Annotated in this window: 53 protein-coding genes and 1 pseudogene (2 of these 54 cut by a window edge); 23 read left to right on the top strand and 31 right to left on the bottom strand. The window is 67.0% G+C overall.

Annotated elements, in window-relative coordinates; genetic code table 11:
• Positions 1-912: the 5' end (the start) of a M4 family metallopeptidase gene (locus tag FA89_RS09445; protein WP_081916416.1), read on the bottom strand. The gene continues 942 nt to the left of window position 1, outside the view; only the first 912 of its 1,854 coding nucleotides appear in the window; it begins with the start codon at positions 910-912; its stop codon lies off the left edge, out of view.
• A gap of 212 nt (positions 913-1,124) precedes the next feature.
• Complete coding sequence (sufT, locus tag FA89_RS09440) at positions 1,125-1,682, bottom strand: putative Fe-S cluster assembly protein SufT (protein WP_036140313.1); 558 nt, start codon at positions 1,680-1,682, stop codon at positions 1,125-1,127.
• A gap of 191 nt (positions 1,683-1,873) precedes the next feature.
• Between sufT and FA89_RS09435 the strand changes: the two genes are divergently transcribed.
• The 8 genes from FA89_RS09435 (at position 1,874) to dnaE (ending at position 9,877) form a co-directional block, all read left to right on the top strand.
• Positions 1,874-2,329, top strand: a complete 456-nt coding sequence (locus FA89_RS09435) for a hypothetical protein (RefSeq protein ID WP_036140311.1) — start codon at positions 1,874-1,876, stop codon at positions 2,327-2,329.
• 194 nt (positions 2,330-2,523) lie between these two features.
• Positions 2,524-3,042 carry an RNA polymerase sigma factor gene (locus FA89_RS09430; protein ID WP_369931276.1) on the top strand — a complete coding sequence of 173 codons (519 nt, stop codon included), beginning with the start codon at positions 2,524-2,526 and terminating at the stop codon, positions 3,040-3,042.
• Positions 3,039-3,419 carry a hypothetical protein gene (locus tag FA89_RS09425; RefSeq protein ID WP_036140309.1) on the top strand — a complete coding sequence of 127 codons (381 nt, stop codon included), beginning with the start codon at positions 3,039-3,041 and terminating at the stop codon, positions 3,417-3,419. The genes FA89_RS09430 and FA89_RS09425 overlap by 4 nt, the downstream gene beginning before the upstream one ends.
• 5 nt (positions 3,420-3,424) lie before the next feature.
• The gene (locus tag FA89_RS09420; RefSeq protein WP_036140308.1) at positions 3,425-3,997 is read left to right on the top strand and encodes a DUF3106 domain-containing protein; all 573 of its coding nucleotides are present in this window, start codon (positions 3,425-3,427) and stop codon (positions 3,995-3,997) included.
• A 58-nt stretch (positions 3,998-4,055) separates the two neighbouring features.
• Complete coding sequence (locus FA89_RS09415) at positions 4,056-4,628, top strand: nitroreductase family protein (RefSeq protein ID WP_036140306.1); 573 nt, start codon at positions 4,056-4,058, stop codon at positions 4,626-4,628.
• Positions 4,625-5,515: a 5'-3' exonuclease gene (locus FA89_RS09410; RefSeq protein ID WP_255349636.1), complete on the top strand. Its 891-nt coding sequence runs from the start codon at positions 4,625-4,627 to the stop codon at positions 5,513-5,515. Before FA89_RS09415 ends, FA89_RS09410 begins: the two co-directional genes overlap by 4 nt.
• 89 nt (positions 5,516-5,604) lie before the next feature.
• Complete coding sequence (locus FA89_RS09405; RefSeq protein WP_036140304.1) at positions 5,605-6,189, top strand: NUDIX hydrolase; 585 nt, start codon at positions 5,605-5,607, stop codon at positions 6,187-6,189.
• Between the two features lie 142 nt (positions 6,190-6,331).
• Positions 6,332-9,877, top strand: coding sequence for a DNA polymerase III subunit alpha (dnaE, locus tag FA89_RS09400; protein WP_036140301.1), 3,546 nt, complete (start codon positions 6,332-6,334; stop codon positions 9,875-9,877).
• A 48-nt stretch (positions 9,878-9,925) separates the two neighbouring features.
• Here dnaE and FA89_RS09395 read toward each other — a convergent pair whose 3' ends face one another.
• A complete protein-coding gene (locus tag FA89_RS09395) occupies positions 9,926-10,432 on the bottom strand; it encodes a hypothetical protein (RefSeq protein WP_036140299.1) in 507 nt (168 codons plus the stop codon).
• Positions 10,433-10,475: 43 nt separating this feature from the next.
• Positions 10,476-10,667, bottom strand: a complete 192-nt coding sequence (locus FA89_RS09390; RefSeq protein ID WP_036140297.1) for a hypothetical protein — start codon at positions 10,665-10,667, stop codon at positions 10,476-10,478.
• A gap of 258 nt (positions 10,668-10,925) precedes the next feature.
• Here FA89_RS09390 and FA89_RS09385 point away from each other — a divergent pair, with 258 nt between their 5' ends.
• Complete coding sequence (locus FA89_RS09385; protein ID WP_036140294.1) at positions 10,926-11,885, top strand: acetyl-CoA carboxylase carboxyltransferase subunit alpha; 960 nt, start codon at positions 10,926-10,928, stop codon at positions 11,883-11,885.
• A 30-nt stretch (positions 11,886-11,915) separates the two neighbouring features.
• Complete coding sequence (gene tilS / locus FA89_RS09380) at positions 11,916-13,211, top strand: tRNA lysidine(34) synthetase TilS (protein WP_036140292.1); 1,296 nt, start codon at positions 11,916-11,918, stop codon at positions 13,209-13,211.
• A 12-nt stretch (positions 13,212-13,223) separates the two neighbouring features.
• Here tilS and FA89_RS20145 read toward each other — a convergent pair whose 3' ends face one another.
• Positions 13,224-13,376, bottom strand: coding sequence for a hypothetical protein (locus tag FA89_RS20145; protein WP_185754287.1), 153 nt, complete (start codon positions 13,374-13,376; stop codon positions 13,224-13,226).
• A 72-nt stretch (positions 13,377-13,448) separates the two neighbouring features.
• On the opposite strand from FA89_RS20145, the gene FA89_RS09375 reads away from it, so the two are divergent.
• Positions 13,449-13,709, top strand: coding sequence for an exodeoxyribonuclease VII small subunit (locus FA89_RS09375; protein ID WP_036140290.1), 261 nt, complete (start codon positions 13,449-13,451; stop codon positions 13,707-13,709).
• A complete protein-coding gene (gene ispA / locus FA89_RS09370) occupies positions 13,693-14,595 on the top strand; it encodes a (2E,6E)-farnesyl diphosphate synthase (protein ID WP_036143995.1) in 903 nt (300 codons plus the stop codon). The genes FA89_RS09375 and ispA overlap by 17 nt, the downstream gene beginning before the upstream one ends.
• Positions 14,596-14,853: 258 nt before the next feature.
• On the opposite strand, the gene FA89_RS09365 is transcribed toward ispA, so the two are convergent.
• Together FA89_RS09365 and pmbA are read right to left on the bottom strand one after the other, a co-directional pair.
• The gene (locus FA89_RS09365) at positions 14,854-15,282 is read right to left on the bottom strand and encodes a DUF4870 domain-containing protein (RefSeq protein WP_081916414.1); all 429 of its coding nucleotides are present in this window, start codon (positions 15,280-15,282) and stop codon (positions 14,854-14,856) included.
• A 104-nt stretch (positions 15,283-15,386) separates the two neighbouring features.
• A complete protein-coding gene (gene pmbA, locus FA89_RS09360) occupies positions 15,387-16,736 on the bottom strand; it encodes a metalloprotease PmbA (RefSeq protein ID WP_036140287.1) in 1,350 nt (449 codons plus the stop codon).
• A 124-nt stretch (positions 16,737-16,860) separates the two neighbouring features.
• Between pmbA and FA89_RS09355 the strand changes: the two genes are divergently transcribed.
• Both FA89_RS09355 and yjgA read left to right on the top strand, forming a co-directional pair.
• The gene (locus tag FA89_RS09355) at positions 16,861-17,109 is read left to right on the top strand and encodes a DUF1653 domain-containing protein (RefSeq protein ID WP_036140285.1); all 249 of its coding nucleotides are present in this window, start codon (positions 16,861-16,863) and stop codon (positions 17,107-17,109) included.
• On the top strand, positions 17,106-17,663 hold the full coding sequence (gene yjgA, locus FA89_RS09350) for a ribosome biogenesis factor YjgA (protein WP_036140283.1): 558 nt from the start codon (positions 17,106-17,108) through the stop codon (positions 17,661-17,663). Before FA89_RS09355 ends, yjgA begins: the two co-directional genes overlap by 4 nt.
• 30 nt (positions 17,664-17,693) lie before the next feature.
• Here yjgA and tldD read toward each other — a convergent pair whose 3' ends face one another.
• The 3 genes and pseudogenes from tldD to FA89_RS09335 all read right to left on the bottom strand — a co-directional run bounded on the left by tldD (position 17,694) and on the right by FA89_RS09335 (position 19,847).
• Positions 17,694-19,133 carry a metalloprotease TldD gene (gene tldD / locus FA89_RS09345; protein WP_036140281.1) on the bottom strand — a complete coding sequence of 480 codons (1,440 nt, stop codon included), beginning with the start codon at positions 19,131-19,133 and terminating at the stop codon, positions 17,694-17,696.
• A gap of 171 nt (positions 19,134-19,304) precedes the next feature.
• A pseudogene (locus FA89_RS20865) lies at positions 19,305-19,556 on the bottom strand (HigA family addiction module antitoxin); the annotation flags it as partial.
• Between the two features lie 12 nt (positions 19,557-19,568).
• A complete protein-coding gene (locus FA89_RS09335) occupies positions 19,569-19,847 on the bottom strand; it encodes a type II toxin-antitoxin system RelE/ParE family toxin (RefSeq protein ID WP_036140280.1) in 279 nt (92 codons plus the stop codon).
• A gap of 166 nt (positions 19,848-20,013) precedes the next feature.
• Between FA89_RS09335 and FA89_RS09330 the strand changes: the two genes are divergently transcribed.
• On the top strand, positions 20,014-21,210 hold the full coding sequence (locus FA89_RS09330) for a sterol desaturase family protein (RefSeq protein ID WP_036140279.1): 1,197 nt from the start codon (positions 20,014-20,016) through the stop codon (positions 21,208-21,210).
• 88 nt (positions 21,211-21,298) lie between these two features.
• Here the strand turns inward: FA89_RS09330 and FA89_RS09325 are convergent, their stop codons facing one another.
• From FA89_RS09325 to FA89_RS09265, 13 genes are all read right to left on the bottom strand, one after another.
• Positions 21,299-25,156, bottom strand: a complete 3,858-nt coding sequence (locus FA89_RS09325; RefSeq protein ID WP_051938652.1) for a YhdP family protein — start codon at positions 25,154-25,156, stop codon at positions 21,299-21,301.
• A gap of 30 nt (positions 25,157-25,186) precedes the next feature.
• Entirely contained in the window at positions 25,187-26,671 is a 1,485-nt protein-coding gene (gene rng, locus FA89_RS09320) for a ribonuclease G (RefSeq protein WP_036140276.1), read from the bottom strand.
• A gap of 55 nt (positions 26,672-26,726) precedes the next feature.
• Positions 26,727-27,284, bottom strand: coding sequence for a Maf family protein (locus FA89_RS09315; protein WP_036140274.1), 558 nt, complete (start codon positions 27,282-27,284; stop codon positions 26,727-26,729).
• Between the two features lie 10 nt (positions 27,285-27,294).
• The gene (gene rlmH / locus FA89_RS09310; RefSeq protein WP_036140272.1) at positions 27,295-27,765 is read right to left on the bottom strand and encodes a 23S rRNA (pseudouridine(1915)-N(3))-methyltransferase RlmH; all 471 of its coding nucleotides are present in this window, start codon (positions 27,763-27,765) and stop codon (positions 27,295-27,297) included.
• A gap of 7 nt (positions 27,766-27,772) precedes the next feature.
• Positions 27,773-28,159: a ribosome silencing factor gene (gene rsfS / locus FA89_RS09305; protein WP_081916412.1), complete on the bottom strand. Its 387-nt coding sequence runs from the start codon at positions 28,157-28,159 to the stop codon at positions 27,773-27,775.
• A gap of 88 nt (positions 28,160-28,247) precedes the next feature.
• The gene (gene nadD, locus FA89_RS09300; protein ID WP_051938651.1) at positions 28,248-28,907 is read right to left on the bottom strand and encodes a nicotinate-nucleotide adenylyltransferase; all 660 of its coding nucleotides are present in this window, start codon (positions 28,905-28,907) and stop codon (positions 28,248-28,250) included.
• A gap of 5 nt (positions 28,908-28,912) precedes the next feature.
• A complete protein-coding gene (holA, locus tag FA89_RS09295) occupies positions 28,913-29,875 on the bottom strand; it encodes a DNA polymerase III subunit delta (protein WP_185754504.1) in 963 nt (320 codons plus the stop codon).
• A 60-nt stretch (positions 29,876-29,935) separates the two neighbouring features.
• Entirely contained in the window at positions 29,936-30,517 is a 582-nt protein-coding gene (locus FA89_RS09290; protein ID WP_036140265.1) for an LPS-assembly lipoprotein LptE, read from the bottom strand.
• A 2-nt stretch (positions 30,518-30,519) separates the two neighbouring features.
• Positions 30,520-33,267 (bottom strand): leucine--tRNA ligase, encoded by a 2,748-nt coding sequence (leuS, locus tag FA89_RS09285; RefSeq protein WP_036140262.1) that lies wholly within the window; start codon positions 33,265-33,267, stop codon positions 30,520-30,522.
• Positions 33,268-34,244: 977 nt separating this feature from the next.
• Positions 34,245-34,835 (bottom strand): PqiC family protein, encoded by a 591-nt coding sequence (locus FA89_RS09280; RefSeq protein ID WP_036140261.1) that lies wholly within the window; start codon positions 34,833-34,835, stop codon positions 34,245-34,247.
• Positions 34,832-36,511, bottom strand: coding sequence for a PqiB family protein (locus FA89_RS09275; protein ID WP_036140260.1), 1,680 nt, complete (start codon positions 36,509-36,511; stop codon positions 34,832-34,834). Before FA89_RS09275 ends, FA89_RS09280 begins: the two co-directional genes overlap by 4 nt.
• Positions 36,508-37,128, bottom strand: a complete 621-nt coding sequence (locus FA89_RS09270) for a paraquat-inducible protein A (protein WP_036140259.1) — start codon at positions 37,126-37,128, stop codon at positions 36,508-36,510. Before FA89_RS09270 ends, FA89_RS09275 begins: the two co-directional genes overlap by 4 nt.
• Positions 37,125-37,736, bottom strand: coding sequence for a paraquat-inducible protein A (locus FA89_RS09265; protein ID WP_036140257.1), 612 nt, complete (start codon positions 37,734-37,736; stop codon positions 37,125-37,127). Before FA89_RS09265 ends, FA89_RS09270 begins: the two co-directional genes overlap by 4 nt.
• 189 nt (positions 37,737-37,925) lie before the next feature.
• On the opposite strand from FA89_RS09265, the gene trxA reads away from it, so the two are divergent.
• Positions 37,926-38,798, top strand: a complete 873-nt coding sequence (gene trxA / locus FA89_RS09260; protein ID WP_036140255.1) for a thioredoxin — start codon at positions 37,926-37,928, stop codon at positions 38,796-38,798.
• Between the two features lie 13 nt (positions 38,799-38,811).
• On the opposite strand, the gene FA89_RS09255 is transcribed toward trxA, so the two are convergent.
• Positions 38,812-39,255 carry a DUF4442 domain-containing protein gene (locus tag FA89_RS09255; RefSeq protein ID WP_036140252.1) on the bottom strand — a complete coding sequence of 148 codons (444 nt, stop codon included), beginning with the start codon at positions 39,253-39,255 and terminating at the stop codon, positions 38,812-38,814.
• Between the two features lie 176 nt (positions 39,256-39,431).
• Between FA89_RS09255 and FA89_RS09250 the strand changes: the two genes are divergently transcribed.
• Positions 39,432-41,309, top strand: a complete 1,878-nt coding sequence (locus FA89_RS09250; RefSeq protein WP_036140250.1) for a M61 family metallopeptidase — start codon at positions 39,432-39,434, stop codon at positions 41,307-41,309.
• A gap of 69 nt (positions 41,310-41,378) precedes the next feature.
• Here the strand turns inward: FA89_RS09250 and FA89_RS09245 are convergent, their stop codons facing one another.
• Both FA89_RS09245 and FA89_RS09240 read right to left on the bottom strand, forming a co-directional pair.
• The gene (locus FA89_RS09245; RefSeq protein ID WP_036140249.1) at positions 41,379-42,773 is read right to left on the bottom strand and encodes a sensor histidine kinase; all 1,395 of its coding nucleotides are present in this window, start codon (positions 42,771-42,773) and stop codon (positions 41,379-41,381) included.
• Positions 42,770-43,435, bottom strand: coding sequence for a response regulator (locus FA89_RS09240; protein WP_036140246.1), 666 nt, complete (start codon positions 43,433-43,435; stop codon positions 42,770-42,772). The genes FA89_RS09245 and FA89_RS09240 overlap by 4 nt, the downstream gene beginning before the upstream one ends.
• Before the next feature lie 134 nt (positions 43,436-43,569).
• Between FA89_RS09240 and FA89_RS09235 the strand changes: the two genes are divergently transcribed.
• The gene (locus FA89_RS09235) at positions 43,570-45,357 is read left to right on the top strand and encodes a M14 family metallopeptidase (RefSeq protein ID WP_036143985.1); all 1,788 of its coding nucleotides are present in this window, start codon (positions 43,570-43,572) and stop codon (positions 45,355-45,357) included.
• 38 nt (positions 45,358-45,395) lie between these two features.
• Here FA89_RS09235 and FA89_RS09230 read toward each other — a convergent pair whose 3' ends face one another.
• Both FA89_RS09230 and FA89_RS09225 read right to left on the bottom strand, forming a co-directional pair.
• Positions 45,396-47,018, bottom strand: a complete 1,623-nt coding sequence (locus FA89_RS09230; protein WP_240003876.1) for a multicopper oxidase family protein — start codon at positions 47,016-47,018, stop codon at positions 45,396-45,398.
• Positions 47,011-48,726, bottom strand: a complete 1,716-nt coding sequence (locus tag FA89_RS09225; RefSeq protein WP_081916411.1) for a phospholipase C — start codon at positions 48,724-48,726, stop codon at positions 47,011-47,013. Before FA89_RS09225 ends, FA89_RS09230 begins: the two co-directional genes overlap by 8 nt.
• A 242-nt stretch (positions 48,727-48,968) precedes the next feature.
• Here FA89_RS09225 and FA89_RS09220 point away from each other — a divergent pair, with 242 nt between their 5' ends.
• Entirely contained in the window at positions 48,969-51,107 is a 2,139-nt protein-coding gene (locus FA89_RS09220; RefSeq protein WP_036140244.1) for a M13 family metallopeptidase, read from the top strand.
• Positions 51,108-51,348: 241 nt separating this feature from the next.
• Here FA89_RS09220 and FA89_RS09215 read toward each other — a convergent pair whose 3' ends face one another.
• Positions 51,349-51,771, bottom strand: coding sequence for a hypothetical protein (locus FA89_RS09215; RefSeq protein WP_036140242.1), 423 nt, complete (start codon positions 51,769-51,771; stop codon positions 51,349-51,351).
• A 523-nt stretch (positions 51,772-52,294) separates the two neighbouring features.
• Between FA89_RS09215 and FA89_RS20795 the strand changes: the two genes are divergently transcribed.
• From FA89_RS20795 to FA89_RS09205, 3 genes are read left to right on the top strand one after another with little or no spacing between them, the layout of a single operon-like run.
• The gene (locus FA89_RS20795; RefSeq protein ID WP_255349635.1) at positions 52,295-52,420 is read left to right on the top strand and encodes a hypothetical protein; all 126 of its coding nucleotides are present in this window, start codon (positions 52,295-52,297) and stop codon (positions 52,418-52,420) included.
• Between the two features lie 53 nt (positions 52,421-52,473).
• On the top strand, positions 52,474-53,700 hold the full coding sequence (locus FA89_RS09210; RefSeq protein ID WP_036140239.1) for a YcaO-like family protein: 1,227 nt from the start codon (positions 52,474-52,476) through the stop codon (positions 53,698-53,700).
• Positions 53,693-54,565, top strand: a complete 873-nt coding sequence (locus FA89_RS09205; RefSeq protein ID WP_051938648.1) for a class I SAM-dependent methyltransferase — start codon at positions 53,693-53,695, stop codon at positions 54,563-54,565. The genes FA89_RS09210 and FA89_RS09205 overlap by 8 nt, the downstream gene beginning before the upstream one ends.
• Here the strand turns inward: FA89_RS09205 and FA89_RS09200 are convergent.
• On the bottom strand, positions 54,547-55,662 hold the full coding sequence (locus FA89_RS09200; RefSeq protein ID WP_081916410.1) for a glycosyltransferase family 9 protein: 1,116 nt from the start codon (positions 55,660-55,662) through the stop codon (positions 54,547-54,549). The genes FA89_RS09205 and FA89_RS09200 overlap by 19 nt on opposite strands.
• Before the next feature lie 97 nt (positions 55,663-55,759).
• The gene (locus FA89_RS09195) at positions 55,760-56,425 is read right to left on the bottom strand and encodes a response regulator (protein WP_036140237.1); all 666 of its coding nucleotides are present in this window, start codon (positions 56,423-56,425) and stop codon (positions 55,760-55,762) included.
• A gap of 303 nt (positions 56,426-56,728) precedes the next feature.
• Between FA89_RS09195 and FA89_RS09190 the strand changes: the two genes are divergently transcribed.
• A protein-coding gene (locus FA89_RS09190) for a catecholate siderophore receptor Fiu (protein ID WP_036140235.1) crosses the window boundary here: on the top strand, positions 56,729-57,100 show its start. The gene runs 1,944 nt beyond the window's last position; the window shows 372 of its 2,316 coding nt (coding positions 1-372); its start codon is at positions 56,729-56,731; its stop codon lies beyond the right edge, outside the window.

The following is a 57,100-nucleotide window of genomic DNA, read 5'->3' as shown; positions in this document are numbered from 1 at the left end:
GATCAGCACCTGGTTCAGCGGCGCCGCGCCGGTGTATGAGGTGTACATGTCGTGCACCACGCCACCGAAATGGTGGGCGTCGTTGATCGGGCCATAGGCACCGTTGACCGCGTCACCGCTGGAACCCGCGCTGCAGGTGAAGCTCCACAGCGTGCCGCTGCCGGAGGTCGCCTTCTTCATGTTGTACGACTTCACGTAGGCGTTCTGCGCCGTACAGGTCGTTCCCGACTGGGTCACGCGCAGGGCCGGCTTGCCACCGGCGCCCCAGGTGTACTGGCCGGTCTTCTGGTTGCCGCCCGGGCCTGTGGCATCGATCTCGGCGTAGGCAAGGCCTTCCCACTGCTGGATGATCTCGCCGGTGTTGGCATCGATCAGCGCGGTGGGACGGGTGGGATGCTCGCCACCGGAGAAGAACGAGGTGAGGTAGACCAGCCGGGCAGGCGCGCCGTCACCCGGATAGATGTACAGGTCGGCCTTGGCGTTTTCCGGCTGGACACTGGCTACGCCGGCCAACGACGGGGCCTGCTTGCTGAGCAGCGCGACGGCACGCGTGCCGTCGATGCGGGGCGCGACCGACGCGATGTCGACCTGCAGGTCGGACGTGACCTCGCCGTTGGCGACCAGGGCGTTGCCCTGCCCGTCCTGCTCCACCGCGATGCTGCGGCCATAGACCGGCACGCCCTTGAAGGTCTGCTGCATGCGGACGGTCTGCGTGCCCTTCGCCGTCGGCAGTGACGCCTTGGCGACGAACCCGTTGTCGGCAGACAAGCCGAGCCGGGCGGCCAGCTGGTTGGCCGGCACCGCACCCAGGCTCTGGGCGCGAAGCGCCTGTTCCGTAGCGGCCGATGCGACCGAAGTAGCGGCGATCCCGAGGGATGCCACCAGGAGTGTCAAGCGAACATGACTTGCCATTACGTTCCTCCTCCAGGAATGGGCCGCACGAGGCCATTGCAGCCGTGAGACCACATTCCGAACGATATGAATACGCGCCGCAGCGCGCTGCCCGTTTTATCTCGCGACCTTCGGTCCCCCAACCGAAAGTCCTTGCCAAACTAGCGCAAGATATCGCGAACGACTACCTAGGGATTTCCCTAGGGCGACGTCAGACAGGAGGAGGGGGAGGGTCAGAGCATGCCGGTTTCTAGCTTCGCCGCATCCGACATCATCGAGTGGTTCCAGGGTGGATCGAACACCAGATCCACGTCGGCCTCGGCGATCGTGGGAATCAATTCCAGCTTGGTCCGTACGTCGTCGACCAGGATGTCGCCCATGCCGCAACCGGGAGCGGTCAGCGTCATCTTCACGTACGCGCGCCGGACGCCCTCGTCGCCCGATTCGAGGCTGACGTCGTACACCAGCCCGAGTTCGACCACGTTGATGGGGATTTCCGGATCGAAACACGTGCGCAGCTGCTGCCACACCAGCTTTTCCACGTCCTCGTCGGTGGCGCCGTCCTCCAGTTCAATCGGGCGCGGCGGTTCCTTGCCGAGCGCGTCAGCGTCGCCGCCCGCGATGCGGAACAGGTTGCCTTCGACATAAACGGTGAAGCTGCCGCCCAGGGCCTGGGTGATGTAGCCGATCTGCCCGGCGGGGAGCGTCACCGTCTCGCCCTGTGGCACCATGACCGCCTGGCAGTCGCGCTCGAGGGTGAAGGGTTCGCTGCTGAGGCTGAAGCCGCTCATTGCTGTCCTGTGAAGGCCGCGCCGCGGCCGCAAAGTCGTCGATTATGCGCCGCCGCGCAAGGCGAAGGTAGGCATCCACCCGCATAGGTCGGGGCGCCGGAGGCGGGGCTCAAGAGCGAGCGACGGCTTGCCCGGCTATGATGACTTCCTTTTGCCCTACCCGGATGCCATGCGCGACACGACTCCCATCCATGCCGGCTGAGCGCACGGGTACCGCCGGATTCCTCTTCGGCGCGCTCTGCGCGGCCATGTTCGGCCTGGCCGCGGGCGCGGTGTGGATGCTGCCCTCCATGATGTTCGGTCGGGCACTGCCGGCCCTGGTCCTGCCCGTGGGCTGGGTGCTGGGCGTGGTGGTGCGACGCTGGCTGCATGTTCGTGGCCCGGCCGGCGCCCTGCTCGCCGCGGGTGCCACCCTGCTGGCGGCGGTGTACACGTCCTGCCTGGTCGTCGCCGCCACCATCTCCGGCATGATGGGCATCGGCTTCGGTCAGGCCATCGCCGATGCGGGTCCGGGCATGCTGCTGGCCCTGGGCCGCCTCGCCCAGGGGCCGGGGCAACTGGCGCTCTACCTGGCCGGCGCGCTGCTGGCCGCGTTGACCGCGTGGCCGCTGCAACGACGGATCGAACGTCGTCGCCGGCTTTCATAGGCGGTAAATCCACCGACGGCGACTATCCCGCGGTGGACGACCGTCAACCGGCGGTCGATGACCGCGTTTACCGGAGTGAACCTGGCGGTATGGAGCACGAGGATGCGATCAAAGACGACGCGGAGAAGCCCGTGAACGCTTCGCTCGCCCTCGACGGCGCATCGCTGGCGGATGTCCGCGAGGTGCCTGCCAGCATGGACGCGTTCCTCGCCGGTATCGAACGTCGTGCCTGGCGCATGGCGGAGATTCACCTGGGTAACCGCGACGATGCCATGGACGCGGTACAGGACGCCATGCTCAGCCTGGTCCGCCATTATTCGGCCAAACCCGCGGGCGAGTGGACACCCCTCTTCTGGGGCATCCTGCGCCGCCGGATCGTCGACCTGCAGCGCCGCCGAAAGGTGCGCTCGATCGTCGTCGGCTGGATCGGTGGCGGTCGGGACGACGACGGCGACGAACTGCCCCAGTGGGAACCGGCGGACGATGCACCGGATCCCTCGGCCCGACTGCAGGATACGCAGGCCTATGGCGACATCGTGACCGCCGTGCGCGGGCTGCCGCGCCGCCAGCGTGAAGCGTTCACGCTGCGCATCCTGGAAGGCCTGGACGTGGCCGAGACGGCCGCGGCGATGGGCTGCTCGGACGGCAGCGTGAAAACCCACCTTTCGCGCGCGATGCATGCGCTGCGCGACCAACTGGAGGCATGGCGATGAGCCTGCACGATCGATCCCTCGAACGTCGCGCACGGGAACTCTACCTGCGCGCCAGCCGCGATGTGGACCCGTCCACGGCCGCCCGGCTGCGCGCGGCACGCCGAACGGCCCTGGCCGACCCGCGGCCCTCGGTGACACGTCGCCTGCTGCTGCCCGCCGGCGCTTTCGCCGTGGTGGCACTCGCCTCGCTGATGATCTGGCAGCCGCAGCCAAGCGTCGCGCCGACCGACAGCGCCGTGGCCGCGTCGTCGCGCGACGCGGCGCCCAACGACCTGCCCCCGGACGCCGACATCGCCGATCCCGCGCTGTACAAGGACATGCAGTTCTACAGCTGGCTCGCCTACAACGACGCCCCCTCGTCTTCGTCCCGCAAGTGACCGCCATGCGCCGCCTTTCGTTCGTGCTCGCCCTTCTCGTCGTCGGCGCCGCGCCCCTCGCGGCCACCGCGCAGCAGGACCCTCCACCGCCGGGCGATACGGCGCCGCTGCCCCCGCCGCGGCCGTGGAGCGCCTTGTCCGCGGACGAAAAGGACATCCTCGCCCCGCTGGCCCGCGACTGGGATACCTTCCCGCCGCAGCGCCAGTCGCGGATGCTGGAGAAAGCGCAGCGCTGGCGCGGCCTGCCTGCCGACCGTCGTGCGCAGATCCGCGATCGCATCGAGCGCTGGCAGCACATGACGCCCGAGGAGCGCGCCGAGGCACGCAAGAACCAGCAGAAATTCCAGGACCTGTCACCGGAGCAGCGCGCGCGCCTGCACGACGCCTTCGAGCGGTTCAACAACCTGTCCCCCGACCAGCGCCGCGCGCTGATCGACAAGTGGCGCAACCTCACGCCCGAGCAGCGCCGCGACGCGGTGGACAGGATCGGACCGAACGACATCGTGCCGCCGCCCCCGCCCCACGGTGGCCCGGGTGGCCCGGACGGCCATCGCCCGCCCCCGCCGCCGGGTAACTGAGACGGCGGCTACGCCCGCTGTCGCGGCAGGCGAGACCACGCTCCGTTAAACTGGTGCCATGACCGACCCTACCCTGGCTAGCCTCAACGACCGCCGTTCGGTGCCCTCGCGCCAGCTCGGTGAACCCGCCCCCGACGACGCCACGCTGCGACGCCTCCTCGAGGCCGCCATCCGTGTGCCCGACCACGGCAAGCTCGAGCCCTTCCGCATCCGCGTACTGCGTGGCGAGGACAAGCTCGCCTTCGGCAGCAAGCTGGCGAAGCTGGCCCTGGACGCCAATCCCGACCTTTCCGACGCGAAGCAGGAAAAGGAACGGCGCCGTTATGAATACGCGCCGCTGGTGCTCGTGGTTTCCGCCCGTATCGACACCGAGAGCAAGGTGCCCGAACTGGAGCAGGACCTCACCGCCGGCTGCGTCGCCTATAACATCCTGCTCGGTGCCCAGGCGCTGGGCTTCGGTGCCCAGTGGCTGTCCGGCTGGGCGGCGTACGACCGCGCCGTGGCCAAGCTGCTGGGCATGAAGAAGAACGAGCACATCGTCGGCTTCATCCATGTCGGCACGCCCACGATGGACGCCCCCGAACGCGATCGCCCGTCGTACGACGACATCGTGAGCGTGTGGTCGCCGTGAGTTCCGATTCGCTCGTCCACTTGGTCGATGGCAGCCTGTACGTCTTCCGTGCATGGCACTCCATGCCGGATGAGTTCTACGACCACGAGGGCGAATCGGTCAACGCGGTGCACGGCTTCACCCGTTTCCTCTGCGAACTGCTCGAACGCAGCCGCGCGGAGCACATCGCCGTGGCCTTCGATGCGTCGCTGACCACCTCGTTCCGCAACGCGATCTATCCCGCTTACAAGGCCAACCGCGACCTGCCGCCACCGCAGCTGGTGCGCCAGTTCGGGCTGTGCCGCGAGGTCTCCGCCGCGTTGGGCCTCACCGTGCTGAACGACCACCAGTACGAGGCCGACGACCTGATCGGCAGCGCGCTGTGGGGCCTGCGTTCGCACGGTTTTCGCGGCGTCATCGTGTCGGCCGACAAGGACTTCGGACAACTGCTTGGCGAGCACGACGAGCAATGGGACTTCGCCAAGAATCTGCGCTGGGGTCCCACCGGCGTGTTCGACAAGCTGGGCGTGCATCCGCACCAGGTGGCCGATTACCTCGCGCTGTGCGGCGACGCCGTGGACAACATCCCCGGCGTGCCGGGCATCGGCGCGAAAACCGCCGCCGCCCTGCTCGCCCATTTTGGCAGCCTCGACGCCATCCTCGATCGCGTCGACGAGGTGCCCTACCTGCGCTTCCGCGGCGCGGCCGCCTGCGCCGTGCGCCTGCGCGAGCACGCCGACCAGGCCCTTCTGTGCCGCCGGCTGACCCGCATCGCCCTGGATATCGCCGTGGCGGAGACGGCCGATGCGCTGAGCCGGCGCCAGGGCGAGGCCGATACCCTCGACGAGCTCTGCGAGCGCCTGCGCTTCGGGCCGTTGACACGTTCGCGCCTGCGCGCGCTGATCTAGACCCATCGCCTGATCCCGCTCCATCGCTAACGTCACGTGGTCCGATATACCCTTGGCCGGATAGTCACCTGCCATCCAAGGAGCCCGCCATGCCGATCAGCCCGCTGCCCCACGCCTCGCCCGTTCCCGCCGACGCCAGCGAGCCGGAAGAGGTCCTGCACAAGGCGAAGTGGCTGACCCTGAAGCGGCGTGGGCGCTGGGAATACGCCGAACGGAACAACCCGGGCGGTGCCGTGATCATTCTCGCGGTCACGCCGGACGACAAGGTCGTGTTCGTCGAGCAGTACCGCGTGTCGATCCTGAAGAACACCATCGAGATGCCGGCGGGCCTGGTCGGCGACCTGGCCGGCGCCGAGGACGAGGACGTGCTGCTGGCCGCCAGCCGTGAACTCGAAGAAGAAACCGGCTATGCCTGCGGCCGCATCGAGTTCGTGCACGACGGCCCGTCGTCGGCAGGCATGAGCACCGAGATGATCGCCTTCGCCCGCGCATGGGACCTGGAACGCGTCGGCAAGGGCGGCGGCGACGAGACGGAAAACATCATCGTGCACGAAGTGCCGCGCGCCGAGGCCGGCAAGTGGCTGTTCGACCGCGCGAAGGAGGGCTTCTCCATCGACGCCAAGCTGTTCGCGGGCCTCTGGTTCATCGAGCACCCCGAAGCGCACATGCGCTGAGGCCGGCAAGCCGGGAGGGTCGGCCCGGCGTAAAGCCGCCAGCCGCCCCGTGGCGCCGTTTCCGGGGCCGCGGGGGAAAGTCAATTCTTGTCCCAACCCCCTGTCCCGGTTAGCCTTCCCTCTGCATCACCCGGCGCCGCCCATGTCCGTCCGTTTCGCCCATCTGCACCTGCACAGCGAATATTCGCTGGTCGACTCGACCATCCGCATCAAGCAGCTGGTCGCGGCCTGCGTACGCACGGGCATGCCCGCCGTCGCGCTGACGGACGAGAACAACATGTTCGGGCTGGTGAAGTTCTACAAGCAGTGCATGGCCGCCGGCGTCAAGCCGATCGCCGGCTGCGACGTGTGGATATCCAGCCCCGACGATCCGCGTCCCTGGCGGCTCACCCTGATCTGCCAGGATCGCGACGGCTACCTCAACCTTTCACGGCTGGTATCCCGCGCCTGGCGCGAAGGCCAGGGCACGGGCCGCGCGCTGGTCGATGCCGCCTGGATGCACCCGGAAAGCGTGCGTGGCCTGATCGCCATCGCCGGCCGCGAGAGCGACGTCGCTCGGGTGGCGCTGACCGCCGGACTGCCCGCCGCCACGCTGCGCCTGGCTTTCCTGCAACGCCTGTTTCCCGACCGTCTCTACCTCGAGTTGACCCGCACGGGTCGCGAGAACGAAGAGAACTGGGTGCGCGCCGCCATGAAGCTGGCCGGCGACCACGAACTGCCGGTGCTCGCCAGCAACGACGTGCGCTTCTTGGAGCGCGAGGGATTCGATTCGCACGAGGCGCGCACCTGCATCAATCAGGGCCGCGTGCTGGCCGATCCGAAACGGCCGAAGGACTACAGCGAAGAGCAATACTTCAAGTCGCCCGACGACATGGAAGCCTTGTTCGCCGACATCCCCGAAGCGCTCGAGAACACCATCGAGCTGGTCAAGCGCTGCAACCTGGTCCTGGAATTCGGCACGTACTACCTGCCCGACTTTCCCGTGCCCGAGGGCCACACGCTCGACACCTTCATCCGCGCGCAAGCGCAGAAGGGGCTGGACGAACGACTCGAGCAGCATCCGCTGGCGGCCGGCAAGACGCGTGAGGACTACCAGGCGCGACTGGACCGCGAAGTCGACGTCATCATCGGCATGGGCTTCCCCGGCTACTTCCTGATCGTGGCCGACTTCATCGGCTGGGCAAAGGACAACGGCATTCCCGTAGGCCCCGGTCGCGGTTCCGGTGCGGGCTCGCTGGTGGCCTGGGTACTGAAGATCACCGACCTGGACCCGCTCCAGTTCGAGCTGCTGTTCGAGCGCTTCCTCAATCCCGAGCGCGTGTCGATGCCCGACTTCGACATCGACTTCTGCATGGACCGCCGCGACGAGGTGATCGACTACGTCTCGCGCAAGTACGGCCGCGACCACGTCAGCCAGATCATCACCTACGGCTCGATGGCCGCCAAGGCCGTGCTGCGCGATTCCGGCCGCGTGCTGGGCATGGGTTACGGCCAGGTGGATCGCTTGGCCAAGCTGATCCCCAACCGCCCGCTCGACCTCACCTTGGGCGATGCGCTCGGCCGCACGGAAAAATCGAAGAAAGAACCCGACCGCATCGTCAGGGAGTTCTGCGATGTCTACGAGCAGGAAGAAGAACCGCGCCAGCTGATCGACCTGGCACTCAGCCTCGAAGGCCTCACCCGTAACGCCGGCAAGCATGCCGGTGGCGTGGTGATCGCGCCCACGCCGCTGACCGATTTCGCCCCGCTGTATTGCGAAGCCAGCGGCGAAGGCGTCGTCACGCAGTACGACAAGGACGACGTGGAAGCGGTGGGCCTGGTCAAGTTCGACTTCCTCGGCCTGCGCACGCTCACCATCATCGACTGGGCCGTGAAGGCCATCAACAAGCGCCGGGCGAAGGAAGGCACCGAGCCGCTGGTGATCGAGTCGCTGCCGCTGGACGATCCGAAGGTCTACGACCTGCTGAAGAAGGCGCAGACGGTCGCGGTGTTCCAGCTGGAGTCGCGCGGCATGCAGGGCATGCTCAAGGACGCGCAGGCCGACCGTTTCGAAGACATCATCGCGCTGGTGGCGCTGTACCGCCCCGGCCCGATGGATCTCATCCCCAGCTTCTGCGCGCGCAAGCACGGGCGCGAATCGGTCGATTACCCCGATCCGCGCGTCGAGCCCATCCTGAAAGAGACCTACGGCATCATGGTCTACCAGGAGCAGGTGATGCAGATGGCGCAGATCGTCGGCGGTTACACACTCGGCGGCGCCGATCTGCTTCGCCGCGCCATGGGCAAGAAAAAAGCCGAGGAGATGGTCAAGCACCGTGCGACGTTCCGCGACGGTGCGGCCAAGGACGGGATCGAGGGCCACAAGGCCGACGCGATCTTCGACCTCATGGAAAAATTCGCGGGCTACGGCTTCAACAAGTCGCATGCCGCCGCCTATGCGCTGGTCTCCTACCAGACCGCCTGGCTGAAGGCGCACTACCCGGCCGAGTTCATGGCCGCGACCATCTCCTCGGACATGGACAACACCGAGAAGGCGGTGACCTTCCTCGACGAGACGCGCGCCATCGGCATCCAGGTACTGCCGCCCGACGTCAACGCCTCCGACTGGATGTTCGAAGCCGTCGAGCCCCGCGTGATCCGTTACGGCCTGGGCGCCATCAAGGGCGTGGGCCAGGGGATCTGCGAGGAGATCGTCGCCGAGCGCCGGGCGAAGGGGCCGTTCCGCGGCCTGGTCGATTTCTGCCAGCGGGTCGGCTCCAACAAGCTCAACAAGCGCACGATGGAAGCCCTGGTGCAGTCCGGCGCGTTGGACGCCTTGGGCGAGAACCGCGCCACCCTGGTCAAGCACATTCCCGAGGCCATGCGCGCCGCCGACCAGGAAGCGAAAAACCGCGCTTCCGGCCAGGTCGACATCTTCGGCAACGCCTTCGGCGCGGCCGAGGCGCCCAGCATCATCGAACTGTCCGGTTCGGTGCCGGAGTGGCCGCTGGAACAGCTGTTGCAGGGCGAGCACGACACTCTCGGCCATTACCTCTCGGGCCACCCCACCGACCCGTGGAAGGCGGAACTGGCCCAGCTGGGTAGCTGCCCCATCGGCGAGATTCCCCAGCGCTACCAGCCGCCCAAACCGCGCCGCAACGATGACGACGAGAACGCCAATCGCTTCCGCCGCGGGCCGGATACGCCCTGGGTGGTCGCCGGCATGGTGGTCGGCATGCGCAAGCGCGGCGAGAGTGACGCCTTCGTGCAGATCGAAGACGCCACCGGCATGCTGGAAACCAGCTTCTTCCGCGAGGTGTTCACCGATGCGGCCTCCCTGCTCACCCGCGGCAGCATGATCGTGGTCGAGGGCGGCCTGCGCATCGACGACTTCGCCGGCGGCTATCAGCTGCGGGCCCGCAAGGCCTATGCGCTGTCCGACGCCATGGAGCATTTCGGCCGGCTGCTCACGCTCAAACTCAACGGGGTGGGGCCGGAATTCAACCAGCACCTGCGCCAGGCGCTTATGGGCTATCGCGGCGGCCGCACGCCATTGATGCTGGCCGGCTACCGCAACGCGGACGGCCAGGCCAGCTTCGAACTGGGCGAAGCGTGGCGGGTGCGCGCCCTGCCGGACCTGGTACGCACGCTGCGCGCGCTGCCGGGCGTGCTGGGCACGGAGTTGCGCATCGTGCGACCGTCGGACTGACGGACGGCCGCACAGGGTCTTCGTAGAGTGCGCCCCCACCGTGCCCGCTCAGTCGTCGAACATGAAGCTTGTCTTCTCGAGCAGCTCCACCTTCTCCACCACCAGCGGCACGTCGCCTTCCGCCTCGATCGATACGCCCAACTGGTCGAACGACGTGTTCGTCGGCACGGTGAGGGTAGCGGTGTAGGTAGCCGGTTGGTATTCCGAGGCCACCTGCCGGTCATGAAAGACCTGCGGCACGCGTTCCGCGGCGTTATCGGCAGCGACCAGGGTCACCGCCATGGCCACCGGCCCCTCGATCGGACCGACGATCCGCCCACCGGATCGGGTGGCGTGGGGCGCATAGGTGACTCGCACCGAATAGGCCACCTCATGCCCCTGAGTGCCGTCGAATGCCTTGACCGGAAGCCACTGGTAGATCGCGCCCTGCTTCGGCGTCAGCACCATGCCAGGCTTGCCGTGGATCTCGTCGCGATAAGCGGGACGGCCGTCACCGACGAAATGCCAGGGCTTGAGATGCTCGACCGCATCGTGCAGCTCGCGCGGCAGACCCATCCACGTAAAGGTGGGTTCCCACGGGTGCCAGTGCTTGCCCGTCTCAGCCCCCCCTCGGCGCATCGAGGCCCCGGAAGTCACCGTTGGGTACCGATACCAGGCAGGTGGGCACGTAGGCGTTGGGGGGCAGCGGTGCGTCGCACGCCGGCACGTCGAACGCATCGTGTCCGGCCGCGGCGAGGGGGAGGAAAGCGGCGGCCACGGCTAGCCGACGCAGGGGGAAGCATGTATGCATGGGAGAATCCTTTCCAAGTAAGGGACTGCCTGCACGTCTTCGACGAATACCGAAACGACAGGCATGCCGCGGACTACGCCGTCCGCAGGGCGATTGAAGCAGAGCCGACAGGGATAAAGGCCAGGACTGGGCGAGTAGCCGCTTGCGCCTACAGACATTTAGGCCAGAGCCGAAGCGCCAGCCCATCCATACCCATGCGCACACGCCCCGGCCCGGCACTGGGTATAATCAGCGGTCCTGTCCGGATGCTCCGTATTCATGAATCCCAACTTCCTTGATTTCGAACAACCCATTGCCGAGCTGGAAGCGAAGATCGAAGAACTTCGGCACGCCAGCAGCGGCCAGGCGTTCAACATCGACGAGGAAGTGGGCCGCCTGCGCGAGAAGCTGAAGATCAAGACCGCCGAGATCTTCCGCAACCTCACGCCATGGCAGGTCAGCCAGGTGTCGCGCCACCCGGCGCGCCCGTATACCCTCGATTACATCCAGGCCATGTGCGAAGAGTTCCACGAGCTCAAGGGCGACCGCATGTTCGCGGACGACCAGGCCATCGTGGGTGGCCTGGCCCGCATCAACGGCCGCTCGGTCATGATCGTCGGCCACCAGAAGGGCCGCGATACCAAGTCAAAGGTCAAGCGCAACTTCGGCATGCCGCGCCCCGAGGGCTACCGCAAGGCGTTGCGCCTGTTCAAGATGGCCGAGCGATTCGATATCCCCGTGCTCACCTTCATCGACACGGCCGGCGCCTGGCCGGGCATCAACGCGGAAGAACGCGGCCAGTCGGAAGCCATCGCCCGCAACCTGCTCGAGATGGCCGAGTTGCGTGTGCCGATCGTCTGCACCGTCACCGGCGAAGGCGGTTCCGGTGGCGCGCTGGCCATCGGCGTCGGCGACCGCACGCTCATGCTGCAGTACTCCACCTACTCGGTGATCACGCCCGAAGGCTGCGCCTCCATCCTGTGGAAGAGCGCCGACAAGGCCAAGGATGCCGCCGAGGTCATGGGCCTGACCGCACCGCGCCTGCTCGAGAACGGGCTGATCGACAAGGTAGTGCGCGAGCCGCTCGGCGGCGCACACCGCAACCCGCAGGCCATGGCGGTGCGCCTGAAGGCCGTGCTGCTCAACGAGCTCGACGCGCTGCAAAGCCTGCCGGTCGACACCCTCCTCGAGAACCGTTACAAGCGCCTGCGCGGTTATGGTGCCTTCACCGAAGGGTGATCGCCATGCGGTGCGGCCGGCGTATGCGCCATGAGCCGCTCCCTGACCGATCATCTGGCCCAGGCGCTCGACACCGCGCCCGGCGTATCGCTGGTGGTCGCCTACAGCGGCGGCCCCGACTCCACCGCCCTGTTGCACGCCCTGGCCAGCCACATGCCACGCCCGGCGCTGCGAGCACTCCACGTCGACCATGGCTTGCACGCCGACAGCGGCGCCTGGGCGTCGCATTGCCGACGCACCGGTGACGTGCTCGGTGTGCCGGTAGAGGTGGCCCGCGTCACGGTGGACCTCAGCCAGGGCGAGGGCATCGAAGCCGCCGCGCGGCGGGCACGCCACACGGCGTTCGCTGCAGCGCTGCGTCCGGGCGAGCGCATCGTGCTTGCCCACCATCGGGACGACCAGGTCGAGACCGTACTGCTGAAACTGCTGCGCGGGGCGGGGCCCGAAGGCCTGGCCGGCATGCGCAGCCTGCGCCCGCTGGGTGCCGGCATGCTCTGGCGGCCCTTGCTCGATCTGCCCCGGGCGGTCCTGCTGGAGCACGTGTCCGCGCACGCGCTGGCCACGCTGCACGACCCTTCCAACGACGACCCGCTGATTGCCCGCGGTTATCTCCGCGCCACGGTGGTGCCGGCGCTGCTCGCGCGCTGGCCACAGGCCGCCACCAGCATTGCCCACAGCGCGCGGCTTTGCCTGGCCGCTGCCAACACCCTGCGCGATGCGTGGATGGACGCCCTGGCCGACCTGGACCGGGGCGAGGGCACGCTGGACGCCCGCGGCTGGCTCGCACTTCCCCTCGCGTGGCGGGCGCCTTCGCTGGAACACTGGCTGCACACCTGCGGGCTGTCCGCGCCGACGACGGCGCAACGCGAGCAACTGGAGCGGCAGATCCACGAAGGCGGCGCCGAACGGCTGCCCCTGGTGGGCTGGCGCGATACGGAGGTGCGGGTATGGCGAGGCCGCCTGTGGGCCATGCGCCGGTTGTCGGGATTCGACCCGGAATGGTCGGCCTCCTGGCATGGCGAGCCGCTGGAGCTGCCCGGTGGTGGCCGTCTCACGCTGGACGGGAGGCGACTGGCCCAGCCGCTGCAGGTGCGCTACCGCGCCGGCGGTGAAACCCTGCGGCCGCAGGGCGATCGTCACACCCGCGAGCTTCGCGACCTGTTCCAGCAGGGAGCCGTGCCACCCTGGCGGCGGCCACGCATGCCGTTGCTATGGGCCGACCGCGAGCTGGTGGCCGTCGGCACCCGCTGGATCAGCGAGCGGGGCCGACGGCTTTTCGACGACGCAGGCGCTACCCCGGTGTGGGACGAGGACACCGGCGCCTGAACCGACGCGGGATTACTTGCGGTCGCGCACGCTAACCGACATGTCGTCCACGTAGGCGGCCAGCCCGTGCGACGCATCGTCACCGCGGATCATCTCGATCGCCAGGCGAGCATGCTCGGGAAGGTCGCGTGTTACGCTTGGAACACTGACGCCAAGTCGCGTCATTGCCCTACTTTATGCCGTGGGCGACATCGGCCGAGATTGATCCAGAAGGCCATGTGAGCTAGTTTTGCGGCCATGCCGAAGTCGTCCGCCCCCGCCGTTACCGCCTCCTCGATCGCCGAGTTCGAGCATTCCCTGGACGAGCTCGAGCAACTGGTCACCCGGATGGAAGGTGGCGAGCTCAGCCTGGACGAGTCGCTGAAGTCCTTCGAACGCGGCATCGGCCTCTACCGGCATTGCCAGACGGCGCTGGAACAGGCCGAACTGCGCGTGCGCCTGCTGCTCGATCCCGCCACTCCCGAAACGTCCGAACCCTTTGATTCCCGCATCGACTGACCTGCCCGCGCCGCTGAAGGTGCTGGCCGGCCGTGCCGACGACGCGCTCGCGCGTGCGTTGCCGGCCGCCGACCTCGCTCCCGTCGAACTGCATCGCGCCATGCGCTATGCCGTGCTCGGCGGCGGTAAACGCCTGCGTCCGCTGCTGGTCTACGCGGCCGGCCATGCGCTGGGCTGTGACGGTGGCATTCTGGACGCACCCGCATGCGCGGTGGAAATCATCCACGCGTATTCTCTGGTGCACGACGACCTGCCTGCGATGGATGACGACGACCTCCGCCGCGGCCGACCCACGTGCCATATCGCGTTTGGCGAGGCCATGGCGATCCTGGCGGGCGACGCCCTGCAGGCACTGGCCTTCGAGATCCTGTCCACGCCCTATACAGCCGACGACGATGCATCCGCACGCATCGCCATGCTCCGCACCCTGGGCGCCGCCTGTGGCGCCGAGGGCATGGCGGGCGGCCAGGCCTTCGATCTCTCGGCCGTTGGCATGACGCTGTCGCTCGAGGAACTGGAGCGCATGCACGCCTACAAGACCGGCGCACTGATCCGCGCGTCCGTCCGTCTGGGCGCATTGGCCGCCGGCTGCCAGGACGACGCCGTGCTGGACCGGCTGGACCGTTACGGCCACGCCGTGGGTCTCGCCTTCCAGGTACGCGACGACATCCTCGACATCGAAGGCGAGTCGGCGATCATCGGCAAGACCGCCGGCAAGGATGCCGCCGCGGACAAACCCACCTTCCCGTCGATTATCGGCCTGGATGCCTCGCGCACCCGGCTGATCGCACTGGTGGACGATGCCCTCGAGGCCATCGCTCCCCTCGGACCCGGCAGCGAGTGGCTGGCCGAACTGGCCCGCTATTCCGCACACCGCGGGCATTGATCGGGTCGATCCAATCGGCGCCCCTAAGCGCGAATACGATCGAAAACCGACGGGTAGGAGCCCACGATGTGGGCGAGCTCTTATAGTTTGCTAAATCGAATGAAGCCGAATACCAGCAAGAGCGATGCCTTCGCTGGGCGACCGGAACCGCCAACACGTACGTGATGCATGGCCTCTTTCGCCGTAGCGACGCTGAGGGTTCGCGCACGTGCGTGTGCTCCTACGCCCAGGGGTAGGAGCACACGGGTGGACCGGCGGTCAGCTGACCAGGCGCAGCGCGAACGGATAGCGGTAGGTACCCGTCTGACTGACCTTCACCGCGGCCACGATGCAGAAGACGATGTTGAGGATCCAAAGCACCACGTGCAGGAACGCACCGATGAGGATGATCGTCAGTATCCAGCAGATCACGTAGCCGATAAGCACGGTAATCTGGAAGTTCAGGGCTTCTTTCGACTCGGCGACGAGGTAGGCCTTGTCGGCACGATCCTTGTTGATGAGCCACACCACCAGCGGGACGATGATGCTGAGGATGAGACCCGACAGATGCGTAAGCATCGCCAGGTTCTTGTCGTCGTTGCTGCTCGACGCCGCGGTGGGTTCCCGGTCGTACGGCGGCGGCTCGTAGGGAGGCGGGGATGGCGGCGGCGGGGTTGACGGCGGTATCTGATCGGAAGGCGTACTCATGGCGCTGCTCCGTGAAGTGTCGCCTGCACTGTCGGAGAGCGCCGGGACCCTGTCAAGCAGACTTACGGCAGGGTGTTACGAACCACCCTGCCTGCGAAGCGACCCTATTCGCCGGCGATGGTCATGGTTTCGACCAGCCACGATCCGGTCAGCACGTGGGAGCGACGGTCCACGTCCGCGCCCACGGCCACCAGGTTGGCATACATGTCGCGCAGGTTGGCGGCGATGGTGATTTCCTCGACGGGGTAGGCGATCTCGCCATTCTCGACCCAGAAGCCGGACGCCCCGCGCGAGTAATCGCCCGTGACGATCGACACGCCCTGCCCCATCACCTCGGTGACGAGCAGCCCGGTGCCGAGCTTGCGCAGCATGCCCGCGAAGTCGTCGCCACCGGTGGCGACCACGAGGTTGTGCACACCGCCGGCATTGCCGGTGGATTGCAGGCCGAGCTTGCGTGCCGAGTAACTGCCCAGGATGTAACGCTGGAGCACGCCGTCCACGACCAGCGACGAATCGACGGTGGCCACGCCTTCGGCATCGAATACCGACGACGCCAGCCCGCGGGGAATGAGCGGTTTCTCATCGATGCGGAACCAGGACGGCAGGATCTGCTTGCCCGCATGGTCGAGCAGGAAGCTGGACCGGCGATACAGCGAGCCGCCGCTGACGGCACCCAGCAGGTGACCCAGCAAGCCGCGCGCCACTTCCGGAGCGAACAGCACCGGCGCCTGCCGGGTACCCAGGCGACGCGCGTTCAACCGCGAAAGCGTCCGCTCCGCCGCCTTGCGACCGATCTCGGCGGGATCGGTGAAGTCCTGCGCGCGCCGGGCACTGTCGTACCAGTAGTCGCGCTGCATGCCATCGTCTTCGCCCGCGATCAACGCGACCGACAACGAATGGCGGGTGCCGCGTTCGCGCCCGACGAAGCCATGCGAGTTGGCGTAGACGGACAGGCTCTGCCCGGTATTGACGCTGGAACCGTCGGAATTGGTGATGCCGGGCACGCTGCGGCCGCCATCCTCGACGGCCTGGCCCAGGGCGATGGCCGCATCGACGTCCAGATCCCAGGGGTGCCACAGATCGAGATCAGGAAACACCGTGGCCATGCGTCCGGCCTCAGCCAGGCCCGAGGCCGGGTCTTCCTCGGTGAACCGGGCGATGGCGCACGCCTGGTCGATCGTGGCCTGGATCGATTCGGGCTGGAGGTCGGCCGTGCTGGCCGAGCCCTTGCGCTGCCCGACGTAGACGGTGAGCGAAAACCCGCGGTCGCGCGTGTGCTCGACGGTCTCCACCTCGCCCAGGCGAACGTTGACGTTGAGGCCTACGTCGATGCTGGCGGACACCTCCGCCTGGGTGGCACCGGCGGCGCGGGCGCGTCGGATGGTGTCCTCGGCCAGGGTGGCGAGGCGGTCGAGGTCCTGCTGGCTGCTGTCGCGTGTCAAAACGAGGCTCACGTGGGGCTTCCCGAAGGGCTGGGTTAGAATGACGGGCCGCGCGCGGCCAGCCCATCATTAATGGGGGTCGCGTCACCCGATCAAAAGCAACGCAGCGCACCGTGCATGGTGCCATGGAACCGTTATGAGCATCCGTGTCGGCTATTACCGTCACTTCAAGGGCATGCCCTACCGCGTGCTGGGCACTGCCCGGCACAGCGAGACGATGGAAGAACTGGTCGTCTATCAGGCCCTCTATGGCGAGCACGGCCTGTGGGTACGCCCGGCTGCCATGTTCGCCGAAACGGTGCAGCATGAAGGGCGCGACCAACCCCGCTTCGCCTTCGAACGCGATGCCACCGCTCCGCTCACCAGCCAGGAGACACCGGCATGAGGACCCATGACGATCGTCCGAAGCCGGACGCGGAAGACGAAGAAGATTTCGGTCCGAGCCGCAGCGAGCTCCGCCGCAACGCGCTCGACATGCTGAAGCTGGCCGGCCAGCTGATGGACCTGCCGCCCAGCCGCATTCCCAAGCTGAAGCTGCCCGAAGACATCGTCGAAGAGATCGGCCGCACGCGGAAGATCACCGCGCACATCGCGCGCAAGCGGCAGCTGGCCTATCTGGCGAAGCAGATGCGCCGCCACGGCGACGAGGCGTTCGTCGACGCACGCGCCGCCCTGGGCGAGGACCGTGACCGGCAGCGCCAGGAAGCGGCTCACATGCATCGGTTGGAGGCGGCCCGCGAGAAACTGCTTACCGGTGGCGACGAGGCCCTGGGCGAGCTGTTCGACACGCATCCCCACCTCGACCGTCAGCACGTGCGTTCCATCGTCCGGCAGGCGCGCAGCGAACGCGAGGCGAACAAGCCGCTGCATGCGTTCCGTGAGATCTACCGCCTGCTGAAGGAACTGGAAGCGTCTTCCGAGGACGACTCTGCCGAGTGATGCGGTGTTTTGCGTGTACGGCGGCTTATGTCAGGCCGCCGTACCGCCCACCGTCATGCCATCCACGCGCAGCGTCGGCTGGCCCACGCCGACCGGCACGCTCTGGCCGTCCTTGCCGCAGACGCCCACGCCTTCGTCCAGGGCCAGATCGTTGCCGATCATGGACACACGCGTGAGCACCTCCGGCCCGGAGCCGACCAGCGTGGCGCCCTTCACCGGACGCGTGATCTTGCCGTCCTCGATGAGGTAGGCCTCACTGGCGGAAAACACGAACTTGCCATTGGTGATGTCGACCTGCCCGCCGCCGAAGTTCACCGCGTACAGACCGCGCTTCACCGAGCGGATGATTTCTTCCGGCTCGCGATTGCCGGCGAGCATGTAGGTGTTGGTCATGCGCGGCATGGGGAGCTGCGCGAACGATTCGCGGCGGCCGTTACCCGTGGACTTCACGCCCATCAGGCGGGCGTTGAGCTTGTCCTGCATGTAGCCCTTGAGGATGCCGTTCTCGATCAGCGTGGTGCATTCGGTCGGCGTGCCCTCGTCGTCGATGCTGAGTGAACCGCGACGCCCCGGCAGCGTGCCGTCGTCCACGATGGTGACGCCCTCGGCCGCTACACGCTGGCCGATGCGGCCCGTGAACGCGGAACTGCCCTTGCGATTGAAGTCGCCTTCCAGGCCGTGGCCGATGGCTTCGTGCAACAGCACCCCCGGCCAGCCGGGCCCGAGCACCACTGTCATGCTGCCTGCAGGCGCATCGACCGCCTCGAGGTTGACCAGGGCCTGGCGTACCGCTTCGTCGGCGAACGCATGCGCCCGACCGTTCTCGATCAGCTCACGATAGCCATAGCGCCCGCCGCCGCCCGAGTGACCCTGCTCGCGACGACCGCCCTGTTCCGCGATGACCTGCACGTTGAGGCGCACCAGCGGGCGCACATCGGCCGCGAGCGTGCCGTCGGAAGCGGCGATCAATACCGTGTCCAGCGTGGCGGCCAGGCTGACGACCACCTGCTTCACCCGCGGATCGCGCGAGCGTGCGTAGGCGTCGACCTCGCGCAGCAGCGCGATCTTTTCTTCATTGGGCAGGCTTTCCACCGGGTCGATGGCCGGATACAGGCCGCGACCCGTGGCGATCGCCAGCGGCCGGCCTGCGCCCGCGCCGCCCTGGGCGATGGCCCGCGCCGCCCGCGAGGCTTCGAGCAACTGGGGCAGGACGATCTCGTCCGAATAGGAGAACCCGGTCTTTTCGCCCGAGATGGCGCGCACACCCACACCCTGTTCGATCGAATGGCTGCCGTCCTTGACGATGCCTTCCTCCAGCACCCACGACTCGCTGCGCGAGTGCTGGAAATAGAGGTCCGCCGCGTCGATCGACGGGCCCATCAACTGGGAGAACACGCGATCCAGGTCGGTGGAAGCGAGGCCGCCGGGAGTCAGCAGACGACGTTCGGCAAGGGAAATCAGGGAATCCATCAAGGGGCGCCGTTAGCGATGGGGGAGACCCCACAGGTGGGGCCGGATGGGGTCAGCTTAAACCCTGCAGACCCTTTTCGCAGGGGCTGTCTTGCGGCGGTTCGCCACCGGCTCGGTGGGGCCTGCCTTGCTCGTCTGCTCCCAGGGAACGATGGCATCGAGGACATGAGCCAGGGCGTCCCGCGTCATTTCCCGGTCGTAGTCGGCTTGCAATCCGGTCCAGAACCAGTCCGACATGCCGAAATAACGCGACAGCCGTAATCCGGTGTCGGCCGTGATGGATCGCCGTCCGGCGACGATCTCGCCGATACGTGGGGCGGGAACACCGATCGCCTTGGCCAGGCGATACTGCGAGATACCCATGGGCTTGAGGAACTCCTCGAGCAGTATCTCGCCCGGATGAGGATAGGGAATGTCGCGCATCGTGGGTTCCTGTCAGTGATAGTCGACGATGATGACGCCGTGCGCATGTCCGTCGCGCCAGATAAAGCAGATCCGGTACTGGTCGTTGATCCGGATGCTGTGCCATCCCGAGTAGTCACCGTGCAGGGGCTTTAGGCGGTTGGAGGGAGGAATTCTCAGTTCCTCGATCGACTCGGCCCGATGGAGCATCGCCAGCCTACGCATGGATGGTTTGGCTATATGTCCCCACTTCCGGCTTTGCCCCTCGAAAAAAAGCTCGCGGGTCGCAGCGTCGCCGAACGACATGATCATGTTAGTAACGTCGCTCGATAGTAACGAACAGCGATACTATTCACAAGGCGTCTAAACGTATGCCGGTGGCGCCCAGGTCTTAAGGTAAGCGATTGACCCGCAACGGCCGGCCCAAGCCCGTTCGAATGCTAGGATGCCCACACAAACTCACCGGAACGGAGCCTCCATGAGCAGGGGAAAGAAACGGGCCTTCGTCCGTCGTGTCGCGGCGGAGCCTGTCCGTCGCGCGGAAGCCGTGGTCGACGAAACACGCGATCTGTTGCATAGCAGCGGCCACCTCGACCCGCGCAAGGCCATGGTCAGCACCGCGATCGCGCTGTCGCTCGGTTTTCTCGGGCTGCTGGCGGTCATCGCCTTCCACTTCCCGCAGTACCTGACCACGCCGGACCTGCGGCACCGGTATTCGGTGGACGTGCTGCGCCAGGCGCTGCTGGGCGCCCTGCTGATCGCGGGCGGGCTGTCGCTGGCCAACGTGATCCTGGGCCGGCGGCGCAACCTCAACATCGCCGCCTTCGTGCTGGTCATCGCGGCCGTGGCACTCGGCGGCTCGCGTGTGCCGGTCGGTGCGTTTCCCGACCACACGCCGTATATCGGCCTGGACTGGTTCATCCTCGACCTGCTCGGCTCCACGCTGCTGTTCGTGGTGATCGAGAAGCTGTTTCCGCTGTATCGCGGGCAGTCGGTGTTCCGCTTCGAGTGGCAGACCGACATGAAGCACTTCGCCGTGAACCACTTCCTGGTGGGTCTGGCGCTGCTGGTGGTGAACTTCCTGATCCACCACGGGTTCGGCTGGCTGACGGGAAGCGACTTCCAGCGCATGGTGGCCGGCATCCACTTTGTGCCGCAGCTGCTGCTGTGTGTGCTGGTGGCCGACCTGGCCCAGTACGCCACGCATCGCGCTTACCACGAGGTGCCGTTCCTCTGGCGTTTCCACGCGGTGCACCACAGCGTGAAGACGATGGACTGGCTGGCCGGATCTCGCCAGCACATGCTGGAGTTGCTGTTCACTCGCGTCTGCGTACTGGCGCCGCTCTACGTGCTGGGATTCAGCGAGGCGGTGATGAACGCGTACATCCTCGTCGTCGGCTTCCAGGCCGTGTTCAACCATGCCAACGTGCACCTGCCGTGGGGGCCGTTGAAGTACGTGATCGTGACGCCCGACTTCCACCACTGGCACCACGCTTCCGACGACGAGGCGATCGACAGGAACTACGCGGCGCACTACGCGTTCATCGATTATCTGTTCGGCACCGCGGTGAAGTCGACGAAGCGGTTTCCCGAGAAGTACGGCGTGGTGGGCGATTACATGCCGGAAGGGTTCGTGCGGCAGCAGATGTTTCCGTTTCGGCGGCAGAAGCCTTAGGAATGGGGCCGCGTGTGGCGCGCGCACCTGTGTCGCGCCCATGCGTATCGCGCACATCGTGCGCTCCTACGGGGGCTGTTGATGTAGGTCAGGGGGTTTCGCCCTTTTCGATGGGGGTGAACACGGGTTTGTCCCAGCTGCCGGTGACGTGGTAACGCTTGCGCGCGGCCTGGTTGAGGCCGCGGCCGAGCAGGCCCTGCACCGCCAGCCCGGCGGCGGCGCCGACCGGGCCGCCGGCCAGGGCGCCGACCACCGGCAGGCTGTTGCCGAGATGCGGTACCACGAGCACTTCCTGGTCGTAGTCGCGGGCCTTGAGTCCGGCGCGGCCGGTGATGGTGATATCGGCGGCCGGGCCGCGGATGGCGAGGTTGTCGGTGCTGGCGTTGCCATCGGCGAAACGGAAATCGCCGGTAATGGAGTCGAAGGCGAAGCCCTTGCCGAGCACGTCGCCGAAGTCCAGCGCCATGCGTCGCGGCAGGTCGGTCACCGAGACCAGGCCGAACAGGCGGCCCACGCCAGGCTGCACCTCGAGGATGCGGCCCTTGGCGACGTCCACCTTCAGGGTACCGTCCATATTCGCCAGTGCGAGGGCCGACGGGCCGCCGGGCCACGTGGCATCGAGCCGGGCCGACGTGCGCCCACCCTGCAGGATGCCGGCAAAGCCCAGGGCGTCGAACATGCGCGCCACGTCTTCCGAGGCGAAATCCATGGCGAGGTGGGTGCGGCTGCGCGTCTCGTCGCCGGTCCAGTCGCCCGACGCGGTAATCTGCACGTTCTTGGACTGCGCGCGCAACTGGTCGATGTGCATGCCGTCGTCGGTCGGCCAGGTTTCCAGCCGCGCCTCGCCCAGCTTCGCCTTGCCCAGCCGCATGTCGCTGACCTGCAGGTGCATCGGCGGCAGGCTGGCCGGCGCCACGCCCGCCTCGTTCGTGTTGGCGGGTTTGCCGCCGGCAGCGGCGCCGTCCTTCGCGTCCTGCGCCTTGGCGGCGGTGGAGGCCACCGTCGTCGCGGCGCCCGCCGCGGTCTTGCCTTTCTTCGCTGCGTCGGCGGCATCGTCGGCCGATGGCCACCAGATCCGGTCCATGCGCGCGGTGATGCCGCGGCGGCGCATCTCGTCGTTGGGCACGGTGAGCTCGCCGGCAAGACCTTCGCCGTCCACCTTTAGCGACAGCGCCTGCGGGCCGGGGTTGGCCATGATGTGCAGACCGGCGAAATGCTGGCCGAACACCTCCGCATCGTCCGCCACGAGGTCGAGCGCGCTCAGGCCCGGCCCGCTGCCGCCTCCCGTGGACAGGCCGACCACGTATTGCACCCAGCCGGAGACGTCCAGCCTGGCGGCATGACCGCCGATGAGGTAACCCTGCGCGGGCAGCGCAGCGGGCGCGACGCTGCCCAGGTTGAAGGCAGCCGCAAGGGGCACCGTGTTCGTCGGTAGCCGCAGGCGGCCGCGGACGATGTCACCCAGCGCCAAGTCCAGGCGTGCGCCGTCGACCGGCAGGCCCACACGGACAGACAGCGGCTGCGCCAAGGCGGCCGGCTTCTTCACCGGCGTCGGCAGCAGCAGCTCGACGCCGCGCAGGTCCGAATCCACGGTGAGCGCCTGCGCCGTCGCGTCGCCCTGCCCCGTGCGGCTCAGGTCGAAACCGATGCGGAACGTGCCGCGCCCCTTGCCGATGTCGGCCAGCCACTTGAGGGTGTCGTACGGCCGCAACATCTCGTCCAGCGTGAACGCACCCGTGACCGATGCCGTGACGATCTTTGCAGGATCGCCCGTGCCCCCGGCGATGGCCAGGTCGAGGCTGGCCGGTTGCCCCTGGAACCGGGTAGTCAGGCCCCTGGCGGTGAACCCCTTGCCATCGAAACGCATCGGCCCGGTGATGCCATCCAGGCGCAGCTTCCAGTCGTCGGCCACCAGGTCGGCGTCCTTCAGTGTGGCCGTACCGTCCAGCGTGAAACTTTTCGTGTCCTTCAACGGCAGCATCAGGCTGAAACCGAACTCACCCGTGCCGCCCAGTTTGATCTTATCCAGCGTGTCGCGACTGCTCGTGCCGACCGGGCTGTTCTTGACCAGGTCCAGGTAGCTGGCACCGGTGCCCGCACCGTTCACCTTCAGGTTAAGCACACCCTCGGCGAAGTCGTCGATGGTCGCGGACGCGGAGCTGACGGCGTTGCCCAGCGAATGGCCCTCGCTGGCCTCGATCGACATGCTGTTGTCGACGAAGCTGGCGACGGCGGCGATACCTTCCGCGCGCGGCCAGCCCGTGCCGTAATCGAGCACCGTGTCGTCGATGACCGCGCGGCCCTCGAAACGGCCCTCGTGGTTACGGAACGGAAAATCGCGCAAATTACCGCGCACCAGCGCTGCACCGCTCTGGATGTGACCCGAGACGATGGCGCGATTCAGCCAGTTCTGCGAGCCCTCGGACATGCCGTGGATCGGCCAGAACAGCTTGGCCGCCGAGATGTCGCCCCCGCCCATCGCCACGTACATGTCCAGGAACGGGCCGGTGTCGGCCGCAGGCAGGACGTACTCGCCACGCACCTGGCCGGTGAAGTCCTCGCCGCGCACATCGAGCGGATCGACGCCGATGTGCCAGTCGCCGTCCTGCGGGTAGACGACGATGTCGCCACTCAGCGACGACAGCACGAACGGCTTGCGGAACATTCCCGTCGCATCGATCGTCGTCGCCTGCGTGGGCAGGCTGAGCGACAGCGCCTCCGCATCGCCCAGCACCTCGCCCTTGAGCGACGACAGGCCCGGCAGCGTGCCGCTGGCGTCGATGCCAAGGCCGGAGAAGTCCGCACGCACTAACGCCATGCCGGTGGCTGAGTTCCAGTCGGCGCGCAGGTCGTCGAAGCGGCCACGCGGGTGGCCTTCGGCGAGCCAGCGCGACAGGGCCGGCGACATCCGCGGGAGCAGGCCGGCCCAGGGCAACAGGGGCGCCAGATCGACCTGGCGTCCCACCAGCGTGCCGTCGGTGGTGTCGCCCACCGCGCGCAGCAGCAGGGCGATATCGCCGCCGTCGCGGGCGGCCCAATCGATCCGCTGGCCCTCGGCGGTACGCCGGAGACGGGCGATCCCGTGCAGGCCGGCCGTTTTCACGGTGCGCTCCGGACCGCGCACCCCCAGGCCGTCGAGATCCAGCCGCGAGGTCATCCGCACCACGCGGGCATCGCTCCAGTCCAGCCAGGTTTCGAACGCGCCCTTGCCGGAGGCCAGTGCATAGCCGCCGGCCGTGAAATCGCCGGTGAGCGCGGCGAAATCGACAGCGGCGCCGTGCACGTAGACACGGCCGCTGGAACCGTCCAGCGCGAAGCGGCCCGCCGCGGTAAGCACCGTGGGGACGTTTTCGCGGCGGAGGTTGCCGCCCAGGCGTATCGCGTTGTCCTGCAGGCTGGCGCGCAGCCGATCCACCACCAGGCCGTAGTGCCGCTGGGTGGTCTCGTCGTCGATATCCAGGCGCAGGTTGGTCACCCACAGATCGGCCGCCAGGTTGCCGAGCGACACCGTGCGCCGACCGCCGTCGCCGGGAAGGCCGTCGATGCTCCAGCGGCCGTCGGGTGCGCGGCGCAGGCCCAGGCGAAGGTCGCTCAGGCGGAGGTTGAGCAGGTGTCGCGAGGGCAGCACCAGCGCACCGAAGTCCAGCTTCACCGCCGCCTGCGGCAGGTGCACGGGCTGACCGCCCTCGGTGGGCACCACCGTGACGTCGCGCATCACGAACAACGGCCCGGACGGCTGCCAGAATCCTTCCAGCGAGGCGAAACGCACGGGCCGGTGCAGGGCGTCGCTCAGCAACGACGCCACGCGATCGGGGTATCGGGCAGCCAGTGGCAGCAGCAACTGCCCCAGCGCCATGAGCAACGCGAGCGCGATGAGCACGCTCGCGACCAGACCGATGAGGAAGAACCGCAGGCGTCTCAGGCGATGGCGCCAGCCGGAACTCACCGGCCGACGTGCCGGCGACGCACGCCGGGCTTAGAGGAGAACGACATCGAACTGTTCCTGCGAATAGTGTTCTTCCGCCTGGAAGCGGATGCTCTTGGCGATGAATTCTTCCAGCTCGGCCACCGCCGTGGATTCTTCCTCGAGGATGCGGCCGACCACCTTCGGGCTGGCCATCACCAGCAGCTTCTGCGCGTTGAACTGGCGCACGGCACGGGTGATTTCACGGAAGATCTCGTAGATCACCGTCTCGGCGGTTTTCAGCGTGCCGCGACCGCTGCACGACGGGCACGGCTCACACAGCTGGCGCTCCAGGCTTTCGGTGGTGCGCTTGCGCGTCATTTCCACCAGGCCCAGCGCGGACATCGGATAGACCGTGGTTTTCGCGTGGTCCTTCAGCAGGCCCTTCTCGAGCATGCGCAACACCTGCCGCTTGTGCTCGTCGTCGATCATGTCGATGAAGTCGATGATGATGATGCCGCCGAGGTTGCGCAGGCGCAGCTGGCGCGACGCGGCCTGTGCCGCCTCGAGGTTGGTGCGGTACACGGTTTCCTCGAGGTTGCGGCTGCCGAGGTAGCCACCGGTGTTCACATCGATCGTGGTCATGGCTTCGGTCTGGTCGACGATCAGGTAGCCGCCGGATTTCAACGGTACCTCCTTGCGCAGGGCGCGCTGGATCTCGTCCTCCACGCCGTAGAGATCGAAGATCGGCCGTTCGCCCGCGTAGTGCTCGATGCGGTCGGACAGCACCGGCATGAACTTGGCCACGAATTTGACCGTTTTCTCGTAGGTCTCGCGTGAATCGACGCGAACTTTCTCGATGCCGTCGTTGAGCGAATCGCGCAGCGACCGCAGCGGCAGTGACAGTTCCTCATAGACCCGCTCGCCCACGCGGGCCTTCTGGATGTTTTCCTGCACCACCCGCCACACCTTGCTCAGGTAGGTGACGTCGAAGGCCAGGGATTCCTCGGACTGGCCCTCGGCGTTGGTGCGCACGATGTAGCCGAGGTGGTTCTCGCCGATCAGCGGCAGGATGATGTCCTTCAGGCGCTGGCGCTCGCTTTCCTCCTCGATGCGCACGGACACCCCCAGGGTGCGCGAGTGCGGCAGCAGCACGAGGTAACGCGACGGGATGGACAAGTGCGTGGACAGTCGCGCACCCTTGCTGCCGATCGGGTCCTTGACCACCTGCACGACGATTTCCTGGCCCTCGTGGACCAGTTCGCTGATGGGCGGGACAGGGCCGTGGCCGCCGGACTTGCCGTCGGGGGCATCGGTGGGCGGAAGCGCCGGGCGAACGATGTCCGACGCGTGCAGGAACGCTGCGCGATCGAGACCGATCTCGACGAACACGGCCTGCATGCCCGGCATGACGCGTTGCACGCGGCCCTTGTACACGTTGCCCACGTAACCGCGCCGGCTGGCACGCTCAACGTGGACTTCCTGCAACATGCCGTTCTCGACGACGGCCACGCGCGTCTCACGCGGCGTGACATTAATCAGGATTTCCTCGCTCACTGCGTGCCCTTTTCCATGAGTCATCCCGCTTTATATCCCGCGCGTCCCGCGACTGTCACGGACCGCGAAGAAGCCGGGAGGTTTCGAACAGGGGCAGTCCCATCACGCCGGTGTAACTACCGGAAAGGTGCGCGACGAAGGCCGCGGCGCGGCCCTGGATCGCATACGCGCCGGCCTTGCCGAAGCACTCGCCGGTATCGATGTAGGACGCTATGTCGTGATCGGAGAGCGACGCGAAGCGCACGGTCGATACCGACACCACCCTGCGTTGCTCGCCTGCCTCCACGAGCCATACGGCGGAGATCACGCGGTGCTCGTTTCCCGAAAGACGCCTCAGCATGGCCACCGCGTCGACGGCATCCCGCGGCTTGCCGAACACCTCGTCGCCCTGCACCACTTCGGTATCGGCGCCGAGCACGCGCGCATCCGGTTCGGCCGCGACCAGCGCAAACCCGGCATGCGCCTTGTCCCGCGCCACGCGCGAGACATACTCGTCGGGCGATTCGCCGGCGGCGCGGATCTCCTCGACATCCACATCGAGGGTGCGGTGCGCCTCGCCGATCTGGCCGAGGAGTTCGCGACGGCGCGGCGATTGCGAGGCCAGGTAGAGCACGGCGGTTCCTTCAGGCGCGATGGTAGGGATGCCCGGCCACCAGCGTGGTGGCGCGGTAGAGCTGCTCCGCGAGCACGAGGCGCACCAGCATGTGCGGCAGCGTGAGCGGGCCGAGCGACCAGCGTTGGTCCGCGCGCGCCAGCACGTCCGGCGCATGGCCGTCGGGGCCGCCGATCAGGAAGGCGAGATCGCGCCCGCCCATGCGCCATTGTTCCAGTTGCTGGCCCAGGTCTTCGCTGGACCACGCCTTGCCGCGCCCGTCCAGCGCCACGACGTGGATGTCGCGCGGCAAGGCGGCGAGGATGGCGGCGCCTTCGTCGAGGGTCGCGCGCACGTCGTCGCGGCCCTTGCCGCGCGTGCCGGGCTTGATCTCGATCAGTTCAAGGGGCAGCTCGTGGGACAGCCGCTTGCGGTATTCGGCAAAACCTTCCGCCACCCAGGCCGGCATGCGCTCGCCGACGGCGATGAGGCGCGCCCGCATGGGCGGATCAGGCGTGGGCGGCTTCGAAGCCGTCGTCGCCGACCGTCCACAGGCGCTCCAGGCCGTAGAACTCGCGGATGCGCGGCATCATGACGTGGACGATGATGTCACCCAGGTCGACCAGCACCCATTCGGCTTCGGTCTGGCCTTCGACGCCCAGCGGCATCACGCCCGCTTCCTTGGCGAACTTGATGACTTCGTCGGCAATGGACTTGACGTGCCGGGCGGAGGTGCCCGACGCGATGAAGAGGATATCGGCGATGGAGGTCTTGCCGCGAACGTCGATTTCGCGAACGTCTTTGGCCTTGAGGTCTTCGAGGGCCGCGACCACGCGCTGGCGGAGGTGCTCGTTGCTGATGGCGGGCTTGGCCTTGCGGGATGCGGACGAACTCAAGATACGAAAACCTCGTACGGCGGAATGCCGGCGTTGGGCGAAGTATACCCCCGCCCGCCCGGGGACGCGTCAAATGCCTCGGCAGCTTTCAGCGGGCGGCCCGGGGCGGGGACGCGGCGTCCGCCAGCGCACGGTACGGCGCCAGCAGCTCCGGAGGATCGAAGCAGGTCGCGGGCATCAGGAAGCGTGGCTCGTGGCCGGCGGCAAAGACCTCGCGGATGGCCGTGGCAGCGATGTCCAGCGGGGTGATGGCGATGTCCAGCACGCCGCCGGCCGGCCCCTGCGGACGGGTACCGCGGCGCCCGGCGATGAAGTCGGCCAGCTCCGCCGAGGGGGCGTGGCTGACCCCGGGGCGGTTCAGCACGCCCACGTGGGCCAGCGTGAACAGGTCGCGCCAGCGCTGCCAGGACGCCAGCCCGGCGAAGGCGTCCGCCCCCACCAGCAGCACCAGCGGACGCGCGGGGCCGATCTCGGCACGCAGCGACGCCAGTGTGTCGATGCTGTACGAAGGGCCGTCGCGGTCCAGTTCGCGGGTGTCGATCCGGAGCCGGTCCTGCCCGGCCAGCGCGGCGCGCAGCAGGGCGACCCGGCCGGCCGCATCGGCCACCGGCGGCGGCCGGTGCGGCGGCGTACGCGCGGGCACCAGCCGGACCTCGGCGTCGAGGGCTTCGGCGGCTTCCCACGCGGCACGCAGGTGGCCGTGGTGGATCGGGTCGAAGGTGCCGCCGAGGATGGCGAGCGGACGCATGTCGCTCACGCGAAGGCAGCCGCCGCGCGGGGCTCGGCGATGGCGGCGATCAGCCGCTCGGCCTCCAGCCACGGATTGCCCTGCTCGCGGCCCTTGGCCATGCGGTCGATGCGGGCGGCCCGGGCCAGGCAGGCCATCCAGTGCTCGCGCGGCGCGCGGCGCAGGGCCTTGCGGAAGAGTTGTTCGCGCGCGGGCCATAGCCGCTCCACCTTCGCCTGCGCCGCGAAATCGCGCGCGTTGGCCAGGCGCAGTGCCAGCTGCAGCTGGTTGACCAGCCAGCCCATCAGGGCGATCAGCTCGTCGCCCTCGGCATGCAAGCCGGCCAGTATGCGCAGGGCACGGCCGCCCTCGCCCGCGAACGCGGCGTCGGTCAGCTTGAAGGCGTCGAAGCGGGCGCTGTCGGCGACCAGGCCTTCCAGCGTCGCGGCATCCAGACGCTGGTCGCCCGCGAGGACCACCAGCTTGTCGATTTCCTGGGCGGCCGCCAGCAGGTTGCCCTCGACCCGCTCGGCCAGCATCGCCACGGCATCGGGACTGGTCTTGACCCCGCGGGACGCCAGCCTCTGGCCGACCCACTGCGTCCATTCGTGCGGGCGCGGCGCGTTGAAGACCACCTGGATACCGCCGCGATCCACTGCCTTGGTCCAGACCGCCTCGTGCTTGGTGCTCCACTCGGTGGCGGTGATCAGCAGCGTGGTATCCGGCGGCGGGTTGCCGACGAACTCGGTGATCGCCGCGCTGCCGTCCTTGCCGGCACGCCCGCCCGCCAGGCGCAGGTCGAGCAGGCGCTGCGTGGCGAACAGCGACAGGCCGGCCGAGGATCGCGCCAGGTCGTCCCAGTCGAAACGGCTGTCCGCTTCCAGCACCTCGCGCTCGCTGAAACCCAGCCGCCGGGCCATGGCCCGTACGGCATCGGCGGCTTCCAGCACCAGCAGTTCCTCGCCGGCCAGCAGGTACACCGGCGCCATGCGGTCGCCCGCGAGGTGCTTCTGCCACTGGCCCGGATTGAACGGCACGGCGTTATCCGCTCAGTGCGCGGTCGACGAGGCGGGCGCGGGCGCGGACGGCGTGGCGGCAGCGGCCGCCGCAGCCGCCGCGGCCGGGTGCACCGTCGCTGCTTCGAGGCGGAACAGGATGGCCTGCACCATGTCGCCGACCAGGCTGCGCTGCAGCTCTTCGGTCTGGCTGGCGGTGCCGATCGTGTTCTGGGCGTCGTAACTGAACTCGCGCGACATATCGACGCTCTGCGGCGCGATGATGAGGCTGCCGTCGCCGGCCTTCGCGTTGAAATCGACGTGGTAGCGCACGGCGTATTCAGTGACGCGCGCGGTGCCGCTGACGGTCAGCGAATCCGTACGGAAGTTGTTCGAGGTGATCGCCAGTTCGGCGGCATCCACGGAAGCGTGGTCTACCACCGTCACATCGGCGTTGGTCAGCGCGCGCGACAGCTCACGCTCGAGGCGGCCACCCCCGGCGACGGTCAGGTGGATCTTCTGCATGCCCGGCGGCAGCGCCGCGGACTGGCGCAGATGGAAGCCACAGGCGCTGACCAGCCCCACGACGGCAACGAGGGCGGCGACACGGAGCGAACGGAGCGGGGTCGGGCTCATGGTTATCCTGCGACGATGTTGACGATCTTGCCGGGCACGACGATCACCTTGCGCACGGTCTGCCCTTCCAGCAACCGGGCCACGGCGGGCTCGGCCCGGGCCATGGCCTCGGCATCTTCCTTCGATGCCGCGGCCGGCACCTCGATGGTAGCGCGAAGTTTGCCGTTCACCTGCACTGCGTAGGTCAGCGAGTCGCGAACCAGCGCCGCGGGATCGACCGCCGGCCAGCCGGCATCCTCCACCAGCGTCTCGCCCTGGCCCAGCACCTGCCATAGCGCATGGGACAGATGCGGCGTGAACGGGTTGATCAGCTGGACGATGGCGGTGAAGGCCTCCTGGCGCAGCACCGAGCCGGCGGCGCTGGCATCGTCGAACCGGCCGAGCGCGTTGAGCAGCTCCATCAGCGCAGCGATGGCCGTGTTGAAGGACTGGCGGCGACCGATATCGTCGGTGACCTTCTGGATCGTCTCGTGCAGCTGGCGGCGCAGCGTCCTGCGCGAGGCCTCGGCGGCCGCGCCATCGCCCTGGGCCACCGCGGCGGACTCGACATGGGCCGTGACGTCACGCCACAGGCGCCGCAGGAAGCGGGCCATGCCCTCCACACCCGCCTCGTTCCATTCCAGCGACTGGTCCGGCGGTGCGGCGAACATGGAGAACAGGCGCACCGTATCCGCGCCGTACTTGTCCACCATGGACTGCGGGTCCACGCCGTTGTTCTTGGACTTGGCCATCTTCTCGACGCCGCCGATCTCGACCGGCAACCCGTCGCTGCGCAGCACGGCGCCGGTGATGCGCGCGCGCTCGTCACGCTGCACGTCGACATCCGCCGGATTGAACCAGGTCAGGTGGCCTTCGTCTTCCTTGCGGAAATAGGTCTCGGCGATGACCATGCCCTGGCAGAGCAGGTTGGTGGCCGGCTCGTCGCTGTGCACCAGGCCCTCGTCGCGCATCAGCTTGTGATAGAAGCGGAAGTACAGCAGGTGCAGGATGGCGTGCTCGACGCCACCGATGTACTGGTCCACCGGCGTCCAGTAATCGGCGCGCTCGTCCACCTGTGCCTCGGCGCCGGGGCTCGTGTAGCGCGCGTAGTACCAGCTGGACTCCATGAACGTATCGAAGGTGTCCGTCTCCCGCTCGGCCGGGCCGCCGCAGGTCGGGCAGGTGGTCTGCCGCCAGGTCGGGTCGGCCTTGATCGGCGACTGCACGCCGGAGAACGCGACGTCCTCGGGCAGCACCACGGGAAGCTGGTCTTCCGGCACCGGCACCGCACCGCAACTCGGGCAGTAAATCACCGGAATCGGGCAGCCCCAGTAGCGCTGGCGGCTGACGCCCCAGTCACGGATGCGCCAGTTGACCCGGCGCTCGCCATGGCCGGTCGCGGCCAGCTTCGCCGCGATGGCGTCGAACGCCGCCGCGAAGTCCAGCCCATCGAATTCACCGGAGTTGATGAGCGTGCCGTGCTCCGTGTACGCACCGGCCGTCTGGATGTTGGTCTCGAACGTCTTGATCGTCTCCACCGCGGCGGACACCTGGTACGCATCCGACGAGCCGCCGTCCAGCGCGTTCTGCACGGTGTCGGTGCCGTCGGCCGCCAGGTCGCGCTTCAGTTCGGCCACGGCATCCACCACGCCGCGATCGACCACCACCATGTGGATGGGCAGGGAATACTTCTGGGCGAACTCCCAGTCGCGCTCGTCGTGGCCCGGCACGGCCATCACCGCGCCGGTGCCGTAGCCCATCAGCACGAAGTTGGCGACCCACACCGGCACCTTTTCACCGGTGAGCGGATGCACGGCATCGATACCCGTGTAATACCCGCGCTTCTCCTGCGTCTCCAGCTCCGCCTCGGACACACCGCCGGACCGGCAGCTGGCGATGAAGTCGGCCAGGCCGGGGTTGTCCGCCGCGGCACGCGTGGCGATGGGATGCTCGGCCGCCACCGCCACGTACGACACACCCATCAGGGTGTCCGGCCGCGTCGTGAACACCGTCAGCGGCTCGGCCTGGCCGTCCACGTCGAAGGTGATCTCCAGGCCTTCGGACCGGCCCAGCCAGTTGCGCTGCATCGTCTTGACCGCGTCGGGCCAGCCCGGCAACGTGTCCAGGCCGTCCAGCAGCTCCTGCGCATAGGCGGTGATCTTGAGGAACCACTGCGGGATCTCGCGTTTTTCCACGGTGGCGCCGGAGCGCCAGCCCTTGCCGTCGATCACCTGCTCGTTGGCCAGCACCGTCTGGTCGACCGGGTCCCAGTTGACGACGCTGTTCTTGCGGTACACCAGGCCCTTCTTCATCAGCCGGGTGAACATCTGCTGTTCCCAGCGGTAGTACTCGGGACGGCAGGTGGTGACCTCGCGGGTCCAGTCGTACGCAAAGCCCATGCGCTTGAACTGCTCGCGCATGTGCTCGATGTTCTTGTAGGTCCACTTCGCCGGCGCGGTGTTGTTCTTGATCGCGGCGTTCTCGGCGGGCAGGCCGAAGGCATCCCAGCCCATCGGCTGCAACACGTTGCGGCCCTGCTGGCGCTGGAAGCGGCTGATGACATCGCCGATGGTGTAGTTGCGGACATGGCCCATGTGCAGGGCACCGGACGGGTACGGCAGCATCGACAGGCAGTAATACTTGGGCTTGTCCGAGTCTTCGGTGACCTCGAAGGCACGGGTGTCGTTCCAGAAGCGCTGCGCGCTGCTTTCGACGGCGGCCGGGGCGTAACCGCCCTGCTCCCGCGCGCCCTGGTCGGGGGTGTCCTGCATGGTGTTCGCTACCGGTAGTTGCTCGGGTGGCCGCGCGGGAAAAGCGCGGCGCTCAATCGCGGGAGACTAGCTTAATGCGGGGTTTGAAGGCAAAAAGCTGGGCTTGGAGCAAGAGCCGGCGGGTGCCACCCTCGGGGCCACGCCTGCGGCGACCCGTCAAGGAAGGGCCGCTGGCGCGGCCGTGTATCTATTCCCCTACGGGGCGGGTCGGGCTTCGCACGGGGGTTTCCGATTCGCCATCCATGGCTCAGCGGAAACGGCCGGCCGTCCTGGCCGGCTCCGCTGCGCGGCCTTGTCCGTTCGAATCCCTCGCCTGCGGCTACCGGCCACGAGGGTGGCACCCGCCGGCTCTTTCGACGACTGAGGGTGCGTGTGGGAAGAGCGCAGAGCCAGGCTTCGCTTCGTAGCTGGGAACGCTCGCTTGTCTGCTTTGCATGGCATCAGTCGCCTTAGGCGTGTCGAGGGTTCGCGCACGTGCGTGCGCTCCTACCCAGCTGGCGGATCACGCATTGGATATGCCACGGGCTGCCCTACCCCTGGGGTAGGAGCCCACGATGTGGGCGAAAAGCCAGCAAAGCGGCGACGCCCTACCCTTCACGTCTGCGGTCGCTCGCGTAACAACCTGCCTCAGTCTTGGGAAAGAGCCGGCGGGTAGCCCCCTCGGGGCCGGTAGCCGAAGGCGAGGGCTTCGAACGGAAAAGGCCGCGAAGCGGGGCCGGCCAGGACGGCCGGCCATTTTCGCTGAGCCATGGATGGCGAATCGAAAATCCCCGGGCGAAGCCCGACCCGGATGTGGCGCGGGTAGGAGCGCACGATGTGCGCGAATCAGGTACACGGCCGCGGAGCGGCCCTTCCTTAGCGGGTCGCCGCAGGCGTGGCCCCGAGGGGGCTACCCGCCGGCTCTTGTTCGAGGGGTGCCGCTTCACCGCTTTGTTGGCTTTTCGCGCACATCGTGCGCTCCTACCCGACCACCCCGCTCAGCGGCAGGTAGCCACCTGCCCCCCCGCCACCGCGCGAACCGCCCCGGCGACCTGATCTGCGGCCTTCCCCAGCGCACGCTGATGCGCATCGACCAGGCTGTCGTAGCTGCTTCCCGCGGGCTCGCTCACCCGCGAGGCGCAGGTGCTGGCGGTGTCGCCGCTACGCACGGACCAGCTGGCTTCCAGGGTGGCGTTACCGCCCACTTCGGAGTCGAAGCGACGTACGTCGAACTGCACGAACACCACCTTGGCATCCTTGCCACGCGGCAGGCCGTGCACGTCGTGCGTGCCCAGGCGCGTGGAAAGGTCAGCCGCCAGTGCGCCGCGGATCTCGTCGCCTAGCGGCGAGGCCCAGCGCTCGCCGTCCAGCACGGCGATGCCGCTGGCGCCCTGGCGCAGTACCAGCGCGGGCTGGTCGACCTGCGGAGGCACACCGACGGCCTGGACGTCGATCAGGAACGGCGCGGCGGCGGGTGGCAGACCCGCCGAGGGCGGGATCAGCGTGTGGAAATGGGTGGGCGCCGAGGAGCAAGCGGCAAGCGTGCCCAGCAACGTAACGGCGGCCGCGAGGCGAAGTGTCTGGATCATGGCTTTGCTTCCTTGGCCTGCGGAGACGGCGGCGGGGTGATGATCTTGGGCGGCGCGTCGGCACCGCGACCACGCAGCAGCGACTCGGGGTGGCGACCGAGGTAGTCGGTGAAGGCGCGCACCGAACGCACCGTGCGCTGCAGTTCCTCCAGAGTCACCGTGATGTTCTGCTGTAGCGGCGAATCCGCGGACAGCGCATCGTTGGCCGTGCCCACTGTCTTGTTGACGCCTTGCAACGTCTTCTTCGCTTCCGGCAGGAGTTCGGTGTTGACCTGCTTGAGCGTGCCATGCAGCTCCTGCAGGCTGCCGTCCAGGTTCTTGCCGATGGAGTCGAAGGGAATCTTCTCGACCTTGTCGACGATGCTGGAAATCTGCTCCTGCAGGTGATCGAAGTCGCCCGCCGTGGTGGGCACTTCCAGCGGCGACGCCTTCTCGTTGAAGGTCACCTTCGGCGCCTTCTTGTCGAAGTCGATCGCGACGTAGAGCTGACCGGTCAGCAGGTTGCCGGTGCGTGCCTGCGCGCGCAGGCCGTGGTCGACCATGCCATGCAGGATGCGCGGCAGCTGTTCTTCCTCGTTGCCGCCGACGGCCGCGCGGAGTTTCTCGTCCGCCTTGCCGAGGCGCTGCGGATAGACCACAGCGCCGACGATCACGGGGAAGGTCTTGCTGACCGGGTCGTAGTCGAGATTGACCGACACCACCCGGCCGACCTTCACGCCGAGGAACTCCACGGGCGCGTCCGGAGCCAGGCCGCGCAGCGAATGCTCGAAACGCATGCGGATGTAGTGCGGCTTGCCATCGGGCGGCGCCAGTGCGGTCTGCTGGTCGTTGAACAGCGTGAAGTCGGCCATTTCCGAGGCGGGAGTTTCATCGTGCGGGCCCGGGGCGGACTGGAAGGCCACGCCACCGGCGATCACCGTGGCGATGGACTGCGTGTTGAGTTTCAGGCCATCCGCGCCCAGCGATACGTCCACGCCGCTGGCGTTCCAGAAGCGCGCGTCCCTGGTGACGAAGCGGTCGTTGGGGCCGTCGATGAACAGCTGCAACGACACGCCCTTGCCGTCCTTGTCCAGCTCATAGGAAACGATACGGCCTACCTGGATGCGGCGGTAGTAGACGGGCGAGCCGATATCCAGGGAACCCAGGTCGCTGGAGTGCAGCACGAAGCGTCGCCCCGGGGCGCCATGGGTAACCGCCGGCGGTGTTTCCAGCCCCGTGAAGTCGGATTTTTCGTCTTCGGAATCGCCCGCGTCCGCGCCGATGAAGGCACCGGACAGCAGCGTATCGATGCCGGACACGCCGCTGGCGCCGATGCGCGGCCGCACCACCCAGTAGCGCGTGCCCTTGGTCGCGAACGCGCGGGCGTCCTTCTCCAGGTCGATCACCACGGAGATGTGCGTGCGGTCCTTGGACAAACGCATGGTAGTGACCTTGCCGATCACCACGTTCTTGTACTTGACCTGGGTCTTGCCGGCCTCGATGCCTTCGGCGGTGAGGAAGGTGACCGAGATCTGCGGACCGGCCGACAGTGCATGGCTGACCATCAGCGAGATGCCGACCAGCGCCGCCACGATCGGCACCAGCCAGATGAGCGAAAAGCCGAGCTTGGACTTGCGCACCTCCGGCTGCGGCAACTCGTCAGGGGCCGGCGTTTTTCCGTCGTGGGTGTCGCTCATTGCGATTTCCTTTTGTCCCAGATCAACCTGGGATCGAAACTCATGGCCGCCAGCATCGTCAGCACGACGACGATGCCGAAATACACCACGCCAGGCAGGGGCTCGACGCGGCTCAGTATCTTGAAATGCACCAACGCGGACAGGATCGCCACGACGAACACGTCGAGCATCGACCAGTAGCCGATCAGTTCCACGAAACGGTACAACTTGGAGCGCTGGCGCGGACCCAGGTCGCTGGACCGCTGCACGGACACCAGCAGGTAGCCCATGATGATGAACTTGAGCATGGGCACGACGATGCTCGCCGTGAACACGATAGCGGCCAGGCCGGGGGAGCCGGCCTGCCACAACTCGACGATGCCGCTGAGGATGGTGTTGTCGTCCTTCGAGGACAGGCTCTCGGTGCGCATGATCGGGAAGATGTTGGCCGGGATGTAGAACATCGCCGCGGCCAGCAGCAGCGCCCAGGCGCGCGAGATGCTGCCGTGCTTGCGCCCGTGCAGCGGGTTGCCGCAACGCGGGCAGTGCGCGTGGGGATCGTCCGTATACGCGGTGACCAGCTGGCAAACGTGGCAGGACATGATGCCCATGTCCACGGCGCGGGGCGGCGTATTCATGCCCTGGCGCCCCCGGTCGTGTCCCACAGGTTGCGCGGGTCGTGGGCCGAGAAGACGGTGATCAGCAGCGTGAGGAAGCCGAAAGCCCAGATACCGGCACCGGGCACCACGTCGAAATAGGTATGCGCCTTGACCACGGCGACCAAGGTGCCGAGCATGAATACCTCGATCATGCTCCACGGCTTCACCCGGACCAGCGCGGACATGGCCCAGGCAAAGCCCGGCGCCCGCTGCCCCTTCCGCGCGAACAGCAGCACCCAGCCGAACATGAGGATCTGCGCCAGCGGAAAGAAGAACAGCGTGAGGGCTGTGAGCACGGCCACGATCTGGGCGCCGTCCTGCCACATGGCGATCACAGCGCCCCAGAGCGTGGTGGCGGCGGTCATGCCCGACAGGCCCAGGGTGACGATGGGCGACACGTTGGCGATGACGAAGACGATGAGCGCGGCGACGATCAGGGCGAACTGGCTGTCCACCCCTAGCCACTGGTGGCGCTCCAGCACCGCGCCGCACACCACGCAGTCGGCGACCTCCCCACGCGCAAGGCTGCGCCTCCGGTAAACGGAGTCGCAATGCTCGCAGATAATCAGGTCCTGACCTTTACGCATGCCAACCCGGCGGCTCCGGGCCGGCTGGCCCTCGTCGCCCATGATCGCAAATCCGCGTAGACGGCGCATGATGAAAAACCTAGGCGCCGGCCTAAAAGCGGTGCCCGGGCTAAATGCATGGGACACCTTGATATGCTCCCGCCCTTCCCCGACGTAAGGGGCCATCGACCAACGCCCCAGGAGTCCTCCGTGAACAACGCCCCGATCCGCAGTGAACACGTCTTCGACGCGACCACCGCCGGCTTCGAGACCGACGTCATCCAGGCCTCGCTCGAAACACCGGTGCTCGTCGACCTCTGGGCCGAATGGTGCGGCCCGTGCAAGTCGCTGGGCCCGATCCTCGAGAAGCTGGCCGGCGAATACAACGGCGCCTTCCGCCTCGCCAAGATCGACGTGGACGCCGAACAGGAGCTGGCCGCGATGTTCGGCGTGCGCAGCATTCCCACGGTCATCCTGATCAGCGGGGGCCAAGTGGTGGATGGCTTCGCCGGGGCATTGCCCGAGGGCCAGATCCGCGAATTCCTGACCAAGCACGGCGTGGCGCCCGCCGAAGCCGTGGTCGAGGAACCGGCCGAGGATGCCGCACCCGAAACCGCGGCCGAAGCGATCAACCGCCTGCAGCAGGCCATCGCCGCCGAGCCGGACCGCGCCGAGCTCAAGCTCGACCTCGCGCTGGCCCTGATGCGTGCCGGACAGGTGAAGTCGGCCCAGGCCGAACTGGACGCCCTGCCCGCCAACCTGGCCACCGATGCCCGCGCCGTCCGCCTGGCCAAGCAGCTGGAACTGGCCAGCGCGCTGGACGGTGCGCCGTCCATGGCCGAGCTGCGCGAGCGGGTGGAGACCGACGATACCGACTGGGAGGCCCGCGACCTGCTCGGCGTGCGCCTGCTGATCGAGGGCGACGCCGCCGCCGGGCTGGACCAGTTCCTGGACATCCTCAAGCGCCAGCGCGACTGGCAGGAAGGCCAGGCCAAAAGGCGCCTGCTCGCCGCATTCGCAACCCTCGAAGACCCGGCACTGATCAGTGCCTACCGCCGGAAGATGGCGTCGCTGGTTTTTTGAAGACCCCGGTGGCTCAGCGGCGCTTGCGGCGGACGTACAGCTGCTTGCGCACGCTGGCCACCCGTTCGCCCGACGCGCTGCGGATGTCGGTTTCGAACCAGCGCAGGCACTTTTCGCCGCCAGCGGTAGCCTCGCGCACTTCATCCAGAAGCGCGTCGTCCAGGCGGAACTCGGCGAAGACATCCTCGCGGCCCGGGGCGATGAAGCGGATCTCGCCGGCCTGGTCCCATACGACGTAATCGTCGCCCAGCGACTTCAGCACCATGATCATCCAGAATGGATCGGTCATCGAGAACAGGTTGCCGCCGAATTGCGTCCGCATGTAGTTGCGGTTGTACCAGGCCAGCTTCAGCCGGACCCGCGCATAGCGGTAATCGTCCATCGTCACCACGCGGATGCCGGTGAACAGGAAGGGTGGCCAGGCATTGAGGATGCGACGGAGCGTAGAGGCTTTCATGGCCGGGATACCTGGGATGCACGAGCCGACATGCTAGCCGCCACCGGCCCCGGGGCGAAACCGCCCGTTTAAAACATGCGCCGTATCGTCGGGCGCCGTTACCTTTGGCACACGCCGCCCGGCGGCAGGCTGCCGACTATCGGACGCTACTGTCCGCCAAGGGGAAACCTGCCGCCATGCGCCTGCCGCTCCGTCGTGCCATCCTCGCCGCCGCCATCGCCGCCGCGACGACCTTCTCCGCCACGGCCACGCGCGCCGCCGACATCCCGGTCGCGGCGGACACACCCTACCCCGGCAACCTCACCCTCGACGTGGACCTGTCCGACGCCGCGAAGAACATCTTCCGCGTCAGGGAGACGATTCCGGTAACGCCCGGCCACGTGGTGCTCAACTATCCCGAGTGGATCCCGGGGGTGCATGGCCCGGCAGGTCCCCTGTCGAATGTCGCCGGCATCCAGATCACGGCCAACGGCAAGAAGATTCCCTGGCGCCGCGACACGAAGGAGATGTATGCCTTCCACGTCGACGTGCCCGAGGGCGCCAGCACGCTGGAACTATCCTTCGTCTACCTCGCGCCGGCCACGCCCAACTACGTGCCGCTGTCGTTCAACGAGGTGTCGTTCTACCCCGCCGGCTACTACACCAGCCAGATCAAGGTGGACCCGAGCGTCACGCTGCCGGCCGGATGGCGCTACGCCTCGGCGCTGGATACCGCTTCGCAGAGCGGCAACACCGTGCAATTCAAGACCGTGAGCTACGAGAACCTGGTGGATTCGCCGGTCATGAGCGGCAAGTATTTCAATCGCATCGACCTGGCGCCCGGCCAGCCCACGCCAGTGCACCTGAACATCACCGGCGACACCGCCGCGGGGGTCAAGGCCACCGACAAGCAGATCCAGGTGCAGCGCAACCTGATCGTGCAGGCCAACAAGCTGTTCGGCGCGCATCACTACGCGCACTACGACTTCCTGCTGGTGACGTCCGACCACACCGGTCATTTTGGTCTGGAGCACCACCAGTCCAGCGACGACCGCCTGTTCGCCAACTTCCTCACCGACGCCGACGTCAACGTGGCCGCGGGCACGCTGTTGCCGCACGAGTACATCCACTCCTGGAACGGCAAGTTCCGTCGCCCGGCCGACCTGTGGACCCCGAGCTTCGCGGAGCCGATGCAGGATGACCTGCTGTGGGTGTACGAGGGCCTGACCGACTACTGGGCCGGCGTACTCACCGCGCGCTCGGGCATCTGGACCACGGAGCAATGGCGCGACTCGCTGGCGGGCATCGCCGCCAGCATGTCGGCGCGCACCGGGCGGTCGTGGCGATCGCTGCAGGACACGGCGGATGGCATTCCGCTCTCGTCGCGGGGCAGCAGCCCGGGCTGGGACAACCTGCGTCGCAGCTACGACTATTACCCCGAAGGCCAGTTGCTCTGGCTGGACGTCGATACCAAGATGCGCACGCTCTCCGGCGGCAAGCATACGCTGGACGAGTTCGCCAAGGCCTTCTACGGCATGGACAACGGCAGCTATACCCCCAAGACCTACACCTTCGAGGATGTCGTCGCCACCCTCAACCGCATCCAGCCGTTCGACTGGGCGGGTTTCCTGCGCCAGCGCCTCGACTACACCGGCGACACCCTGCCCGAGCACGGCATCGAAGGCGGCGGTTGGAAACTGGTGTACGACGACAAGCCCTCGCCCTTCGTCATCACCGGGGAAAAGATCCGCAAGTCGGCCAACTTCACCTATTCGCTCGGCATCCAGGTGAACGAAAAGGGCATCGTCACTGACGCGCAGTGGGACGGTATCGCCGCAAAGGCGGGCCTCGTGCCGGGCGTGCAGCTGGTCGCCGTCAACGGCAAGGATTATTCCCCACAGGTGCTCAAGGACGCGGTAACCGCGGCCAAGGGCACATCGACGCCCATCGAGTTCCTGGTCAAGAGCACCGACGTCTACGCGACGATCAAGGTCGATTACCACGGCGGCCTGCAATACCCGCACCTGGTGCGCGGCGACGGCAAGGACCTGATCGGCGCCATCGCCACCCCCTGATAATCGCCCTATGCCATGGGGCCCCGTAGGAGCGGACGATGTCCGCGATAAAGCCCCCAGGCACGTAGCTCACCCCACCGGCAACCCCACCACGACCCGCAACCCCGAACCACCCTCGCGGTCCAGCAGGTCGATGGTGGCGCCGTGCAGCTGGACCGCACGCTGCACGATCGACAGGCCCAGCCCATGGCCTTCACCGTGCGTATCCGCCCCGCGCTGGAAACGGGTGAACATGGCCGCGCGACGCTCCGGCGCAATGCCGGGACCGTCGTCCGTCACGACGATGCGCGCCACGCCGTCGGCCACGTCGATGGACAGCTCTACATGCCCTCCCGGCGGCACGTGGCGGAACGCGTTCTCCAGCAGGTTGCGCATCAACGCTCCCAGCGCGACGCCATAGCCCTCCACGAACAGGTGGTCCGGCAGCTCGCGCACGCTCAGCTCGACCTGTCCCTTGCCGATCAGCGGCGACAACTCGTCGATGACCTGCAGCGCCAGTTCGCCCAGGTCCACGCGACTGCATGGCCCGGCGGCGGCGCCGGCTTCCAGCCGCGCCAGGTCCAGCAACTGCTCCGTGCGCCGGGCCAGCGAGACGAGGCATTCGCGTGCCGCCTCCAGCGCGGCGCGTGTCGCCGCGTCCGGCTCCGCCGAGGCCATCGCGTCCTCCAGGTTGATCATGGTCGAGGCCAGCGGCGTGCGCAGCTCGTGGGCCACATCGGCACTGAAACGACGTTCGCGCTCCAACGCCCCTTCAAGCCGCTCGATCTGCTCATTCAAGGCGATGAGCACCGGCTGCAATTCGGTGGGCGCGTCGACCAGATGGATCGGCTCACGGCTGCCGGCCTCGCGACGGGAGAGCGCATCGGCCAGGGCTTCCAGGGGACGCAAGCCGCGATGGATCGCCCAGCCGACCAGGATCGCCAGCAACGGCAACCCCAGCAGCGTCGGCAGGCCGTGCTCGATCCACAGGGCGCGGGTGATCTCGTGACGGCTGTCGTAGCGCTCGCCCGCCCGGATGGTTATCCCGTCGCGCTCCATGATGAGCGTGAACACGCGCCACTCGTAACGACCGTTCACCACATCCTCGAACGCCCCGTCGGCGGCGTGGGTGTCGGGCAGCCCGGCCAGGTTCTCCGTGCCCAGCAACAGATGACCATCGCTGTCGCGCACCTGGAAACCCACTTCGGATTCGAAGGTGCGGCCCTGCACGGTCAGTTCCTGCGGATGGTTGGACACACTGGGCACCAGCAGGCGAGCGTTGCGCTGAGTGCGCAGCTGGTCCACGCCGATGCGCCCGACCAGCACCTCGAGCGTGCGCGCAGCCTGCGCCAGGCGACCGTCCGACAACTCGTCCACTTCCTCCAGCGTGCGTTTCGCGCTGAGCACGCCCAGCGGTAGCAGCACCACCGCCAGCATGAATACGATGAGGACGAGCAAACGGGAACGCAGGCTCAGCGGCTTCACATCGGTTCCCGCGGCACCATGTAGCCGAAGCCACGCACGGTCTGGATCGCGCCGGGACTGAGCTTGCGTCGCAGCGAGTGCACCAGCACCTCGAGCGCGCTGGTACTCATCGCGCTGTCGGGACCGTACAGCGAGGTTTCCAGCGATTCGCGACGGACGATCCGGCCCGCGCGCTCCATCAGGGCCTGCAACAACGAAAATTCACGCCGTGTCAGTTCCACTTTCTCGCCGCGCCAGTGCACGTCGAAGCTGCCCAGGTCGAGACTGAGCGCGCCCGCCTCCAGCTTGTTGACTGCCGCGCCACGTACGCGGCGTGCCAGCGAACGGATGCGCGCGGCCAACTCATCCAGATGGAAGGGCTTGACCAGGTAGTCGTCCGCCCCCGCGTCCAGCACCCGGATACGCGAGTCCAGGGCGTCGCGCGCGGACATCACGATCACCGGCGTGGTCACCCTTAGCCGGCGGGCCTCGCTCAGCACCTCCATGCCGTCGCGACCGGGCAGGCCCAGATCGAGCAGGACCAGGTCCGCATCGTGGTCGCGCAGCGCGACCAGCGCCTCGTTGCCGTCGCGATACCAGCTGACCGTGTACGTCAGGCGTTCCAGAGCGCGACGGATGGCATCGCCGAGTCGGGCATCGTCTTCGACGAGAATGATGTGCAAGGCGGTGCCCTCCGGATTAAGGGCAAATTATCCCGATCAGTCGCTTAGTACCAGCTTAGGCCGGGCTTTGCGGACCGTGGCCATCGCGCCACAATGACCCGATTCTCCCTTCCAAGGCCCGGCCACCCGTGACCCTGCCCGCACGATCCCTCCTCGCCCTGATCGCGGTACTGCCGACGACGATCCACGCGAGAGACACCTGGACCACGCCGGCGGAAGCCTCCGCCTTCCGCACCACGCCCTCGTATGCGGAAACCCTGGCCTTCCTGCGCCGTCTGGCCCAGGCGGCGCCGGAGACGATTCGGCTGGAAACCTTCGGCACGACGCCGGAAGGCCGGCCCATGACGGTGGTGATCGCTGCCACCGACGGCGACCTCACGCCCGAACGTGCCCGGGCCGCCGGCAAGCCGATCGTGCTGGTGCAGGCGGGCATCCATCCGGGCGAGATCGAGGGCAAGGACGCGGGACTGATGCTGCTGCGCGATGTCGCCACGTCGCACCGCTTGCCGCACCTGCTCGATCACGCGGTGCTGGTCTACATTCCCGTCTACAGCGTGGACGGCCATGAAAACTCGGGGCCCTACTTCCGGATCAACCAGAACGGCCCGGCGGAGATGGGCTTCCGCGGCCAGTCGCAGTACCTCAACCTCAACCGCGACTACGTAAAAGCCGATGCACCGGAAACCCGAGCCTGGCTGGGGCTGTGGAACACGTGGAAGCCCGACCTGCTGGTGGACATCCATACGACGGACGGCGCGGACTACCAGTACGACCTCACCTGGTATGCCGAGGACGCACACAAGTTGCCGCCGTCGATCGCCGCCTGGCAGGCCCGCGCGTTCGCCGGCCAGACGATGCCGCGCTACGAAGCCCTCGGTCATCTGGCCTCGCCCTACCTGGAATTCCGCGACGGACGCGATATCACCAAGGGCATCGAGAACTTCGGCTCCGGCCCGCGCTTTTCCACGGGCTATGCGGCCATCCGCAACCGTGCGGGGCTGCTGATCGAGACACACATGCTGAAGTCGTACGAGGTGCGCGTGCGCGCCACGTACGATGTGGTGCGCAGCGTGCTCGCGGTGGTGAACGACGATCCCGCCGCCCTGCTTGCCGCGTCGCGTGCGGCGGATGCCTGGGCGGCGTCACGCGCCGCACAGCCGGACGCCTCGCTACCGGTGACGTTCAGGCAGGACCCGACGCCCAAGCCGTTCCAGCTCAAGGGCTTTGCCTTCATGCAGACCAAAAGCGAGATCTCCGGCGACACCTGGGTCCGCTACGATCCGTCGGTCAGGAAGACCTACGCTATCCAGAGCTGGAACGACCTGCTGCCCGATGTCGCCGCACCGCTGCCCGCGGCGTGGGCCATTCCGCCGCAGTGGACGGAGATCGTCGCGCGGCTCGACGCGCATGGCATTCCCTACACGCGCACGACAGCGCCGATGAAGGTCGAAGCCACGCGCGACACGCTCACCCGGCCGGTCTGGGCGGACAAGCCGTTCGAAGGCCACCATATGCTCAAGGACGCGACGATTGCATCCAACCGGGAGAACGTGATGTTGCCTGCCGGCACGGTCATCGTCCGCGCCGACAACGCCGATGCCGTGCTCGCGCTGAACCTGCTCGATGCACGTGCGCCGGATTCCCTGCTGCGCTGGGGCTACCTCAATGGCATCTTCGAACAGAAGGAATACGGCGAGCCCCGCGTACTGGAAGCACTCGCCCGGAAGATGCTCACCGACGACCCTGCGCTGAAAACCGAATTCGACCAGAAGCTGCGGGACGATGCGACGTTCGCGGCCAGCCCGCGCGCCCGGCTAGCCTTCTTTTACGAACGCAGCCCGTGGTACACGGTGCAGAAGGTCGGCGCCTACCCCGTACTGCGGCTGGACAACACGGCGCTGCAAACGCTGGCGCCGCGCTGACCGCGGCGCCCGTTGCCTGACTTACCAGATACAGCGGCTCAGGCCACCACCTCGAACGGACGCATCATCTCGTTCGCCTCGTGCTCGGCCAGATGGCAGTGCCACGCGTAGCGTCCGGGGAAGCCGTCGAACGTGGCGACGATGCGCGTGACCATGCCCGGATACGCCTGCACCACATCCTTCCAGCCACGCTCGTGCAGCGGCGGTTCCTGTGCCGGGCCCACATAGCGGATCGTCTTCTTCTCCATGTATTCGTCCACGTCGTACGGACGACGGTCGAGGATCTGGAAACGGACGAGGTGCAGGTGGATCGGATGGGTGTCCTCGGTAAGGTTCACCAGGCTCCACATTTCCGTGCTTCCGAGCTTCACCGACTCGGTTACCGGGTCGTGCCAGCGCTTTCCGTTGAGCAGCATGAGCATGGGCGTGGCGACGCAGTCGCTGTATTCGTCGAGGGTCAGCTCGCGGGTCTTCGACGCGGTGGATGCCGTCACGCGCGGCAGGTCGCGCAGCACGTCGGGCACGCGACTGTCGTCGCGAACCGTGCCCTGCCCCACTGCGAAACGCATGAGCGGCAACGCATCGTTCATCAGCTCGACCGTGCCACCGCGCAACGCGGCGAAATCGACCACGATGTCCGCACGCTCGCCCGGCGCCAGGAAGATCGACTTCATCGCCGATGGCGACGCCAGCAGGCCCTGGTCCGAACCGATCACATGGAAAGGCCGGCCGTCGCGGAAGCGCAGGTGATAGAAACGCCCGTTCGCGGCGTTGAGCACGCGCAGACGGTAACGACGTGGCTGCACATCCGCTCGTGGCAGCACCACACCGTTGACCAGGGTCAGGTTGCCGAACACTTCCGGCACCCATGGGGCCTTGGCGTCACCGGAATCGGGATAATACAAACGGCCGTCCGTATGCAGCAGCCGATCGGCCAGTACCAGCGGCAGCTCCTGCTCGCCCGCAGGCAGGCCGAGCGACAACTCATGCTCGTCGCGCAGCAGGTACATACCCATCAGCCCGGCGTACATGTTCAGCCGATTGATGCCCATGGCATGGTCGTGGTACCACAGCGCCGTCGCGTCCTGCACGTTGGCATAGTGGTGACGGCGCGAGACACCGGGCACGTACCAATCTTCGGGATAACCGTCATCCGCGTGCGGCACCTTGGCCCCGTGCAGGTGCACGATGGCGCGGACCTCGGGCTTGTCCGCCTCGGCACCGCAGATCGCGTGGTCGACGGGGAGGAAATGCTTGCGCGGGAGCGCGTTTTCCCAGATCACATCGATCGGCTGCCCGGTGCGTGCCTCGATAGTGGGACCGGGATAGTGCCCGCCGTAGGTCCACAAGGTCGTGGGCGGCAGGTCACGGTGCAGCTTCTGCGCGGTCTGCGCCATGCGCACGTGCAGCGGCTTGCCGTGTACGGCGTGCAGCACGGGCGGCAACGGCAAGGTATCCACGAACGGTGCCAGGCGTGCCGGATCGACCAGGCCGGGCATGCGGCTGGTGTCACCCATGGGATGCATGCACAACGTGTTGCCCACCTTGCCGGCGGGCGCCCCGTGCATGTCGTGCATGTCGTGCGCGAGCAGCCGTGACGGCATCCATCCCGCCGCGGCCGCCCAACCCGCCGTCGTCAGGAACCGACGGCGATCAACCATGCCCACCTTTCCCGTTCGGCCACTGCGGCCAGCCGGGCCAGCCGCCGGCCTGTTTCGGCTGGCCGGTGGTTTCGTCCAGGATCAGCTTGCGGTCGAACAGACGCGGCAGGAAGAAGTCGAACATGCCGTCGATGCGACCGGCCTGTGCGTCGCTGGAACCGCCACCGATACGCTTGCCGGACAGCCAGTTGTCCTCGATGAAGCGCGTGATCGAACTCTGGTCGGTGATGCTGTGATCGACCATGTTCTCGCGGGCCCACGGCGACACCACCAGCAGCGGCAGGCGCGGACCGAAGCCGCAGCGGCCCTGCGCCAGCGTCTTGCCGTCCAGCCCGGGCAACGTGCCGTGACCCTTGCACACACCGTCGCCATCGAGGGCATCGGTGCTGCCGATCGAGCCGTTGACGCGCGGCGGCGTCTGGTGGTCGTACCAGCCGTCGGAGTCGTCATACGCGATGATGACGGCCGTGTCCTTCCACTCGTCGCTTTGCTGCAGAGCGTTCATGACGTGGACGACGAAGGCCTGCTCGTCCAGCGGATCGGAGTAACCGGCGTGACCGTCCTGGTACGCGGGCGCCTTGAGAAAACTCACCGCCGGCAGGTGCCCGGTGTCCAGCGCGTCGTAGAAGTCGTGGATGTCGTACTGGTGGTTGGCCGCATCGGTCCGGCCGATCATCGCCAACGACGTGGGCCGCGCGTGTGTCGGGTTGGCGGTGGAGGGATAGTACTGGAACGGCTGGTGGTGCTGGCTGTAGTCGTTGGAGGTGACCTTGGTCACCTCGGACAGGGTATGCCGGCCGCATCCCGTGCTGCCGTCCGGGTTGGTCACGCCCAGGTCGAAACCGCCCTGGAACCAGCCCCAGGTCACCTGTTGCTCGTTGAGCAGGTCGCCGATGTTGCGCCCGCCCATGGTCACCTGGTTGGCGGTCGGCGAGGAACAGACGTCGCCCAGCGGATCGGGGTCGCCGATCATCGTCAGGCCGCCGTGACCGTCGTCGGTTTCCGCGCCGGTACCGTTGAGCGTGTCGATCACGCCGGCGGTCTGTCCGGCAATCAGGTTCACGGCGCCGGGGGTGGAGGGGCCGAAGCCGGTGCCGTAGTGGTTGTCGCTCAGGGCGTAGTGCTGGGCGTAGTTCCAGTAGGCCGTGACGGTGTTGCCGTCGTAATAGCCCATCACCTGGCCCTTGCCTTCTTCCGTGGGGTCGCCGCCGGGCAGCGTCTCGCCGCGACCGGTGTAGCGCGGGAAGGCATCCATGCGGCCGCCGTCGAAGGCGCGCTGCTCCGATGTGTAGCCGTGATCCTGGTCGGCCGTGGCGGCCTGCGCGCGACTCAACCGGAACGGGTTGATCGCGGCGTCGGCATTGCCGGTGTTGGCGGCATTGGGGTTGGCGGTAAGCAGCCGATGCGTGAGCCCGTTCACCGGCGGCGTGAACGGCCGGGCATAGAACGCGGGTTCGCCGGCCGGGTTGGCCGCAAAGGGATAGGTACCGAAATAGTGATCGAAGGACACGTTTTCCTGGAAGATCACCACGAGGTGCCGGATCGGCGTGGCCGTGTGTGGACCCCTGCCATGGCCATGACCGTAGCCGAAGCCGAGGGCGTCCTCGACCGAGGTGGCTTCGGCGGGAGCGGTCTGCTGGGCCACGACGATGGACGCGGCGGACAGGGTGAGCACACAGGCGATGCCTGCAGCCAGTAGCTTGCGCATGACGATGATTCCTCGGTATGACGATCGCACTGCCTGGGGACCGCGCCCCCTGCGACGCGATTGCCCTCCAGTTTGCGAAACGCGTATGACAGCCCGGCGTCACTTCGCCGCGATTACTTGCGGAATGTGCCGATCCATGACTTTCGTCACGGTTGGCCCTGCGCTGGCCCGCCAGCCGTTATCCTCGGGAAGTGCGGCGCCCGGGGGGTGCCGATGTACGTCACTTCCATCGAGGGACATCCATGACCAAGCAGTACCTGAAGCCGCTCGCGCTGGCCTTGAGCATCGCGCTCGCCGGCACCGCGTGCAGCCAGCACAACGATGCCGACACCGCCGCGCCGGCCGCCAACGCCCCGGCCGCGACGGGCAGCGCGCCCGCCCCGGCCACCACGGCCGCCGCCGCGCCCGCCGGCCCCACGTTCAACGTGGCCGACCTGGACACCGGCATCGACGCGTGCGACGACTTCAACGGCTTCGTCAATGCCAAGTGGGTGGCCGCCAACCCGATTCCCGACGACCGCACCCGCTGGGGTGCCTTCGACCAGCTGGCGGAAACCAGCCTCAACACGCAGCACGACATCGTTGACGCCATGGACAAGGGCGCGGCCAGCGCCAAGGCCGGCTCGATCGAACAGAAGATCGGCCTGCTCTACCGCTCCGGCATGAACGAGGACGCCATCGAAAAGGCCGGCATCGAACCGCTGAAGCCGGAGCTGGCGAAGATCGATGCGCTGAAGTCGCCGCAGGACATCGTGGATTTCCTCGACAGCAGCTTCAACGACGGCAACGGCTACGTGTTCGGCTTCGGCGCCGGCGCCGACTTCAAGAATGCCAAGATGCAGATCGGCTTCACCCAGCAGGACGGCCTGGGCCTGCCGACCAAGGATTACTACACCGATCCCAAGCAGGCCGACAACCGCAAGGCGTATGTCGACTACATCGTCAAGACGCTGACCCTGGCCGGCGTGTCCGACGCGGATGCGAAGACGCAGGCCGACGCCATCATGAAATTCGAGACCCAGCTCGCCGCGGCCTCGCTCTCGCCGGTGGAACTGCGCGCACCGGAAAACCAGTACCACTTCGTCAGCGTGGCGGAAGCGGACAAGGTCACCCCGCATTTCAACTGGGAGAAGTTCTTTGCCGCCCAGGGCGTCACCGTCGACAAGGGCTTCTCGCTGTCGCAGCCGAAGTTCTTCAAGGAATTCGACAAGATGCTGGCGACCACGCCGGTCTCCACCTGGCAGGCCTACCTGCGCTTCCACGCCATCGACAGTGCCTCGCCGTACCTGTCCAAGACCTTCCAGGACAACAAGTTCGACTTCTACGGCAAGACCCTCGCCGGCCAGCCGCAGCAGAAGCCGCGCTGGAAGCGCGTGCTCGGCACCGTCAATACGTCCATGGGCGAAGGCCTGGGCCAGCTGTACGTGGCCAAGGTGTTCAAGCCAGAAGCCAAGCAACGTGCCAGCGAGCTGGTCGACAACGTGCGCACCGCGCTCAAGGCACGCCTGGAAAAGCTCGACTGGATGAGCGACGAGACCAAGCAGAAGGCCATCGCCAAGTGGAACACCTTCCTGCCCAAGATCGGCTATCCGGACAAGTGGCGTGACTGGTCGGGCCTGGACATCAATGGCGAGAACTACTACGGCAACGTCGAAGCCGCCGGCAAGTTCAACTACCACTACGACATCGCCAAGATCGGCAAGCCGACCGACCGCATGGAATGGGGCATGACGCCGCAGACGGTCAACGCGTACTACAACCCGACCGACAACACGATCAACTTCCCGGCCGCCATCCTGCAGCCGCCGTTCTTCGACGCCAACGGCGACGACGCGATCAACTACGGCGGTATCGGCGCGGTGATCGGCCACGAGGCCAGCCACGGCTTCGACGACCAGGGCAGCCAGTTCGACGGCGAAGGCAACAACAGCAACTGGTGGACCAAGGCCGACCGCGCCAAGTTCGACGAGCGCACCGCCAAGCTGGTGAAGCAATTCGACGAATACACCCCGCTGAAAGACAAGCCGGACCTGCACGTCAACGGCAAGCTGACCCTGGGCGAGAACATCGCCGACCTGGGCGGCACGGCCGTGGCATACGACGCCCTGCAGGAAGCGTTGAAGAAAAACCCGAAGGAAGCGGAGTCGAAGATCGACGGCTACACCCAGGACCAGCGTTTCTTCCTCAACTGGGCCCGCGTGTGGCGCGGCAGCGTGCGTGAGAAGCAGGCCATGCTCTACCTCAACACCGACCCGCACGCCCCGGCATCGCTGCGCGCCATCGGTGCACCGTCGAACATGGAAGCCTTCGCTACCGCGTTCCAGTGCAAGCCGGATGCGAAGATGGTTCGCTCGGGCGACAAGCAGGTGAAGATCTGGTAATCGCCGCTCGCCCAAGGGCTCGGTGACGAAAATGCCGCGCTGTCGCGCGGCATTTTCGTTTTATAGGGCAACACGATCTCCGCTATAAGTCGACGGCCACACTAATGGGACCGCAAGCCAGACAACATATCGACTCGACTGGACAACCGGTCGCCAGCGCCGTTTGCGATGACTTGTGACCGAATTTATCGGCCTAGAGCCCCAAACGGATACACGTAAAACTCGGCTGCAACGTCCTCTGTTACGCCGACGGATCCATCAATGTCTTTACGCTGATGTAGTTAGCGATAAAGAAGCCTGTTCCCTTGGGCGAAAGGATGAATACGTCAGTAAAAACTGAGCCGTCGTATCCATGGGAAAACCGCCCTCTAGCAACGACGAGCACGCCGCCATCTCTCGTCGGCAGAGCAGTTACGGGCCCACTGAATCCGAAGCTGCCTCCGCCACCCGAAACCACGGCGGAACGTGCCTCTAGCAAGTCAATCCCCTCCTTGCCTCTGCCGACTTTCCCATCGATTGACAGCACAGAAAGCTCGACGTTGAAGAGCGACTTCAAACTATCAGCAGGCTGATCACATAACCGCCTGTAAAACTCTCCCACGAATGCTTGTGCGATGTCATCAAATACCGGATTGAAGTACGCGCTATCTGCGTTGAATGACATGGTGCATCTCTTCCATATGAGCACGGGCAAGGGCTCTCCTTGCAACATTTAAGTTGCTCCAACCCATGTCACGCATATGTGAGCCCGCCCTGTGCGCCAGAAGGCTGGGTATATATTCTCACGCCGGGGCCAATGGCGTTAAACCGAACACATCGCCGGCTCACTCCAGGCACAACTCGCCGCGTCCACTGCGCGGCTTTCGACACACGGCTATACACCTGTGCGGATTCATGGCGTTGAACGACGCAGGCCGAATCGGCGCATACCCATCCCACGACTTATATCTACTTTCGCCCAGGGGTTGAATCATTGCGCGGAGATGCTTCGCTCGGGCGACAAACAGGTGAAGATCGGGCAAGCGCTTTCGATCGCAAGTACGGGATGCTTTTGCTCACCCCCGGCATTCCCCTACAGAATCTCAGCGAAAAGCCCGATGCCCATGTCGGTGCGTGTGCGCGAATCTGAGCGCGCCGGTGCGATAACCGCACCGGCACGTCCTTTCCCACTCACAAGGAACACCACCATGGGCTACATGATGAGCGGCATCGCCTACGTCGATGTCAACGAAGACACCACCGGAATGCCGGCCACGGAGACGGTGGAACACCTCACCCCACTGGAAGCCGCGGCGCTCACCAGCGACGACTGATCCACCCGGGCGAGGCCAGGAGGCCTCGCCTTTTTTCATGGAGGAACCACCCGATGGCCAACGCCACCCTGCCATTCGAACGCGACGTTCCCCTGGGAGCCGCGCGGCGACGCATCGACAACGAACTGGCCGCGCGAGGGCTGCGCTGGCACGCGACGGAACATGGGTCCGGCCCCTTTGCGACCGTCGTTCAGTTGAGCGACGACGCCGGTCGCCCGGTGTGTCGTGGCGTCGGCAAGGGCGACCGCGACAGCGCGCTGGTCGGCGGGCTCTTCGAGGCCTTCGAGCATTTCATCTCCCTGCACGATGACTGCTCGCTCACGTCGGTGGTCGCGACCGCCCGCGACGTCACGCGGGGCCTCGGTGCGCCCATTGATGCGCTGCTGGATGCACAGCCGGAGGCACGGCTCGCCGTCCGCCGATTTACCAGCTTCCACGACGGGAGCGCACAGGAGCATCCCCTCGCCTTGTTTCGTCCCACGTATATCGACCGGCGCATGCAGGCCGACACCTTCGACTATTCAGGCCTGCGCCGCTATGCCGGCAACAGCGGAACGGCCATCGGTTCGACCTTCACGGAGGCCGCGCTGCATGCGCTCAACGAGTGCATCGAGCGCGACGACGTCTCCCACTTCCTTCGCGTGCATTTCCATGACGCCGATGCCATTGCACCGGTGCGCGTGATCGATCGCAGTACGCTGGACCCCGTGTCCACCCGACTGTGGAACGGCACGGAAGACATGCTGGGCTATACCGTCACCGTACTGGACATCGGTACGCATCGCGCCGCTTACAGCTACCTCGCCTTCACGCAGCATGCCGCCCATCCGGTGCAGCTCTACGGCGCGGGCGCATCCGGCTGCCCTGGGCACGCCCTGTCGCGCGCCCTGCACGAACTGGTAAAACTCGAGCTGCTCGCCCGCGCCGAGGAAAGCGTTCTTCATCAGCTCGAGCGCGCCGAGCTTCGGTTGCGTCCGTGGCCGCGTGCCCATCGCGCCTGCGTGGCCGACCTGCCTGCACTGCTACGCAAGCGACGCACGGTCGCCGTGCCCTTGCCCACTCGCCTTCGACACACCTCGCCGCGCGCCTTGCTCACGCGTGCGTTACATCGTCTGGCGAAAGAAGGCTATCGCCCCTTGCTGCACGTGATCCACGCGGCCTGCCGGGGTGTCGTGGTCTGCCAGGTGCTCGTGCCGGGTTTCGATCGCTATTTCCTGGTCGCCCACGGCAACCCCATCGTTCCGGGTTTTCCGGCCGCGCGGATCGCCGGCCATGAATGAGGCGACGAGCCGGCGGCACTGGCGGATCGACGACCCACGATCCGCGCACGGTTACTTTCTGCTGCGCGCCGGCGCTTATCGCTGGATCGGTCATGTCGCGCCGGCGACGCGTGACGAGCCTCGGCACGCCTGCAACGTGATCCGGCCGCACCATCTGCTGGGCTCGGATGGCGTGCTGTACGAGCATGCGGACGCGATCGAGGTGAGCGCGACCCATCGTCGCCGTCAGGAGGCCAAGGCTTTCATGGCGCTCGTGCGCCGCGATCCGCTCGCCGTGATCCACTTCCCCATCGCGCCGATGCGCACATGGGGCCATGAGTTCGTCTGTCCGCCGGCGTTCTGGGCGCGCATGGCCGAACGCGCCGAGGACCTGGCAGCCGGCGAGCGCCACATGCGTGCGCTGTGTGCCGCCACACTGCGTACGGAGCTGCCCGACGGCGCGCTGGTACGCGATCCGGCCTGTTCCACCGGGGATTTCGTAGTGGCCATGGCGCATGCCTGTCCACGGCTCCACTTCGAGGGATCGGATCGGGCGGCGGACATGATCCGGACCGCGCGTACCCGTCACCCCGATGGGCCGGTCACCTTCTCCCTCGCCGATGCCGCACTCGTACCGCCGGCCTCCTGCGACGCCCTGATCCTCCGCTTTCTCAATGCGGAAGTGGTGACGCGGGCGCAGGCTGACGCCCTGTTCGACCGGCTGGTACCGAGTGTGCGACGCGGAGGGCTTGTCGTCCTGTTCGGCCATACGCCGGTGCTGGTCGACGTCCACCAAGGCGCGGCACGCCATGGTTTACGGATACAGCGCAGCGTCGCGCCTACCGGCACCGACGGCATCGTTCCCTACTACGTGCTTCGTGCTTGAAGCCTTAGGCGCAGCAGATGCATAGCCACACGTGCCGCCGCCTGCCGCGGGCAGCCGTCGTCGCAGGCCACGGCGGTATTGTCGCGACCATACGGTGCGTAGCGTTCCGGATCGGTCGGGCCGAACAGCCCGACGGTGGTCGCCCCCGTTGCCGCGGCGAGGTGCATCACGCCGCAATCCGCGCTGATATACGTGCCCGACGCCTCGATGAAGGCGGCCAGCTTGCGCGGATCGCTGGTGTAATAGGTGGGATAGCCGCCACCCAGGCGCGACTGGCCGTCGGCGGAGACGAGTTCGACCACGCAGCTCTCGCCGAGGCGATCCAGCAACGCCTGCATGAAGCTGCCCCACCAGTCGGCGGGAAGTCGCTTGGACCCGGTGGCATTGGGAAAGATGGCCAGCACCGGCAGGTGCCGTCCGTCGACCTCGCGTAATACGCGAGCCAGGGCCTCGCGACCGCCTTGCCGCTCGGCGTCCGACAACCGTACGTCGAGGGGCGGCACCTGGGCGTCGCTTGTCACGCCGAGCGCCCAGCGCAGGGCTTGCACCGGGCGTGCGGCAAGATGCGTCGTGCCGCCGTCGGTCGGCATGGCTTCTGTACGAAGCTGGTAGCGCGCCTTTGCCATGGCGCTGGCGATGCGGCCCGACGAGGAACCCGCCGCCGCGTCGATCACCAGGTCATAGCGACGCGAGCGCAGTTTGCGCAACGCACCCAGCGTGGCGAGCGGGCGTCGGACGGCATGACGATCGAGGGTCGTGCAGTCGCCGACGATGTCGAACCCGCGAAACACCGCATGGGCGGCCGGACCGGCCGAGAGCAGGTCAACCTCCGCGCCGGGGAAGCGGCGCTCGATCTCGACCAGCAGCGGCGTCAGCAGCAGCGTGTTGCCCAGCCGGTGATTGGGCCGGCAGACCAGGATGCGCTGGATGCCCGAGGTGGGCAGCCCACCCGCACCGACGAGATTCCTGGACGGGGCGATCAGGTGGCGCGCCAGCCAGGCGGCGAGGTGACGGCGCCATGCAGCCGCCTTGCCGTGCATCGGCGTGCGGGCGGGTTCGGCTGACGTGGCGGGGGAAAACGATGCCAAAGGACGCATGGGCGGGCTCTCGGGAGGGCTACCGCCCACGATGCCGCACTTACCTTAGATATTGCTGTCGGCAGGATGACGATTCGATGTCCTCAGCCGAGGCCGTTCAGACCAGGTCACTGGGCACCATATAACCGAAACCGCGAACGGTGCGGATGGCCTCGGGACAAAGCTTGCGGCGCAGGGAATGGACCAGGACTTCCAGCGCGTTCCGGCCCACGTCCGAGTCCATGCCGTACACCGAACTCTCGATCGAGTCGCGGCGAACGATCTTCCCGTGGCGCTCCATCAGTATCCGCAGCAGGGCGAACTCGCGGCGGGTCAGTTCGACGGGCCTCTCCTGGAAAGTGACCTCCAGCGTGCTGAGGTTGAGCGACAGGCCTCCCGCGTCCAGTTGATTGTCGGCAAGACCGCGGGCGCGCCGGGCCAGCGAGCGGATACGCGCGGCGAGTTCGTCCAGATGGAAGGGCTTGGTCATGTAATCATCCGCCCCGGCGTCCAGGCCACGCACGCGCGACTGGACGCAGTCCCGCGCCGTCATGACGATGATGGGGGTCCTGACATCGAGCCGGCGCGCCTCGGCGATCACCTCGATGCCGTCGATTTCCGGAAGACCCAGGTCGAGCAGCACCAGATCCACCGACTCGCTACGCAATGCCTCGAGGCCCTCGGCTCCGGTACGCAACCATGTCACCGTGTAGGCGAGATGCTCCAGTGCACGCTTGATGGCGGCGCCCAGTCGGACGTCATCCTCGACGACGATGATATTCACGGCCCACTCCTTCGATCGCACCCGCAGGCCTCTGGTATCGCATTACCGCGAGGAATCCGGGCTACGTAAACGGCACCACGGACGCATTATTCGTAATCCGGGCTTAGGCACGGCTTACGACAATATTGCGAATCGTTCTCATTAAGCTTACGATGTGCATCACGCCGGGTTAACACAGACCCGCGCCACAGCATCGTCAGGGCACGTATCCAACTTCCGCGGGAGCCATCGGCTATCGAGGGGCGGTGCCGTGCGCGTGACCCGGCCCAGCCTTTTTCGTCCATCGTCTTTGCAAGGATCCCCATGGCCTTCATCACCAGCCGCAAGCACGCCGCACCCGCGGTACGCACCGTCGGTGCCGCCGTCCTACTTTCGCTCGCCCATGGCGTCGTCGCCGGCGACGCGCCTGTCGACGTCGTGCCGCCCCAGCAGGCCAAGGTCAACGATGCGCAGGCCCTCCCCGGCATGCAGGTGCAGGCCGATCGCTCCAGCGATTACCGCGTGGACAAGGTGTCATCGCCCAAGTTCACCCAGTCGCTGCTGGACACCACGCAGACCATCCAGGTGATCAACCGCGCGCTGATGCAGCAACAGGGCGCCACCACGCTGACGGAGGCGCTGCGCAACAGCCCGGGCGTGGGCACGTTCTTCGTCGGCGAGAACGGCTCGACCAAC

Source organism: Luteibacter sp. 9135, assembly GCF_000745005.1.
In the GTDB taxonomy this organism is placed as follows: Bacteria; Pseudomonadota; Gammaproteobacteria; order Xanthomonadales; family Rhodanobacteraceae; genus Luteibacter.
The sequence above is the reverse complement of the archived record's forward strand: the minus strand, read 5'-3'. Positions and strand labels throughout refer to the sequence as shown.

What these genes read in the sequence shown, in the direction of transcription:
- FA89_RS09265 (WP_036140257.1), bottom strand. Translation starts at nt 37,736, where the DNA reads ATGCGTAAAGGTCAGGACCTGATTATCTGCGAGCATTGCGACTCCGTT.
- FA89_RS09230 (WP_240003876.1), bottom strand. Translation starts at nt 47,018, where the DNA reads ATGGTTGATCGCCGTCGGTTCCTGACGACGGCGGGTTGGGCGGCCGCG.
- FA89_RS09405 (WP_036140304.1), top strand. Translation starts at nt 5,605, where the DNA reads ATGCCGATCAGCCCGCTGCCCCACGCCTCGCCCGTTCCCGCCGACGCC.
- FA89_RS09225 (WP_081916411.1), bottom strand. Translation starts at nt 48,726, where the DNA reads ATGCGCAAGCTACTGGCTGCAGGCATCGCCTGTGTGCTCACCCTGTCC.
- holA (WP_185754504.1), bottom strand. Translation starts at nt 29,875, where the DNA reads ATGGCGCCGGTGTACCTGCTGGCCGGCGAGGAACTGCTGGTGCTGGAA.
- dnaE (WP_036140301.1), top strand. Translation starts at nt 6,332, where the DNA reads ATGTCCGTCCGTTTCGCCCATCTGCACCTGCACAGCGAATATTCGCTG.
- rlmH (WP_036140272.1), bottom strand. Translation starts at nt 27,765, where the DNA reads ATGCGGGCGCGCCTCATCGCCGTCGGCGAGCGCATGCCGGCCTGGGTG.
- tldD (WP_036140281.1), bottom strand. Translation starts at nt 19,133, where the DNA reads ATGGATTCCCTGATTTCCCTTGCCGAACGTCGTCTGCTGACTCCCGGC.
- FA89_RS09210 (WP_036140239.1), top strand. Translation starts at nt 52,474, where the DNA reads ATGGCCAACGCCACCCTGCCATTCGAACGCGACGTTCCCCTGGGAGCC.
- FA89_RS09335 (WP_036140280.1), bottom strand. Translation starts at nt 19,847, where the DNA reads ATGATCATGTCGTTCGGCGACGCTGCGACCCGCGAGCTTTTTTTCGAG.
- FA89_RS09250 (WP_036140250.1), top strand. Translation starts at nt 39,432, where the DNA reads ATGCGCCTGCCGCTCCGTCGTGCCATCCTCGCCGCCGCCATCGCCGCC.
- FA89_RS09425 (WP_036140309.1), top strand. Translation starts at nt 3,039, where the DNA reads ATGAGCCTGCACGATCGATCCCTCGAACGTCGCGCACGGGAACTCTAC.
- FA89_RS09270 (WP_036140259.1), bottom strand. Translation starts at nt 37,128, where the DNA reads ATGAATACGCCGCCCCGCGCCGTGGACATGGGCATCATGTCCTGCCAC.
- FA89_RS09435 (WP_036140311.1), top strand. Translation starts at nt 1,874, where the DNA reads ATGCCGGCTGAGCGCACGGGTACCGCCGGATTCCTCTTCGGCGCGCTC.
- FA89_RS09215 (WP_036140242.1), bottom strand. Translation starts at nt 51,771, where the DNA reads ATGTCATTCAACGCAGATAGCGCGTACTTCAATCCGGTATTTGATGAC.
- FA89_RS09205 (WP_051938648.1), top strand. Translation starts at nt 53,693, where the DNA reads ATGAATGAGGCGACGAGCCGGCGGCACTGGCGGATCGACGACCCACGA.
- nadD (WP_051938651.1), bottom strand. Translation starts at nt 28,907, where the DNA reads ATGCGTCCGCTCGCCATCCTCGGCGGCACCTTCGACCCGATCCACCAC.
- FA89_RS09255 (WP_036140252.1), bottom strand. Translation starts at nt 39,255, where the DNA reads ATGAAAGCCTCTACGCTCCGTCGCATCCTCAATGCCTGGCCACCCTTC.
- FA89_RS09390 (WP_036140297.1), bottom strand. Translation starts at nt 10,667, where the DNA reads ATGCATACATGCTTCCCCCTGCGTCGGCTAGCCGTGGCCGCCGCTTTC.
- yjgA (WP_036140283.1), top strand. Translation starts at nt 17,106, where the DNA reads ATGAGGACCCATGACGATCGTCCGAAGCCGGACGCGGAAGACGAAGAA.
- FA89_RS09385 (WP_036140294.1), top strand. Translation starts at nt 10,926, where the DNA reads ATGAATCCCAACTTCCTTGATTTCGAACAACCCATTGCCGAGCTGGAA.
- FA89_RS09430 (WP_369931276.1), top strand. Translation starts at nt 2,524, where the DNA reads ATGGACGCGTTCCTCGCCGGTATCGAACGTCGTGCCTGGCGCATGGCG.
- FA89_RS09355 (WP_036140285.1), top strand. Translation starts at nt 16,861, where the DNA reads ATGAGCATCCGTGTCGGCTATTACCGTCACTTCAAGGGCATGCCCTAC.
- tilS (WP_036140292.1), top strand. Translation starts at nt 11,916, where the DNA reads ATGAGCCGCTCCCTGACCGATCATCTGGCCCAGGCGCTCGACACCGCG.
- FA89_RS20145 (WP_185754287.1), bottom strand. Translation starts at nt 13,376, where the DNA reads ATGACGCGACTTGGCGTCAGTGTTCCAAGCGTAACACGCGACCTTCCC.
- sufT (WP_036140313.1), bottom strand. Translation starts at nt 1,682, where the DNA reads ATGAGCGGCTTCAGCCTCAGCAGCGAACCCTTCACCCTCGAGCGCGAC.
- FA89_RS09290 (WP_036140265.1), bottom strand. Translation starts at nt 30,517, where the DNA reads ATGAGCCCGACCCCGCTCCGTTCGCTCCGTGTCGCCGCCCTCGTTGCC.
- FA89_RS09330 (WP_036140279.1), top strand. Translation starts at nt 20,014, where the DNA reads ATGAGCAGGGGAAAGAAACGGGCCTTCGTCCGTCGTGTCGCGGCGGAG.
- FA89_RS09375 (WP_036140290.1), top strand. Translation starts at nt 13,449, where the DNA reads ATGCCGAAGTCGTCCGCCCCCGCCGTTACCGCCTCCTCGATCGCCGAG.
- FA89_RS09220 (WP_036140244.1), top strand. Translation starts at nt 48,969, where the DNA reads ATGACCAAGCAGTACCTGAAGCCGCTCGCGCTGGCCTTGAGCATCGCG.
- FA89_RS09280 (WP_036140261.1), bottom strand. Translation starts at nt 34,835, where the DNA reads ATGATCCAGACACTTCGCCTCGCGGCCGCCGTTACGTTGCTGGGCACG.
- FA89_RS20795 (WP_255349635.1), top strand. Translation starts at nt 52,295, where the DNA reads ATGGGCTACATGATGAGCGGCATCGCCTACGTCGATGTCAACGAAGAC.
- FA89_RS09415 (WP_036140306.1), top strand. Translation starts at nt 4,056, where the DNA reads ATGACCGACCCTACCCTGGCTAGCCTCAACGACCGCCGTTCGGTGCCC.
- FA89_RS09200 (WP_081916410.1), bottom strand. Translation starts at nt 55,662, where the DNA reads ATGCGTCCTTTGGCATCGTTTTCCCCCGCCACGTCAGCCGAACCCGCC.
- FA89_RS09365 (WP_081916414.1), bottom strand. Translation starts at nt 15,282, where the DNA reads ATGAGTACGCCTTCCGATCAGATACCGCCGTCAACCCCGCCGCCGCCA.
- leuS (WP_036140262.1), bottom strand. Translation starts at nt 33,267, where the DNA reads ATGCAGGACACCCCCGACCAGGGCGCGCGGGAGCAGGGCGGTTACGCC.
- FA89_RS09420 (WP_036140308.1), top strand. Translation starts at nt 3,425, where the DNA reads ATGCGCCGCCTTTCGTTCGTGCTCGCCCTTCTCGTCGTCGGCGCCGCG.
- FA89_RS09395 (WP_036140299.1), bottom strand. Translation starts at nt 10,432, where the DNA reads ATGGGTCTGCCGCGCGAGCTGCACGATGCGGTCGAGCATCTCAAGCCC.
- FA89_RS09275 (WP_036140260.1), bottom strand. Translation starts at nt 36,511, where the DNA reads ATGAGCGACACCCACGACGGAAAAACGCCGGCCCCTGACGAGTTGCCG.